The 55,646-nt window shown below is 66.2% G+C and carries 57 protein-coding genes and 1 pseudogene (2 of these 58 running past the window's edge); 32 read left to right on the top strand and 26 right to left on the bottom strand.

The window, feature by feature from the left end; translation table 11 throughout:
• The 8 genes from AWB66_RS02070 to AWB66_RS02105 all read right to left on the bottom strand — a co-directional run.
• Positions 1–4,168, bottom strand: partial view of a cellulose synthase subunit BcsC-related outer membrane protein gene (locus tag AWB66_RS02070; protein ID WP_087628583.1) — the 5' portion only. 353 nt of this gene lie to the left of the window's left edge; only the first 4,168 of its 4,521 coding nucleotides appear in the window; its start codon is at positions 4,166–4,168; the stop codon falls past the left edge of the window.
• Positions 4,162–5,271 (bottom strand): cellulose synthase complex periplasmic endoglucanase BcsZ, encoded by a 1,110-nt coding sequence (gene bcsZ, locus AWB66_RS02075; protein WP_235020959.1) that lies wholly within the window; start codon positions 5,269–5,271, stop codon positions 4,162–4,164. Before bcsZ ends, AWB66_RS02070 begins: the two co-directional genes overlap by 7 nt.
• Before the next feature lie 40 nt (positions 5,272–5,311).
• Positions 5,312–7,789 (bottom strand): cellulose biosynthesis cyclic di-GMP-binding regulatory protein BcsB, encoded by a 2,478-nt coding sequence (bcsB, locus tag AWB66_RS02080; RefSeq protein ID WP_087628585.1) that lies wholly within the window; start codon positions 7,787–7,789, stop codon positions 5,312–5,314.
• A gap of 2 nt (positions 7,790–7,791) precedes the next feature.
• Positions 7,792–9,999, bottom strand: coding sequence for a UDP-forming cellulose synthase catalytic subunit (gene bcsA, locus AWB66_RS02085; RefSeq protein WP_087628586.1), 2,208 nt, complete (start codon positions 9,997–9,999; stop codon positions 7,792–7,794).
• Positions 9,996–10,784 (bottom strand): cellulose biosynthesis protein BcsQ, encoded by a 789-nt coding sequence (gene bcsQ / locus AWB66_RS02090; RefSeq protein WP_087628787.1) that lies wholly within the window; start codon positions 10,782–10,784, stop codon positions 9,996–9,998. Before bcsQ ends, bcsA begins: the two co-directional genes overlap by 4 nt.
• Positions 10,781–11,563, bottom strand: coding sequence for a cellulose biosynthesis protein BcsP (gene bcsP, locus AWB66_RS02095; RefSeq protein WP_087628587.1), 783 nt, complete (start codon positions 11,561–11,563; stop codon positions 10,781–10,783). Before bcsP ends, bcsQ begins: the two co-directional genes overlap by 4 nt.
• Positions 11,564–11,718: 155 nt before the next feature.
• Positions 11,719–12,174 carry a cellulose biosynthesis protein BcsD gene (gene bcsD, locus AWB66_RS02100; protein ID WP_087628588.1) on the bottom strand — a complete coding sequence of 152 codons (456 nt, stop codon included), beginning with the start codon at positions 12,172–12,174 and terminating at the stop codon, positions 11,719–11,721.
• A gap of 497 nt (positions 12,175–12,671) precedes the next feature.
• Complete coding sequence (locus AWB66_RS02105; protein ID WP_087628589.1) at positions 12,672–12,866, bottom strand: hypothetical protein; 195 nt, start codon at positions 12,864–12,866, stop codon at positions 12,672–12,674.
• 437 nt (positions 12,867–13,303) lie between these two features.
• Between AWB66_RS02105 and AWB66_RS02110 the strand changes: the two genes are divergently transcribed.
• On the top strand, positions 13,304–13,918 hold the full coding sequence (locus AWB66_RS02110) for an NAD(P)-dependent oxidoreductase (RefSeq protein WP_087628590.1): 615 nt from the start codon (positions 13,304–13,306) through the stop codon (positions 13,916–13,918).
• A gap of 70 nt (positions 13,919–13,988) precedes the next feature.
• Here AWB66_RS02110 and AWB66_RS02115 read toward each other — a convergent pair whose 3' ends face one another.
• From AWB66_RS02115 to AWB66_RS02135, 5 genes are all read right to left on the bottom strand, one after another.
• Positions 13,989–14,450, bottom strand: coding sequence for a DUF3331 domain-containing protein (locus AWB66_RS02115; RefSeq protein WP_087628591.1), 462 nt, complete (start codon positions 14,448–14,450; stop codon positions 13,989–13,991).
• Between the two features lie 137 nt (positions 14,451–14,587).
• Positions 14,588–15,427 (bottom strand): ABC transporter permease, encoded by an 840-nt coding sequence (locus AWB66_RS02120; protein WP_087628592.1) that lies wholly within the window; start codon positions 15,425–15,427, stop codon positions 14,588–14,590.
• A 5-nt stretch (positions 15,428–15,432) separates the two neighbouring features.
• Positions 15,433–16,704 carry an ABC transporter permease gene (locus AWB66_RS02125; protein ID WP_087628593.1) on the bottom strand — a complete coding sequence of 424 codons (1,272 nt, stop codon included), beginning with the start codon at positions 16,702–16,704 and terminating at the stop codon, positions 15,433–15,435.
• A gap of 203 nt (positions 16,705–16,907) precedes the next feature.
• Entirely contained in the window at positions 16,908–17,945 is a 1,038-nt protein-coding gene (locus tag AWB66_RS02130; RefSeq protein ID WP_087628594.1) for an ABC transporter substrate-binding protein, read from the bottom strand.
• A gap of 67 nt (positions 17,946–18,012) precedes the next feature.
• Positions 18,013–19,110, bottom strand: a complete 1,098-nt coding sequence (locus tag AWB66_RS02135; RefSeq protein ID WP_087628595.1) for an ABC transporter ATP-binding protein — start codon at positions 19,108–19,110, stop codon at positions 18,013–18,015.
• Between the two features lie 184 nt (positions 19,111–19,294).
• Between AWB66_RS02135 and pdxR the strand changes: the two genes are divergently transcribed.
• Entirely contained in the window at positions 19,295–20,785 is a 1,491-nt protein-coding gene (gene pdxR / locus AWB66_RS02140; protein WP_087628596.1) for a MocR-like pyridoxine biosynthesis transcription factor PdxR, read from the top strand.
• Between the two features lie 133 nt (positions 20,786–20,918).
• Here the strand turns inward: pdxR and AWB66_RS32765 are convergent, their stop codons facing one another.
• From AWB66_RS32765 to AWB66_RS02150, 3 genes are all read right to left on the bottom strand, one after another.
• Positions 20,919–21,224: a hypothetical protein gene (locus AWB66_RS32765; RefSeq protein WP_125469644.1), complete on the bottom strand. Its 306-nt coding sequence runs from the start codon at positions 21,222–21,224 to the stop codon at positions 20,919–20,921.
• Between the two features lie 169 nt (positions 21,225–21,393).
• Positions 21,394–21,693 carry a hypothetical protein gene (locus AWB66_RS02145; RefSeq protein WP_087628597.1) on the bottom strand — a complete coding sequence of 100 codons (300 nt, stop codon included), beginning with the start codon at positions 21,691–21,693 and terminating at the stop codon, positions 21,394–21,396.
• A gap of 1 nt (position 21,694) precedes the next feature.
• Positions 21,695–22,501 carry a hypothetical protein gene (locus AWB66_RS02150; RefSeq protein ID WP_235020948.1) on the bottom strand — a complete coding sequence of 269 codons (807 nt, stop codon included), beginning with the start codon at positions 22,499–22,501 and terminating at the stop codon, positions 21,695–21,697.
• A 404-nt stretch (positions 22,502–22,905) separates the two neighbouring features.
• Here AWB66_RS02150 and AWB66_RS02160 point away from each other — a divergent pair, with 404 nt between their 5' ends.
• Entirely contained in the window at positions 22,906–23,343 is a 438-nt protein-coding gene (locus tag AWB66_RS02160; protein WP_087628599.1) for an RcnB family protein, read from the top strand.
• A gap of 153 nt (positions 23,344–23,496) precedes the next feature.
• On the opposite strand, the gene AWB66_RS02165 is transcribed toward AWB66_RS02160, so the two are convergent.
• A complete protein-coding gene (locus tag AWB66_RS02165; RefSeq protein WP_087628600.1) occupies positions 23,497–24,078 on the bottom strand; it encodes a TetR/AcrR family transcriptional regulator in 582 nt (193 codons plus the stop codon).
• 94 nt (positions 24,079–24,172) lie between these two features.
• On the opposite strand from AWB66_RS02165, the gene AWB66_RS02170 reads away from it, so the two are divergent.
• Positions 24,173–24,640, top strand: coding sequence for a nuclear transport factor 2 family protein (locus AWB66_RS02170; protein WP_087628601.1), 468 nt, complete (start codon positions 24,173–24,175; stop codon positions 24,638–24,640).
• A gap of 26 nt (positions 24,641–24,666) precedes the next feature.
• Here the strand turns inward: AWB66_RS02170 and AWB66_RS02175 are convergent, their stop codons facing one another.
• A complete protein-coding gene (locus AWB66_RS02175; protein ID WP_087628788.1) occupies positions 24,667–25,689 on the bottom strand; it encodes a transporter in 1,023 nt (340 codons plus the stop codon).
• A gap of 203 nt (positions 25,690–25,892) precedes the next feature.
• Positions 25,893–26,339 carry a hypothetical protein gene (locus AWB66_RS33940; RefSeq protein ID WP_200818917.1) on the bottom strand — a complete coding sequence of 149 codons (447 nt, stop codon included), beginning with the start codon at positions 26,337–26,339 and terminating at the stop codon, positions 25,893–25,895.
• An 82-nt stretch (positions 26,340–26,421) separates the two neighbouring features.
• Here AWB66_RS33940 and AWB66_RS02185 point away from each other — a divergent pair, with 82 nt between their 5' ends.
• Entirely contained in the window at positions 26,422–26,766 is a 345-nt protein-coding gene (locus AWB66_RS02185) for a response regulator (RefSeq protein WP_235020949.1), read from the top strand.
• Between the two features lie 301 nt (positions 26,767–27,067).
• Positions 27,068–27,340: a hypothetical protein gene (locus tag AWB66_RS02190; RefSeq protein WP_087628789.1), complete on the top strand. Its 273-nt coding sequence runs from the start codon at positions 27,068–27,070 to the stop codon at positions 27,338–27,340.
• Between the two features lie 154 nt (positions 27,341–27,494).
• On the opposite strand, the gene AWB66_RS02195 is transcribed toward AWB66_RS02190, so the two are convergent.
• A complete protein-coding gene (locus tag AWB66_RS02195; RefSeq protein ID WP_087628604.1) occupies positions 27,495–28,451 on the bottom strand; it encodes a chemotaxis protein in 957 nt (318 codons plus the stop codon).
• A gap of 382 nt (positions 28,452–28,833) precedes the next feature.
• On the opposite strand from AWB66_RS02195, the gene AWB66_RS02200 reads away from it, so the two are divergent.
• The 4 genes from AWB66_RS02200 (at position 28,834) to AWB66_RS02215 (ending at position 32,135) form a co-directional block, all read left to right on the top strand.
• On the top strand, positions 28,834–29,274 hold the full coding sequence (locus tag AWB66_RS02200; protein WP_087628605.1) for a CBS domain-containing protein: 441 nt from the start codon (positions 28,834–28,836) through the stop codon (positions 29,272–29,274).
• A 187-nt stretch (positions 29,275–29,461) separates the two neighbouring features.
• Positions 29,462–30,472: a diacylglycerol/lipid kinase family protein gene (locus AWB66_RS02205; protein WP_087628606.1), complete on the top strand. Its 1,011-nt coding sequence runs from the start codon at positions 29,462–29,464 to the stop codon at positions 30,470–30,472.
• Entirely contained in the window at positions 30,469–31,305 is an 837-nt protein-coding gene (locus AWB66_RS02210) for a metallophosphoesterase family protein (protein ID WP_087628607.1), read from the top strand. The genes AWB66_RS02205 and AWB66_RS02210 overlap by 4 nt, the downstream gene beginning before the upstream one ends.
• Entirely contained in the window at positions 31,302–32,135 is an 834-nt protein-coding gene (locus AWB66_RS02215) for a phosphatase PAP2 family protein (RefSeq protein WP_125469645.1), read from the top strand. Before AWB66_RS02210 ends, AWB66_RS02215 begins: the two co-directional genes overlap by 4 nt.
• Here AWB66_RS02215 and AWB66_RS02220 read toward each other — a convergent pair.
• Entirely contained in the window at positions 32,122–32,517 is a 396-nt protein-coding gene (locus AWB66_RS02220; protein ID WP_087628790.1) for a PPC domain-containing DNA-binding protein, read from the bottom strand. The two genes, AWB66_RS02215 and AWB66_RS02220, sit on opposite strands and share 14 nt — an antisense overlap.
• A gap of 116 nt (positions 32,518–32,633) precedes the next feature.
• On the opposite strand from AWB66_RS02220, the gene AWB66_RS02225 reads away from it, so the two are divergent.
• Together AWB66_RS02225 and AWB66_RS02230 are read left to right on the top strand one after the other, a co-directional pair.
• Complete coding sequence (locus AWB66_RS02225) at positions 32,634–33,023, top strand: MAPEG family protein (protein ID WP_087628609.1); 390 nt, start codon at positions 32,634–32,636, stop codon at positions 33,021–33,023.
• A gap of 12 nt (positions 33,024–33,035) precedes the next feature.
• Positions 33,036–33,716, top strand: a complete 681-nt coding sequence (locus AWB66_RS02230) for an alpha/beta hydrolase (protein WP_087628610.1) — start codon at positions 33,036–33,038, stop codon at positions 33,714–33,716.
• Here the strand turns inward: AWB66_RS02230 and AWB66_RS02235 are convergent.
• Both AWB66_RS02235 and AWB66_RS33560 read right to left on the bottom strand, forming a co-directional pair.
• A complete protein-coding gene (locus AWB66_RS02235; protein WP_087628611.1) occupies positions 33,713–34,678 on the bottom strand; it encodes a nucleoside hydrolase in 966 nt (321 codons plus the stop codon). The two genes, AWB66_RS02230 and AWB66_RS02235, sit on opposite strands and share 4 nt — an antisense overlap.
• Positions 34,679–34,788: 110 nt before the next feature.
• Positions 34,789–34,962, bottom strand: coding sequence for a hypothetical protein (locus tag AWB66_RS33560; protein WP_159462869.1), 174 nt, complete (start codon positions 34,960–34,962; stop codon positions 34,789–34,791).
• A gap of 282 nt (positions 34,963–35,244) precedes the next feature.
• Here AWB66_RS33560 and AWB66_RS02240 point away from each other — a divergent pair, with 282 nt between their 5' ends.
• The 17 genes from AWB66_RS02240 to AWB66_RS02320 are packed head-to-tail and all read left to right on the top strand — an operon-like array spanning position 35,245 to position 51,700.
• Positions 35,245–35,955, top strand: coding sequence for a beta-ketoacyl synthase chain length factor (locus AWB66_RS02240; protein WP_087628612.1), 711 nt, complete (start codon positions 35,245–35,247; stop codon positions 35,953–35,955).
• Complete coding sequence (locus AWB66_RS02245) at positions 35,939–36,727, top strand: lysophospholipid acyltransferase family protein (protein ID WP_087628613.1); 789 nt, start codon at positions 35,939–35,941, stop codon at positions 36,725–36,727. Before AWB66_RS02240 ends, AWB66_RS02245 begins: the two co-directional genes overlap by 17 nt.
• A complete protein-coding gene (locus AWB66_RS02250) occupies positions 36,708–37,004 on the top strand; it encodes a phosphopantetheine-binding protein (protein WP_087628791.1) in 297 nt (98 codons plus the stop codon). The genes AWB66_RS02245 and AWB66_RS02250 overlap by 20 nt, the downstream gene beginning before the upstream one ends.
• 10 nt (positions 37,005–37,014) lie before the next feature.
• Positions 37,015–37,266, top strand: coding sequence for an acyl carrier protein (locus tag AWB66_RS02255; protein ID WP_087628614.1), 252 nt, complete (start codon positions 37,015–37,017; stop codon positions 37,264–37,266).
• A complete protein-coding gene (locus AWB66_RS02260; protein ID WP_087628615.1) occupies positions 37,266–37,934 on the top strand; it encodes a COG4648 family protein in 669 nt (222 codons plus the stop codon). The genes AWB66_RS02255 and AWB66_RS02260 overlap by 1 nt, the downstream gene beginning before the upstream one ends.
• Positions 37,931–39,622 (top strand): ApeI family dehydratase, encoded by a 1,692-nt coding sequence (locus AWB66_RS02265; RefSeq protein WP_087628616.1) that lies wholly within the window; start codon positions 37,931–37,933, stop codon positions 39,620–39,622. The genes AWB66_RS02260 and AWB66_RS02265 overlap by 4 nt, the downstream gene beginning before the upstream one ends.
• Positions 39,619–41,319, top strand: coding sequence for a glycosyltransferase family 2 protein (locus AWB66_RS02270; RefSeq protein WP_087628792.1), 1,701 nt, complete (start codon positions 39,619–39,621; stop codon positions 41,317–41,319). Before AWB66_RS02265 ends, AWB66_RS02270 begins: the two co-directional genes overlap by 4 nt.
• On the top strand, positions 41,306–42,913 hold the full coding sequence (locus AWB66_RS02275) for an HAL/PAL/TAL family ammonia-lyase (protein ID WP_087628617.1): 1,608 nt from the start codon (positions 41,306–41,308) through the stop codon (positions 42,911–42,913). The genes AWB66_RS02270 and AWB66_RS02275 overlap by 14 nt, the downstream gene beginning before the upstream one ends.
• The gene (locus tag AWB66_RS02280; protein WP_087628618.1) at positions 42,910–43,341 is read left to right on the top strand and encodes an acyl-CoA thioesterase; all 432 of its coding nucleotides are present in this window, start codon (positions 42,910–42,912) and stop codon (positions 43,339–43,341) included. Before AWB66_RS02275 ends, AWB66_RS02280 begins: the two co-directional genes overlap by 4 nt.
• Complete coding sequence (locus AWB66_RS02285) at positions 43,329–43,967, top strand: LolA family protein (RefSeq protein ID WP_087628619.1); 639 nt, start codon at positions 43,329–43,331, stop codon at positions 43,965–43,967. The genes AWB66_RS02280 and AWB66_RS02285 overlap by 13 nt, the downstream gene beginning before the upstream one ends.
• Positions 43,967–46,366: an MMPL family transporter gene (locus AWB66_RS02290; protein WP_087628620.1), complete on the top strand. Its 2,400-nt coding sequence runs from the start codon at positions 43,967–43,969 to the stop codon at positions 46,364–46,366. Before AWB66_RS02285 ends, AWB66_RS02290 begins: the two co-directional genes overlap by 1 nt.
• Positions 46,363–47,574: a beta-ketoacyl-ACP synthase gene (locus AWB66_RS02295; RefSeq protein WP_087628621.1), complete on the top strand. Its 1,212-nt coding sequence runs from the start codon at positions 46,363–46,365 to the stop codon at positions 47,572–47,574. Before AWB66_RS02290 ends, AWB66_RS02295 begins: the two co-directional genes overlap by 4 nt.
• Complete coding sequence (locus AWB66_RS02300; protein ID WP_087628622.1) at positions 47,571–48,053, top strand: hotdog family protein; 483 nt, start codon at positions 47,571–47,573, stop codon at positions 48,051–48,053. The genes AWB66_RS02295 and AWB66_RS02300 overlap by 4 nt, the downstream gene beginning before the upstream one ends.
• A complete protein-coding gene (locus AWB66_RS02305; protein ID WP_087628623.1) occupies positions 48,050–48,775 on the top strand; it encodes a 3-ketoacyl-ACP reductase FabG2 in 726 nt (241 codons plus the stop codon). The genes AWB66_RS02300 and AWB66_RS02305 overlap by 4 nt, the downstream gene beginning before the upstream one ends.
• A complete protein-coding gene (locus AWB66_RS02310) occupies positions 48,775–50,001 on the top strand; it encodes a beta-ketoacyl-ACP synthase (protein ID WP_087628624.1) in 1,227 nt (408 codons plus the stop codon). The genes AWB66_RS02305 and AWB66_RS02310 overlap by 1 nt, the downstream gene beginning before the upstream one ends.
• Before the next feature lie 44 nt (positions 50,002–50,045).
• A complete protein-coding gene (locus AWB66_RS02315) occupies positions 50,046–51,269 on the top strand; it encodes a beta-ketoacyl-[acyl-carrier-protein] synthase family protein (protein ID WP_235020962.1) in 1,224 nt (407 codons plus the stop codon).
• 2 nt (positions 51,270–51,271) lie between these two features.
• A complete protein-coding gene (locus tag AWB66_RS02320; protein ID WP_087628625.1) occupies positions 51,272–51,700 on the top strand; it encodes a hypothetical protein in 429 nt (142 codons plus the stop codon).
• Positions 51,701–51,728: 28 nt separating this feature from the next.
• Here the strand turns inward: AWB66_RS02320 and AWB66_RS02325 are convergent, their stop codons facing one another.
• Positions 51,729–52,478, bottom strand: coding sequence for a class I SAM-dependent methyltransferase (locus tag AWB66_RS02325; protein WP_087628626.1), 750 nt, complete (start codon positions 52,476–52,478; stop codon positions 51,729–51,731).
• A gap of 106 nt (positions 52,479–52,584) precedes the next feature.
• On the opposite strand from AWB66_RS02325, the gene AWB66_RS02330 reads away from it, so the two are divergent.
• Positions 52,585–53,844 carry an NAD(P)/FAD-dependent oxidoreductase gene (locus tag AWB66_RS02330; protein WP_268811131.1) on the top strand — a complete coding sequence of 420 codons (1,260 nt, stop codon included), beginning with the start codon at positions 52,585–52,587 and terminating at the stop codon, positions 53,842–53,844.
• Between the two features lie 46 nt (positions 53,845–53,890).
• On the opposite strand, the pseudogene AWB66_RS02335 reads toward AWB66_RS02330, so the two are convergent.
• Positions 53,891–54,028 (bottom strand): annotated as a pseudogene (locus tag AWB66_RS02335) (helix-turn-helix domain-containing protein); the annotation flags it as partial.
• Between the two features lie 162 nt (positions 54,029–54,190).
• Between AWB66_RS02335 and AWB66_RS02340 the strand changes: the two are divergent.
• Positions 54,191–54,667, top strand: a complete 477-nt coding sequence (locus tag AWB66_RS02340; RefSeq protein WP_087628795.1) for a hypothetical protein — start codon at positions 54,191–54,193, stop codon at positions 54,665–54,667.
• A gap of 25 nt (positions 54,668–54,692) precedes the next feature.
• On the opposite strand, the gene AWB66_RS02345 is transcribed toward AWB66_RS02340, so the two are convergent.
• Positions 54,693–55,052, bottom strand: coding sequence for a hypothetical protein (locus AWB66_RS02345; RefSeq protein ID WP_087628627.1), 360 nt, complete (start codon positions 55,050–55,052; stop codon positions 54,693–54,695).
• Positions 55,053–55,497: 445 nt separating this feature from the next.
• Here AWB66_RS02345 and mprF point away from each other — a divergent pair, with 445 nt between their 5' ends.
• On the top strand, positions 55,498–55,646 hold the 5' end (the start) of the coding sequence (gene mprF / locus AWB66_RS02350) for a bifunctional lysylphosphatidylglycerol flippase/synthetase MprF (RefSeq protein WP_087628628.1). The gene runs 2,446 nt beyond the window's last position; only the first 149 of its 2,595 coding nucleotides appear in the window; the start codon lies at positions 55,498–55,500; the stop codon falls past the right edge of the window.

Raw genomic sequence — 55,646 nt, forward strand, 5'->3', positions numbered from 1 at the left:
ACGAGAACAATCCGGTGCGCCCCATATATTCGACCGGGAAGTTCAGGATCACGTACTGCTGCGGACTGAAATAGCCGCCCTGACCGTAGGTGAAGTAGGACAGGTTCTTGTCGTAGTGCATCAGCGTGGTGTTCGCGCCGACGGTCAGCGTCTGGTCCGCGTCCTTGATGAGGCGCGTATAGATGCCGCCGCCGCCCTTGACCGCGTTGTTGCTCGCGACGTTCTTGCCGTCGAGATACTGGAAAGCCGCGTTCAGGTAGACGCCGCTCGTGCCGTCGTCCCAGCCGAGGTCGCCGCGCACGCCGTTCGACGTCACGCCGCCCCATTCGAGGCCCGCGAAGCTGTCGCGCGCGCCGGCGTAGGAGAGCAGGCTGTCCGTGACCGCCCGCCGCGCGACCGCGACCGAATACGACACCTTGTCGGTGATCGCGTTCTGGTACTGCACGCCGCCGACCACGGTCGTCTCGCGGAAGCCGAGCGGCGTCGAGCCGACGTCGCCCTTGAGGTTGCGGTTCTCGTAGCCGACCGACACGCCGACGCCCGTCGCCGTCTGCGAGCCGTACGGGTTGGTGAGCGCGTTGGCCGGCGGCAGGCCCGTCACGGGCCCGAGGCCGGAGCCGAAGCGCGCGAGCGTCTGCGAATTGGTTTCGGCGTTGCCGGCGTCGAGCGTGACGGGCGTCACGCGCACGACGACGTGGCCGTTACCCGCCTTGATGCGGCCTTCGATGGGCGCTTCGATGTCGGTCAGGTTCGACAGTCCGTCTTCGCCGTTGCGATTGCGAAACACAATCCCGCCCGACACGGTGCTCGCCTGCTCGCGCTCGATCTGCGCGAGTTCTTCCGCGACGCCCTGCGTCTGCGCGTTCGCCGCCGCCGCGCCCGCGGGTTGACGGGCTTGAGGCTGGGTCGGGTTGTACGGCTGGGCGTATCCCGCTGGCGGTTGCGGGATGTACTGCTGCTGCGCGTAGGGCTGGTAAGGCTGTTGCTGCTGCGGATAAGGCGGCTGCGGATACGCCTGCTGCTGCGGATACGGCGCCTGCGGATACGTCGGCATGGCCGCATATTGAGGCGCGCGCGCCGGCGCCTGCTTCTTGCTCGTCGAGCGCTTCGAGCCTGCGGCCGGCAACGGGACGTCGGCGGCATAAGGCTGCGCGTCGCGCGCTGCCGGCGACATCGGCCAGGGCGTGCTGACGTAACCATTTTGCGCGGGATAAGCCGGTTGCTGCTGATACCCCTGCGCGGGCGCCTGCTGATACTGCGGCGCGCCATAGACAGCCTGCCCGTCCTGTCCCGGATACGGTTGCAGCGGGGCGGCGGCCGGTCCGCCAGACTGTCCGGAGCCGTAAGTATCGGGACCGTAGCCGCCGCTCGCGGCAACCGGACGCGTCGCGCCGGACGGCGCGCCGGGATTCGCATAAGGCGCCACATAAGGCGCCACATAGGGCGCGGGCTGGGAAGGCGGCAGATAGTTCGGCACGGCTTGAGTCGGAGAAGTAGTCGGCTGGAAAGGGGCCGAGGAATAAGGCGCGGCCGTCGTCGTATCGACAGCCGTCTTGCCTTCGAACGGATTGGTGCCCGGCAAGGGCGCCGCGCCGACGCGCTGCATCGCGGTTTCCCAGCCGCGCGGCACGTTCGACGGCGCCCCGGCAGCGCCACGGGCAGTCGGCGCGAGCGGTGTGTTGGCCGCGACGAGCGAGCGTTGCAGATACTGCGCCGCGAGATCGAGCTTGCCTTCGGCGCGATACATCCGGCCGACGGCGGCGAGCGTCGCCGGATCGCCGGGTGCGGTCGCCAGCGCCTGATTCGCGAGCGATTGCGCGTATCGATAATCCTTCGTGGCCGTCGCCGACGACATCGCCGCCAGTTGCAGCCCGAGGTCGTCCGGACGGCGAGCGAGCGCCGCGCGATAACTCCTGAGCGCGCTCGCATCGTCGCCGGCGGAGGTGTAGAGGCGCGCGAGCGCCGCCTGCAGATCGGCGTTGTCGGGCATCGCGGCGAGCCACGGCGCGATCACGTCGTAGGCGGCGGCGAGGTCGCCGCGCAGCCGCACGGCATCGCACTGCTTGATGACGATGCCGAGATTCAGATTGTTGAAATCGGTGCGCTGCTGCGGCGTGAGCGGCATCGCCGCGAGCCGGCGCATCACGGAGCCGAGCTCGGCCTCCTGCTGCGCCGCCGACAGGATTCCCGCGTATTGCAGCAGCAGACCGGGATCGTTCGGCGCGGCGCTCATCGCGCTGCGCACGAGTGCGAGCGCGCGCGACGGGTCGCCCGCCGTCACATAGGCGGAGGCGAGCGCGCCGATCAGTTCCGGCGAGCCATACGCCACCGGCTCGGCCGCCTGCAACGTCGCGAACGCCTGCTGACGCTGGCCGTTGCGCGCGAGGCGCGTGGCGAGATCCGCCTGGCTGTGAACCCACAGCCGATGCTGAAGCGACGTCATCGCGGCGCTGCGCTGCGCGGGCGCAATGCGGTCGAGTTGCGCGAGTCCGGCCGACCAGTCCTGCGTTTCCGCCGACAACAACGCGCTCGCGTAGAGCGCGTCGGTCATGTCGGGATGAGTCGCGAGCAGGCCGTCCATCATGCTGCGCGCGTTCGCGGCGGCGCCCTGGCGCACGTAGATGCGCGCGAGGTCGAGGCGCAGCCACGGATCGTCGGGATTGTTGAGGAGCGCGTCTTCGAAGAGACTGCGCGCGCTGCCGAGATCGCCGCGCGCTTCCGCCGCGCGCGCCTGCGCGGCTTGCGCTTCGCCGCGCAGCTTGTTGACGCCGCCCGCCTTCGACTGCTGTTCGGCGTTCAGCCGGTTCGCGAATTCGAGCGCCTCGTCGCCGCGACCCTGCGCCGCGAGCGCGCCGACGAGCCCGCGGATCGCGTCGGGATTGTCGGCCTGACGGCGCAATGCCATGCGGTACGCCGCTTCCGCGCCGCGCGCGTCGCCCGTGGCGAGCAGCGTTTCGCCGAGCAGCGTCTGCGCCGTCACGTCCGACGGATTCACCGCGATCGCGCGTTCGAACAGCGCCTTCGCCTTCGCGTTGTCGCCGTTGCTGCGCGCGCCGATCGCCTCGCTCGTGTAGGTCCAGTAGGTCGCGCTCGTGAGCGCGTCCTTCCAGCGCGCGGGGTTTCCCGCCCGCGACGCGCGTTCGAGATAGGTGCGCGCTTCCGCGAATTTTTCCTGCTTGAGCGAGGCGATGCCCATGCCGCCGAGCGCATCGGCGTCGTTCGGATTCGACGCCAGCACCGACGAAAACTTCGCCCGCGCCGTGACGAGATCGCCGCGGTCGAGCGCGGTGAAACCTTCGGCGACCGTGCGCCCGCGCGCATCGACGACCGCGTCGGCCTGCGCGCGCTCGCGGGCGGCCTTGTCCTGCTGCACCGTCGAATCGAAGCGGGCTTTGACGGCCGCGTCGTCCGGCGAGGTCTGCAAATACGCCTGGAAGAGCGGCGCATCCGACGCGCGCGCGCCGAGCCACAGCAACGCCTGCCGCCAGCTTTTCCTCGCCTGCGCGCCGACCGTGCTGTCGTTCGACAGTTGCGCGAGCCGCGCGATGCCGTCGCGCCGGGTCGAATCGCGGTAAGTCAGATGCTGCGCGTACGCGAGCGTGTAGCGCGGATCGCCGGGATTCTGGCGCGCGAGCTGTTCGAGCCCGCGACGCGCTTCGTCCCAGCCCTGCGGCGTCGCCGCGAGCGCCTGGAAGTATTCGAGCTGAAGCGCGGGCGTCGACGGCTTGCCTTCGATCGCGCGCTTGTACTCCTCGACCGCCGACGCGCTCTGGCCGCTCTGCGCGAGGCGGCGCGCGTCGTTCACGGTCTGGTCGCGGGAACTGGTTTCGCCGAGGCGTCGGCCGAGTTCGTCGATGTTCGGATAATTCGGCGCGGCTTCCCGCAGGCGCGCGAGATACTGCTGCGCGCCGCTGCCGTCCTTGCGGTCGGCGAGCACCATGCCCATGCCGAAGAGGGCGTCGGGCTGCTTCGGGTCGATGCGCAGCACTTTCTGCCACGCCTGCTCGGCGAGGTCGCCGCGCTTGTGCGCCTGCCAGTACTTGCCCTGGTCGATCAGGACGTTGAGCGGATCGGCCGCGGCCTGCGCGAACGCGACGGCGGGCGCGCTGGCGGCGAACGCCGCCGCGATGCCGAGCGCGAGCGCGCTTCTTTTTGCGCGAATCAGCATGCGCTTCTCCAGCTTGGCACGAGACGGCCGGCTTCGTCGAAACGATAGCGGCCGTCGATGAATCCCGTGCCGAACAAGCCCAGCACACGATCGTAGTAGACAGGGTCGCGTCCGGCGCCCGGCGAGGGCGCGTCGAACGCGGCGAGATGCGTGCGGGCAAGGCCGAGCCCGCGTTCGTCGTTCAATGCCTTGAAGTACGGCGCGAGCGCGGCCCAATAGGACAGCGGGCCTTCGCCGCTCGCCGTGCCGGTCGCGACCGCGACGCGCTCCGGCGGCACGCCCGTCTGCGCGATGCTCTGGCGCATGCCGCCAAGCGCGGCGAGCCACGGCTTCGCGAGCGGATCGGCGGGCGCGGCGAGCCCCGCCCACAGATAGACGCGAATCGCGTCGTAGCTGCCCGCGTCGCCGTTTTTCGGATCGACGACGAACTGGCCGTCCTTGTACGCCGCCCAGTCGGGCGCGTAGCCGTGCGGCGCGGTCGTCTTCACCAGCTTGTAGGCGTTCTCGGCGATGCGCGTCCACGGGCCGCCGGGCGCGTCGTGCGCGAGCGCTCGCAGCACCGAAAGCGGCAGATAGCTCGGATTCAGGCGCGTCACGTCGCCAGTGCGGAAACCTTGCGGACCGGGCAGGAGCATCGGCCCAAGACCGGCCAGATCGACGACTTCATGCTTCACGATCTGTGCGGCGAGCGCCTGCCCGAGCTTCGTGTACGCCGGCTCTTTCCAGAGGCGTCCGGCTTGCAGGAGATCGTAGGCGATCCACAGGTCGGAATCGGAGGCGGAATTCGGATCGAGCACGCCGAACGAGCCGTCGGGCTTTTTCCCCCACTGCCACGCCGGAAGCTGCACGTTTTGCGCATCGAAGCGATTCGCCGCGAGATTCGCGCGCGTCCAGTCGACGAGGCGGTCGAAGGTCGCGCGGTCGTTCGCGACGAGCGCGAAGAACATCCCGTAGGACTGGCCTTCGGACGTGGTCTGCTGCGCGGGCGTCGAGTAGTCGATCACGCGGCCGTCGGCCGAAACGAAGCGCTCGACGAACGTCCGGTACGCCGGCCAGTCGGCGCTGCACGCGGCGGCGTTCGCCACGCTGACCGCGAGCAGCATCGCGGCCGCCACGGTCGTCTGACGGAGGGCATGCCGCATGTCAGTCCCTCAGGCGGCGCGCGGCGATCGCACGCAACGCACGGTAGAACAGCGCGGCGATGATCAGCGCGGCGAGCAGGCCGGAGAGCACCAGCAACAGCGGATGCGACGACAGCGCCCAGCGCATGTAATGCATCGGCGACAAATGACCGACGTAGTACGCCTCGCCGTTCGACGTCACCGTGACCGAGCGGCCGTGGATCACCGCCATCGCGCCCTGGATTTCCGGCAGCAGGTCGTTGTCGAGGAGGGCGGCGCTCAGGTCGGCGTCCGACTGGCCCGCCGCGCTGATGAGCGCAACCGCGCTCCGGCCTTTCTTCAGCGGCGATTCGAAGCCGGTGATCAGCGCGTCGCCGCTTGAACTCACAAGCGAGAGGTCCGCGCGCGCGGGCGAGCGCTCGACGCCGTGCGGCCCGTGCCACCAGTCGACGACCTTGTACGCGACATCGGTCAGCTCGAACGTGCGCGCGTCGCCGTCGCCGGAGAAAGGCATCGACTTCGACCAGCGTTGCAGCAGCGGCTGGCGTCCCGGTGAGCCGAGGATCAGCAAGTCCTTGTCGGCGAACTGGTCGACCTGATCGGCGGACGCGACCGCGACGTTCGTCGCCGGATAGCCCGTCGATGCGCCCATGCGCCCCATTTCGAGCAGGAACAGGCTGTAGTCGGCGGAACCGGCGTCGTTCGGCAGGATCACGGCGGTCTGCGACAAATCCGCGAGACGCGTGAACGGGAAGCCGCCGTTCGCGAACGCGGCCAGATCGGGCAGCGCCATGTAATGCGGGAAACCGGAGAGGTCGATGGTCGAATTCGGATCGATTGCGCCGACGACGTTGTCCAGCACGCGCCCCGTGCATTCGCCCGTTTTCGGGATGTCGTAGTGGAAGTGCAGGCGCAACTGCGCGCGCGGCGTGAGCAGGAGCGGCGGCACATAAATCTCGCGGCGCGCGGCGACGGTCTTGTCCGGCATCACGCGGCTGAAGTACTGGCCGAGATCGAACGTCGATGCCGACACCGCCGGAATTCGCAGCGACTGCACGAAGCCGTTGTTCACGCTGATGTTGAGCGACGAACGGTCCGGCGCGGGCCGCACCGTATAGCGATATCCGAGGTCGATCGGCACGCCCTTCGTCTGCCACATGAAGAGGTCGGGCGGCACGCGCAGGTTCACGCGCACGGCGTCGGCGTCGTAGCCGGTCGCGGTCAGCTCGCGGGCGTCCGCCAGTTCGCCGAAGCGCACCGGACGGTCGGTCGCGAGCCAGTTTGGCGCGTCGTACGGACGACGCGGCTGGAGGTCGGTCAGTTGCGTGATCGTCGCGCTCGCGCCGGACAGCGCGTTCTGGCCCATGCCGAGCGCGCGTGCGGCGGTTTTCAGTTCGGTGTCGTTGCGGCCGAGCACGAGCAGGAAGCGTCCGCGCGCGGGCGCCGGGCGGTCGACGACGGCAATCGTCGGCCCGGAGACCGGCGGAATCTCGACGCCCGCCGGATGCGAATCGGACGTCGCGAAGATCACGGCGTTGCCGGAAAGCGGCGCGTTGTCGATCTGCGCGGGGAACACGGCGCCGCGATAACCCGCGAGCGAACCGAACCACGATGCCACCGAGCCCGCCGCTTCGAGCGTCTGGCTCGTCGGCTTCTGCGCGAACACGAACGGCAGTTCGAGCCGGCGCACGTCGCGGCGGTCGAAGAACGGCGCGGGCAGCGCGGCGAGATCGGGCTTGCTCGCGAGAAACGCGTAGCTCAGGTCGAGCGAACTGGCGTTGCTGACGGTCGCCCAGAGCGTCGAATTCGACGGGTCCTCGCACTGCTGCGTGTAATGGCCGATCAACTGCACGTTCAGGTGGTTGAACTCGGTGATGAAGCGCGGATCGATCGCGACGTCGCGCGCGACGAGCGTGCCCGCCTGATCGCGCGGCACCGGCAGCGTCGCCGCGATTTCGCCGTTGATCAGCACCTTCAACTGCGAGATGTTCGGCAACAGCGACGGCGAATAGCTGTAGATCAGATGCAGCACGGCGGCCGTCACGACTTCGTCGCCGCGCACGGAGAACGGCACGCCGTTCTGGCCGTCGGTGCCGCGCAGTTGCAGCGGATCGAGCGCGCCGAGGTCGGCGAACGTGAGCGTCTGACGGCGCCCGCCCGGCACGAGCGTGCCCGGATCGGCGGTGGTCGGCACGCGCACGGTGAGCGGCTTGCCCTGGTTGCCCGAGAACGCCGGCACCGGCATCGCCAGCGCGGGCTGCGCGACCGTCGCCGGATTCAGCACCACGGCCGGACTCGGCGCGGGCACCGAGCCGACGCCGGTCGCGTCGGTTGCGCTCGGTGCGCTCGCCGCCGTGGCCGCGCTCGCGAGCGGCGCCGCGAACGCGGTCTGCAACGCGATCCAGACTGCCAGCACGCGCCCGAGGGGTCTTTCGCAGAAACGTGGCGTGCGCTCGCCGGGTTCGTGATCCACGCGCAACTTCGAGAAGCTCTTGCCCATTTTCAGTCTTTCGTTTTCAGCTTCTTGGTATCGATGGGGCGCTTGGCGCCGAGCCACGTCCGAAGGTCACTGTGAAGATGTTCGAACAATCCTGCGATGCCGCGCGTGCCGACCAGCAGCACATGCGACAACCCGCGCAGGGGCGTGTCGGCGAGACGTCCCTCGCCCCATTGGGTCCAGGCATCCGCGCGCGCGAAGGTCGTCTTGACGAACTCGAACTCCTGTTCGCGCGTGAGCGTGGAAAAGCGCAGGCCGACGCGCCCCGGCGCCGTGAAGCCGACCGTCGCGGGAAACGCGTATTCCTCGTCGCCGCGAAAGAGCGAGACGGTCACGCGCTCGTGCATCGGCACCTCGATCTCGCTCGGCAACTTCACGCCGACGCCGCCTTCCGAGTAGTCGATCGTTTCGCACGCGAGCGTGCGGCCCGTCGAAAACTTGAGCATCACGGGCATCTGCATGTGCACGCGATGCGTCGTGCGGACCTGCTTGCGCTCGCTCGCCGCCGCGACGCTCGCGCCGAGAATCAGCATGTTGTAGACGGTCCAGCACAGGTTCAGGATGGTCGTCTGCACTTCGCTTCGCACGTCCCAGTACAGCCAGATATGCGCGACGCCCGCGACGAAGCCGATCAGGTTCAGCAGCAGCAAAAAGAGATAGGGACGCGAGATCGACCAGTCGAAATAATCCTTCGCGATCTGGCCGCCTTTCGCCGTCACGTTGAATTTGCCAAGCTTCGGGTTGATGACGGCGAGCAGCGTCGGCGCCGTGATGTACGACGCCAGCACCGATTCATACACTTCGGCCCAGAACGAATGGCGGAAGGAGCGCTGCATCCGCGAATTCGTGATGCTCGCGTGCATCATGTGCGGCAGCGCGAAGATCGCGATGGTGCTCGCCGCCGCCTCGATCACATGCGCGCCGAAGAACAGGAACGACAGCGGCGCGGTCAGGAAGACGAGTCGCGGGATGCCGTAGAAGAAGTGCATCATCGCGTTGAGATAACACAGGCGCTGGCCGATCTTCAGGCCGCGGCCCGTCAGCGGATTGTCGATGCGGAAAATCTGCGTCATGCCGCGCGCCCAGCGGATGCGCTGGCCGATGTGGCCCGAGAGACTTTCCGTCGCGAGGCCGGCCGCCTGCGGAATCGCGAGATACGCGGTCGTGTAGCCGAGGCGGTGCAGCTTGAGCGCTGTATGCGCGTCTTCGGTCACGGTTTCCACCGCGATGCCGCCGATTTCTTCCACCATCGTGCGGCGCAGGATCGCGCACGAGCCGCAGAAGAAGGTCGCGTTCCAGAGGTCGTTGCCGTCCTGCACGAGCCCGTAGAACAGTTCGCCTTCGTTCGGCACCTTGCGGAACGTGCCGAGATTGCGTTCGAACGGGTCCGGCGAGAAGAAATGGTGCGGCGTCTGGAGCATCGCGAGCAGCTTGTCGCGCAGGAACCAGCCGAGGCCGATTTGCAGGAACGAGCGCGTCGGGATGTGATCGCAGTCGAAGATCGCGAGATATTCGCCCTTCGTGATCTTCAGCGCCTCGTTGATGTTGCCGGCCTTCGCGTGGCGGTTGTGCGTGCGGATCGTCCAGTGGACGCCGATTTCCTCGCAAAACGCCTTGAACTCCGGGCGACGGCCGTCGTCGAGTACGTGGATCGCGATCTTGTCGGTCGGATAGTCGAGCGCGAGCGCGGCGTAGATCGTCGGCTTCACGACCGAGAGCGGTTCGTTGTAGGTCGGAATGAAGATGTCGACGGTCGGCCACTCGGCGCGCGACGCGGGCAGCGGCATCGGCTTGCGCTTGAGCGGCCACGCGGTCTGGAAATAGCCGAGCAGCAGCACGATCGTCGAATAGACTTCGGCCGAGACGAGCAAGAGTCCCCACGCGGCGTCGAGCGGACGCTCCCAGTACGTGGTTTCCGTCAGTCGCCAGAACATGTAGCGGCCCGAGGCGACCACCGACAGCATGATCATCACGAGCGTCGCGTACTGGCCCTGCAGACGGCGAAAACCGAGCGCGAAGAGGAAACAAAGCGTGGCGAACGCGAGTTGCTCGCCGAACGCGAGCGGCACCGTCATCACGAAGTACAGCGCGACGACCGCGAACAGCGTCACGAGAATCGTCACCGGGCGGCTCGCCCAGATGCGCGCATCGACGAAACGTTCGAGGCGCGAAGCCTTCTCGGCCGCCTCGGGCGTGGCATTGGGCGTGCTCATGCGACGTTCCTCGGCGAGACCTGCATCGTGTCGATCGCCGACAGCAGCCAGTCGCCGCACGCGCGCAGATCGGCGGCGGCCTGCGAGAGCGGGTCGTAATGGATGAGCGTGGTGTCGCATGCGAGCGATTCGCTCACGCCTTCGTCCTGATGGATCACGCCCGGAAAAAGCTTCGCGCCGAGCATGTTGCGCAGCACCTTCAGCACGTCCTTGCTCAACTGGCGCGACTGGTCGACCTGATTGACGACGTAGCCCTGTCCGCCGAAATCGCTGCGCGGCGACGCGTAATTCTCGATCATGCGTTCCATCTGCGGGATCGCGGCGTAGGACGCGGCGTCCGCGAGCACGACGTTCAGCGCGAAATTGGCCGCCGTCAGCGCCGTGCGCGTGTAGACCGACGAACCCGGCGGCGTATCGACGATCACGATGTCCGACGGATCGAGCGCGAGCGTGTCGAGCGAATGCGCGAGCCACGCCGGCTCGCGGTCGACGTGCGCCTCGAAGCGGCGGCGGTCGTTTTCGAGCACCGCGCCGTAGGGCAGGACGGTGACGCCGTCGACGCCGTCGAACATCACGCTTTGCCAGGCGTCGCCAGCGAGCGTCGCGCGCGAGATGCCGTCGATGCTGTCGAGCGGAATGCCGAAATGCAGGCGCAGCGCGTTTTGCGGATCGAGGTCGAGCACGATCACGCGGCGCGAGCGCGCGGCGAGCACGGACGCGAGATTCGCGGCGAGTGTCGTCTTGCCGACGCCGCCCTTGGCCGATACCACGGTAATGACTTTCATGAGCGCGGCGTCCGGCTGGTGGCCCACGCGCGGCTCGCGGCGGGGTTGTCGTGGCGGGCGTCGTCCGGGTCGGCGAGCGAACCGCGCAGGCGATCGAAGACCGAGACGAGCGACTTCTCGGCCGCCGCCGGGACTTGCGGCTGCGGCGCGGCATCCGGCGCGGGCGAGGCGAAAAGCTTGCCGAGGATCGAGTGCGGCGCCGGGGCGGGCGCTTGCGCTTGCAGAACCGCCGGGCGCGCGGGCGGTGCTGCGGGCGGCGTCGCGAGGGCGGCGCGCAACGGCGTCTGGGCCGGGCGCGATGCGAACGGATTTGCCGCGGCGGGCCCAGCCGGTGCGAACGGTGCAACTGGCGCAGCCGGCGCGACCGGAGCCGCAGCGGGCGACGTCGCCGCCAGCGTGGCTGCTTCGGCCGACGGCGCCGCTTCAACCGCATCCGCGAAGCGCGACGCGCCCGGCGCGACAGCCGGCAGCGTCACATTGCCGATCGGCGGAATCGTGCGCCGGTGCGCTCGGGCGAAGAGCGGCGGCTTGCCGCGGTTGATCGGCGTGGGCGAAGCGTCGGCCGCCGCATCGCCGCGCGCACCGCGCGCCGTCGGCAACTGGACGTCGCGACGCTGCGCGACCTCGGGAATCGGCGGCTGCGCGAAATCGAGCGTCGCAAGGAGCGGCCAGCGCGTGCGTGCCGAGCGCGCTTCGTTCTCCTTGCCTATTTCCTGATAATCGCCGGCGTTGCCGCCGAAGTGCTCGAATAACTTTTCGATGTCCCGCGAAGTGTTCATGATGCCGCCGTCCTCGGAATGCCCTGATTCGCTTTGCAATTTAGTAATGCCGCGCGGATTTCGCAGAACCGCTGCGGGTAATGATTCAAAGCGAGGGCATCGAATTTCGATGCCGTGTCCACGCTTCGCTTTTTCTGTCAGTGACGATGTTTTGTTTATGCCGCGCCGCGTGCCAATCGAAATTCGACCGCGGCATTTTCGTCGAATTCACCCGCTTGCTTCACCGCGAGACCGTCCGCGCCGAGCGCGCCCAGCCAGTGCTGGTAGGCGCCTTCGAGAAACGCGGGCGTCCAGGCGAGCGCGCGCTCGCCGAATGCCGGCAACGGCGCGCAGTAGTGCGTGATGCTCAGGAACGCGGGCTCCTCCGCGAGCGCGACGAAACCCCACTCGGTCTCGCGCCACAAGGCGTTGAGCGATTCGACGAGATCCGCGAGCGAGTCGCACGCGGGCAGCGGATGCGCGTTCGCGAAGCGCTGGCCGATCCGGTTCATCAGTTGACGCAGTTCATTGCGCCCGATCTGCGCTTCGAATTCTTCGGCCAGCGCGGCGAGCACGCCACGCCATTGCGTCGATATCTGGCGTTCCAGCAGGTAATCAAAAATGGCAACCATGTAGGCCCTGAAAGAGACTGGGAACTCCGACCGATATTCGGTCGTTCTTACTCGGAAAGCTTTGAAAGCTTAATCGCTGCTTGCGGGCAACATAATCCGCCGTGCTTATCTATGTGATTTCGCACGCCCGAAGGTACTTCAACAGGTTTTTTTTCGCCAGTAGAAAGACTAGCAGTGCCATTTATATCGAATTTGATGAAGACACCCGCAATCGCCCCGCAATTTACCGATTCGCGCATTTAGCGGATGGACAAAAACTCTGCGTTGGCATGACAGCATGTAAATAACACTGTTTCGTCCGACTAAACTCACGTTTGTACTATCTCGTTAACGGCGCGGAGGCCGCTGAGTTTACCTGCGTCGAGCGGAAATACGCGATTTTCTGACGGGAGGGTCCGCGGTTCAGCGTGAAGCACGGACGAAGGCAGGAGTCGGTGAGCGGAGGGGCAAAAAAAAGCGCCCCGTTCGGGGCGCTGTTCGAGGGACTAGCTCTTGGATCACAGATTCGCCCTGACGGCGTCTCTGACGGCATCCATCACGATGCCGTAGTCGAGCGGGATGTCTAGCGAATCGGAGTAGCCGGAATCGTCGGAAGACGATTGGGGCATCGCGCGGAGCGGAGGCTCGACGTTCGCTTCGCCGGGACGGACCGCGCCTCCTTCGTTAACACCCTGCACTTGCGGATTCTTCACGATTTACTCCTTGCGGTAGTGGGAGCGGGCGAGAGAGTGCAATATAGACCAAAAGGGATGACGATTTGACGACGTTCATTTCACCCGACAGCAGACTGGAGGCGGCGCGAAGCAAAGGAATCCGACGCCGGCTGCGTCTGCGACAAGTGCGCGGCTCTACAGTTTAATCGCGACCGTGCCAGGCGGATGTTCGCGCAGGTTATGGTGCGCACGTTCGGGTATAGCGATTGCGCACCGCGAACGGGCGTGAATATTGCCGGAATGCGCCGCTTTGGTGCGTCAGCGAACATAGACCGAAAGGGGAAATCCGCGCGATTCCGTCGTCCGGGGAAACTATTTCTGCCCATTTCGCGGCTGTCATGCAGCTTTGTTCGCCACTATGATCGTGTCGCAGAGCGGGCGCCGTTGTCCGCGAGCCGTGTAAGGAGAAATAGGTTATGAGCAGGATCGCAATCATCGGAGCGACGGGGCACGTCGGAACGCAATTGCTCGCGGAGGCGTTGCGCCGCGGACACACCGTGACCGGCATTGCGCGCAATGCGGCGCCGCTAGAAGGAAGAGAGGGCGTGAGCGCGCGCAGCGTCGATCTGTTCGACGCGAACGCGCTGGCGGGTGCAATGGAGGATCACGACGCCGTGTTCAGTTCGGCGCGCTTCGCGGGCGTTCCGGCGAGCGCGATTGTCGGGCCGGTGCGGGAGGCGGGCGTCCCGCGGCTGATGGTGGTGGGCGGTGCGGGCAGTCTCTTCGTCGCGCCCGGCGTGCGCGTGATCGACACGCCCGAATTCCCGCCGCAGTACAAGGAAGAGGCCGCCGCGGGCGCCGCATTCCTCGATGCCCTGCGTGCGGAGAAGGAACTGGACTGGACGTTCGTCTCGCCGTCGGCGGAATTCGTCGATGGCAAGCGCACGCAGCATTTCCGCCTCGGCCGCGACGAGTTGCTCGTGGATGGTAGCGGCCGGAGCTGGATCACGTTCCAGGACTTCGCGATCGCCTTCCTCGACGAATTCGAAAAGCCCGCGCATATCCGCCAGCGTTTCACGGTCGGATACTGATCGATCCGTCTGGCGTAAGCAAAACGCAAGCGGCGCTCATTCGAGCGCCGCTTTCAGCCGTGTGGGCGAGTCAATCGTGCACGCCGGCTTCCACTTCCTCGTCGACGGGCATGGCGGCGGCGAGAATCATCGCGGATGCGTTCTGCGGCTTCGGATCGCGCTGCGACGGGCGGTAGATCGGGTCGCCGCGGTGGATCGGCGTGCCGGAAAGCGAGCAGACGCCTTCGCCCGTCGCCGTCGTCGCGCGCCAGCCCTGGTACCCGTAGTGGCACGTTCCGGGGTCCGACCAGTAGACGAGCGCCGTCGCGCTGCTCGGACGCTCGATCACGCGCACGACGGCCTCCGGGAACGGCAGGCGGTCGTTCGACGGCTGCGGATGATCCCGATCCCACGCGCGCGTCAGTTGCAGGATGAAGTCGCTTTCCGCGCGCGCCGCCCTCTGCACGCTCCCCTCTACGCTCTCACTCGGGAGCGCCTTCAACTGGTGGACCGTCTGCATCCACGGGTCCGCTCTTTTCAATAATGCTGTCATGGCATCTGTTCCAGGCGTTGCTTGCCCTAGAACGTACGTCAACAGGCACATTCCGATAAATACTGCATCGGTGAAAACACTGTCCCGTTGGGACGAATAATCGCGTGGAATAAAACGGGACTGTGCCGAAAACCCCCTCAGGCGGCGACCGCCCGCGCCGCCGCACGGCCGCGCAGCCATTCCAGCGCGAGCAGAAGGCTCGTCGAGAACACGATCAGGATCGTCGCGAGGGCGGCGATCGTCGGGCTGATGTTTTCGCGGATGCCGGTAAACATCTGGCGCGGGAGCGTGGTTTGATCGGCGCCGGCGAGGAAAAGCGTCACGACGACTTCGTCGAACGAGGTCGCGAACGCGAACAGCGCGCCCGAGATCACGCCCGGTGCGATCACCGGCAGTGTAATGCGAAAGAAAGTTTCGAGCGGACTCGCGCCGAGCGACTGGCTCGCGCGCACGAGGTTGTAGTTGAAGTTTTGCAACGTCGCGCCGACGGTCGTCACGACGAACGGCACGCCGAGCGCCGCGTGGGCCAGGATCAGCCCGAAATACGTGTTGGCGATGCCGAGCGGCGCGAAGAACAGATACATCCCGACGCCGACGACGATCACCGGCACGATCATCGGCGAAATCAGGATTGCCATCAGCAGGCTCTTGCCGAGAAAGTTGGCTTTCGTCAGGCCGACGGCGGCCAGCGTGCCGAGAATCGTCGCGACGATGGTCGCCGAGGGCGCCACGATGAAGCTGTTCTTCGCGGCCATGCGCCACTCGTCGGACATCACGAGGTTTTCGTACCAGCGCATCGAGAAGCCGGGAATCGGGTAGACGAGGAACGTGCTCGACGAGAACGACAGCGGCACGATCGCGAGCACCGGCAGGATCAGGTACAGGAGCGTCAGCACGCAGATGATGCGCAGCGCGAAAAACCAGATGCGTTCGACGGCCGACGTATGCGGGGCGAACAAAGGCTTGGAAAGTTTCATCTCGATTACCCCAGGCTCACGTTCGAGCGCGTGAAACGTCCGTAGATCACATACAGCACGAGCGTCGCGGCGAGCAGCAGCGCGCCGAGCGCGCAGGCCATGCCCCAGTTGATCGTCACGTTCGTGAAATACGCGATGTAGTAGCTGACCATCTGGTCGTTCGGTCCGCCGAGCAGCGCCGGCGTGATGTAGTAGCCGATCGCGAGAATGAACACGAGCAGCACGCCCGCGCCGATGCCCGGATACGTCTGCGGCACGTAGACGCGCCAGAACGCGGCGAACGGATGGCTGCCGAGCGACACCGCCGCGCGCTGGTAGGTCGGCGGCACGGACTTCATCACGCTGTAGAGCGGCAGGATCATGAACGGCAGGAGGATATGCGTCATCGAGATATAGACGCCGACGCGGTTGAACAGCAGCGCGAACGGCTCTCCGATGAGGCCCGCGCCGATCAGCGCCTTGTTCACGAGACCCTCGCTTTGCAGCAGCACGATCCACGCGGCGACGCGCACCAGCACCGACGTCCAGAACGGAATCAGCACGAGCACCATCACGAGGTTGGCTTTCCGCGAGGGCAGCGTCGAGATCCAGTACGCGAGCGGGTAGCCGAGCACGAGCGCGAAGAACGTCACCGCGACGCCGATCACGAAGGTGCGCCCGAAGATGTTGAGGTAGATCGACTGGTCGGGACCTGCATGTTCGATGTTGCCGAAGCCGTCCTGGCGATGATCGAGCGCGGCCAGCAGATAGAACGGCGAATAGCGGCCCGCGTTCTTCGCGATCGCCTGCCAGTAATTGACGTCGTTCCAGCGTTCGTCGAGTTCGACGATCTTCGCGCGGATTTGCGGCGCGGCGAGCGGCTTGCCGTCGTCGCCGGTGAGCGGCATCGCGCGCGCCGTCTTCGCGACGAGCGAGCGGTAGCCCGGAATCTCGGTGTTCAGGCGCCGGGCGAGCGCGCCCATCGACTCGCCGTCCTGAATCGCGGTCAGGTCCTGGGCGAGCGCGGCATAGGCGGCATCGGGCGGCGGCGTCTTGCGGTCCCACGCGCGCAACGCCGCGCCCGTGTGCGGGAGCGCCGTCGCGACTTCGGGATTTTCGGCCGCGCGCGTGAGCAGCGCGGCGATCGGCACGACGAAGATCAGGAACAGGAAAATCGCGAGCGGCGCGATGAAGAGGAGCGCCACCGCGCGCTTCTTTGCTTCCGCGAGCTTCAGTTCGCGCTTGAGCCGGGCGGCGGATTCGAGCGTCGGTTCGGCGGCAATCGTCATCGTGTTCACGCAAAAGTCTCCTGTCGACCCGAGTTAGCGCTTCAGCGCTTACTCGGGCCCCATGCAGCGCGGTCGACCCGAGTTAGCGCTTCAGCGCTTACTCGGGCCCCATGCAGCGCGGTCGACCCGAGTTAGCGCTTCAGCGCTTACTCGGGTCCCATGCGCAGTCTGCTCACGGCCGCCTTCGCGTGGCGAAGGCGGCCGTCACCCCCTTACTTCGATGCCCACGCCGTGAAGCGCTGTTCCAGCTCGTCGCCGTGATCGGTCCAGAACGCCATGTCCTGCAGCACCGCGTTCTTCGCGTTGGCCGGCGAGTTCGGCATGTTGTCCTGCGTCTTGGCGTCGAGCGACTTGATCGCGGCCTTGTTCACCGGACCGTAGGCGATGTTCTTCGCATAAACCTGCTGCGCCTTGTCCGACACCGAATACGCGATGAACTTCGTCGCCAGGTCCTTGTTCGGCGAGCCCTTCGGGATCGCCCAATAGTCGAGGTCGTAGATGCTGCCGTTCCACACAACCTTCAGGTTCTTACCTTCCTTCTGCGCGGCGTCGATGCGGCCGTTGTAAGCGGTGGACATCACCACGTCGCCCGCAACCAGAAACTGCGGCGGCTGCGCGCCCGCTTCCCACCACTGGATGCTCGGCTTCAACTCGTCGAGCTTCTTGAACGCGCGATCGGCGCCGGCCTTTGTGCCGAGCACCTTGTAGACATCTTTCGGCGCGACGCCGTCGGCCATCAGCGCGAATTCGAGGTTGTAGCGCGCGCCCTTTCTCATGCCGCGCTTGCCGGGGAATTTCTTCACGTCCCAGAAATCGGCCCAGCCGGCAGGCGCGGACTTGAGCTTGTCGGCGTTGTAGGCGAGCGCCGTCGACCACACGAAGAATCCGGCGCCGCATGTCGCCGGCGACTCCGGCACGAGGTCCGACTTCTTCGCGATCTTCGACCAGTCGAGCTTTTCATACAGACCTTCGTCGCAGCCGCGTCCGAGATCGCCCGATTCGACTTCGACGACGTCCCAGTTCACGTGCTTCGCTTCGACCATCGCCTTGACCTTGGCCTGCTCGCCGTTGTACTCGACGGCCGTGACCTTGGCGCCCGATTCCTTCTCGAACGGCTGGTTGAACGCGACTTTCTGCGCGTTGCCGTTTGCGCCGCCGAAGTTCACGACGGTCAGTTCGGCGGCCATCGCCCCCGATGCACACACGAGCGCAGCCGCAGCCGCGATGGAACACATTGCGAACTTCTTCATGATCGGATTTCCTCTTCTGCTTGCTGTTATGAGTGGACTGCTGTTGGGAACCGTTGCCGCACGACTTTTACGCGAACACGCGCAGATGCTCGGGTGCGAATTCGAGCGCGATGGGCGCGCCGGGCGTGAAGGCGGCGAGCGCGTCGGTGCCGAGCGGCACCTTGACGAAGCACTCGTCCTGCTCGCGCACGCCGCAACGCATGCGCACGTGATCGCCGAAATAGATCAGGCTCTTCGCTTCGCCCGCGAGCGCGTTCGCGCCCGGGCGGCCGCTGCCCGCCATCGCCGTGAGCTTCATGCGCTCTGGCCGGATGCACGCGATGGCTTCCGAGCCCGGCTTGGCCTTCGCCACGTTCAGGCCCGAGACGCGCGTGCCGTCGACGAGACGGATGTCGCAGAAGTCGCCTTGTATCTGTTCGATGGTGCCGCGCAGGCGGTTGCTGTCGCCGATGAAGTTCGCGACGAATTCGTTGCAGGGCGCTTCGTAGAGGTGATCGACGGTGTCGAGCTGTTGCACGATGCCCTTGTCGAAGACCGCGACGCGGTCCGACATCGTGAGCGCTTCGCCCTGGTCGTGCGTCACGTAGACGAAGGTCACGCCGAGCTTCTCGTGCAGCGATTTCAGTTCGTATTGCATGTGTTCGCGTAACTGCTTGTCGAGCGCGCCGAGCGGCTCGTCCATCAAGACGAGCTTCGGTTCGAACACGAGCGCTCGGGCGAGCGCGATGCGCTGCTGCTGGCCGCCGGAAAGCTGCGCGGGATAACGCTTCGCAAAGCTTTCCATGCGCACCATCTTGAGCGCCGTGTTGACGCGTTCGGCGCGCTCGGCGGCGGACATCTTGCGCACCGTCAGCGGATATTCGACGTTCTGATGAACCGACAGATGCGGAAAGAGCGCGTAGTTCTGAAACACCATGCCGATGTCGCGCTTGTGCGGCGGCACCTTGTTGAGCAGCTTGCCGTCGAGCCAGATCTCGCCGCCCGTCGGAAACTCGAAGCCCGCGAGCATCATGAGGCAGGTCGTCTTGCCGGACCCGGACGGCCCGAGCAGCGTGAGGAATTCGCCCTGATAGATGTCGAGGTCGAGGCCTTTTACGACTAGCGTCTCGCCGTCATAGGTCTTGCGTACGCCGCGAAAGCTGACGATCACCTGATCGGATTTCATCGTCCGAGTCTCCTTTCGATTTCTGTATGGCTGACCATCGCGGTTGCAACGCATGCGGCGCCGCACCGGAAATTATTTCCACTGCCCGCAATAACTATAGCCTTCTACGGTTCTACAATGTGGAGCCATTTCAATATTCACGGTAGAACCACTTAGACGGCCGCGATCGCGCGCAGGAAACGCCTTGGACACGATCATCCTTTCCGACTGGCTGCACGCGCGGCTCGACCGCGCGCATGCCGAGCCGATATATCGTCAGGTGCTCGACCTGATGCAGCAGGCCATCCTGACCGGCCAGCTCGCGCCGGGCACCAAGCTGCCGAGTTCGCGCACGCTCGCCGCCGACCTCGAAATCGCGCGCAATACCGTGCTGCACGTCTACGACCAGCTGACGGCCGAGGGCTACGTGATCTCGTCGACGGGAAGCGGCACCTATGTTGCCGACACGCGTCCGCAGGAAGCCGCGCCGCATGTCGACGACTGCGGGCCGCGCAAGCCCTGCGCGCTCTCCAGACGCGGCGCGCGGCTGATCGCGGAGGCGGGCGTGTCGCCGAAACAGTGGGGCGCGTTCATGCCGGGCGTGCCCGATGTCGCCGAGTTTCCCGCGCGCACCTGGAGCCGCCTGCAGGCGCGGCTCTGGAAGCGCGCCAATCCCGAACTGCTGACCTACGCGCCGGGCGGCGGCTACCGGCCGCTCAGGCGCGCGCTGTCGGACTATCTGCGCGTGGCGCGCTCGGTGAAGTGCTCGCCGGACCAGATCGTGATCACGACCGGCATCCATCAGTCGATCGATCTCGCCGTGCGCCTGCTCACAGATTTCGGCGACCGCGCGTGGGTCGAGGAGCCGTGTTACTGGGGCGTGAGAAGCGTGCTGCAGTCGGCGGGGCTGACGCTCGTGCCGATTCCCGTCGACGGCGAAGGGCTCAATCCGCTCGAACGCGATATGCAGAACCCGCCGCGCCTCGCGCTCGTGACGCCGTCGCACCAATACCCGCTCGGCATGGTGATGAGCCTCGCGCGGCGGCGCTCGCTTCTCGAATTCGCGCGCCAGCACGAGGTGTGGATCATCGAGGACGACTACGACAGCGAGTTCCGCTACGGCAGCCGGCCGCTCGCGTCGCTTCAGGGTCTCGACGAAGCGGGGCAGGTGATCTATGTCGGAAGTCTCGGCAAGATGCTGTTTCCGGGCTTGCGCATGGGCTATATGGTGGTGCCGGAACAATTGGTCGACACGTTCCGCACGGGCATCGCCGAGCTTTATCGCGAAGGGCAACTGATGCAGCAGGCCGTGCTGACCGAATTCATCATGGACGGCTATCTGACCTCGCACGTGCGGCGCATGCGCACCCTGTACGGAGAGCGGCGGCAATTGCTGATCGACGCGATCACCGCGCATTTCGGCGACACGCTCGACGTGATGGGCGACGAAGCCGGATTGCATCTGGTGCTCGGCCTGCCCGACGGCACCGACGACCGCACGGTCGCCGCCGCGGCGCTCGAAGCGGGTGTCGTCACGAGGCCGCTGGTGAATTACTACGCGGACCGGGCTTCGGCGCGGCCGGGGCTGATGCTCGGCTATGCGTGCGTGCCGAGCGAGCAGATCGGCCCCGCGTTCGCGACGCTCGCGCAGACGATCGAACAGGCGATGACGCATCGCGCGGCGCTTGTTCCGTAGTTTGCGGTGGGCGTTGCTTGCAAATGTGCCGGAGTGAATAAGGCAGCATGCGACCGTGGTGCCGCTCGTGAAGGCCCGCACATGCTTGCGGGCCATTTTCTCTTTTCCGGGCCGGTCTAGCGCCTCGCGCTCCTCAGTCTGTTGCGTCTGTCACGTTGATAAAAGGCTTCAAATCAGGTTTGGAAAGCGCGAGCAACTTCAGCGTCGCGCCGCCAAATCTACGGGCGAACTCATCATCGAAAACGTTGTTGTACTCGGCTGCTGGTAGCTTCAACGGAAACAGCCGTGAGGTAACTGCTTTGATTTTCGAAAAATCAAGCGTATAAGAAACGATCGCCTGTTTTTCGTCGGACCAGAATACTACGACGCATCGCTTTTCCGATGATCTGCCATCAATACACCCTGCATTGTTGATAGTTCTGGAATGCGCGCCGCCCATTGCAAAACACCTTGTATGAAGGGGGGCTTTACAGGGCATCGGGGTGCGGCTAATTTTCGCCTTGAGATCGGGATGTGAGAGTGCGAGCAGATTGAGTACTGCCGCACCGAATCGGGGGCGAAGTGGTCATCAGCCTTGAAAGCAAATTCTCGTCTCTGCTGGCGGTGAATTAATCCAGCTCGGGTCGCGTTGGTGAGTCCCAATTAATTGACCGCTCTGTCGCGAATTTGAAACGTTCGCGCAATTCCGGATTCGAATACCCTTGCATCAGCATCAACATGCCGCCCAGCCTACGCACATCCTCGTCAGAGATTGCAGAGTCCGGAGCGTCCTGATCATCAAGCGGTACAGGCATGACCAGAGCTCGTTCAATCAGGGCCTGGACTTTTGAGCGCTGTATATTACAAAGTTTGAATTCCCCCGAATCTTCGTCATAGAAAAAGATTGCCGCTAGCGGTTGTTTCGTCATCTCAGTACCCTCTGCATTGTTGGTATCTTTCGAAAGCGCGCTCCTTGCACGCCAGATAGTAAGCCGGACTTTTGTACAGTCCGCTTCCTGCCGCGCACAGCACCATATCGACGTTATATTGCGCGAAGCACTCCGCTTCATCTTCCTCACTTACACCACGCGCCGCCAGTTCCGTTACATCATCGATCGATGAATCGGGCTGATATTCGAACGGCTGCGCGTCACTGAGCAGGCTACCGCCGTCACTGTCGTCGGCATTCCCGGACGGCGTATCGGTTTCTGCCAGATCGCTCGCGGCGTCGGCCAGTGATGAAGCGGCCGCATTCGCACGGCGGGCGGCAACGGCATTCACTTGGTCCACCATGTCGTTATAGCGTTCAATGTAGGCCGTCGCCGCGTCGTCGGACATCCCGAAGCTGGTCATTAGCGATTCGCGAAAACTAGGAAGCCCCTGGGACTTAGGCGCCGGATTACCCACCGCGCCGCCTGTTCGCGCTTGCTCGACAACGAGTACAACACTCTCGCCGCGAATCATGGACTGCAAGGTTTCTATGATTTCAAGGCCAGCGCCATTCTTTGCCAACCGCTGATGCCAATGGAAATTCGTCCCGAGAAACGAGCGGACCCGCTGAACGAGCGCGGCATCCTTTGCCCATACATCGGCGTATGCGCGTTGAGAGAACTTCTTGCCTGCTTCAATCGCCTGTTTCTGCTCGGCAGTGAGAAAAATTCGCCCACGTCCGTAGTTGTCCTTGCTGTACATCATCCAGCGTTGAAACGAATCGGTCTTTAGTTCAGTTCCACCCATCGCCAGCCCCCGTGGCTTATGACGGCGTAAAGCTAGCAGATTGCAGGACACCTATGTTTTTGGGATGCCATTCGATGGATTCAAACACTTCATGTAGCCCGAAGCGGTCCGGGGCGGACCGCGACGCCGCCGTATTGTCCTTGGTGCGTAAGTTGAACGTTGGGTTCGGACGCTTGCCTGCTCGATGTGAGCAGGCTTTCTTCGCGGCGCTCGCGCAGACGATCGACCAGCCGCTGACGTATCGCGCCGCGCTTGTCCCGTAATTTGCAGTAAGCGTTGCTTACACATTATCACGCCGGTTTCGCGCACCGCCGCGTACAGTTTCGACTACCGATTCGTCCGGCATCGACCGATCCGGACGACCTTTTTGATCGGCAGATTTCTGGAACGTACAAGAGGTGCTCATGAAGAAAAGTCGAATCGTTGCTGCGCTGCTTTGCGCAAGCGTGGGTCTTGCAACCAGCGCGGCCTTCGCGCAGCAGATGCACGGCGGCCCCGAAGACGGACACGGCGGCCCGGGCCATCAGCCGTATGCAAGCAACCAGCCTCAACAGGGCCAACCGGGCGCAGCGCCCGACCAGCGTCACGACGACCGCCATGACGACCGTCACGACATGGGACGTCCGCCGGCGCATGCCGACAACGGTCCGGATCATCGGGACTGGCACAAGGGCGAGCGCCTGTCGAGCGACTATCACAACCGCCAGTATGTCGTCGACGACTGGCGCGGCTACGGGCTGCGTCAGCCGCCGCGCGGTTATCACTGGGTCGGCGTCGGCGGCGACTATCTGCTCGTCGCGGCGACATCGGGAATCATCGCGCAGATTGTGCTCGCACGATAAGCGCTGCGGCGCGCTCTATCGCGACGATTGGAACGCTTGATTTTCCCGTCGCGTGATGGCGCGTCAAGCTGGGTTTTCTCTCGGTTGCGTCACATCCCCGTAGACCAACCCTTCGCACCGGCTTCGTGCCGGTGCTTTTTTCGCCTGCGGGACTCACGCGCTCATCGCCCGGACGATGCGCGCGAGCGACTTCAACGCCACGGCCGGCGAGTCCTCGAACTGCGCGGCGACGATCGCGCCGTCGACCGCCATCGCGAGCGCTTGCGCATCTGCCTTCGCGGTCCGCGAAGCGGGCAGTAGCTTCCTGATCGCGTCGGTCATATCGCGCTTGTGGCGGCGCGCGATATCCAGGGCGTGCGCGTGCGTGCCGCCCACTTCCACCACGGAATTGATGAACGCGCAGCCGCGATAAACATCGCTTTCGAACCATTCGGCGAGCGCCGGCACGAGCGCGGCGGGGCCGCCGCCGTGACGTTGGAGCGCGTCGGTGAACCACGTCATCCAGTTCCGGTGCCGATACTCCAGGAACGCGACGATCAGATGGTCCTTGCTCGCAAAGTATCGATAGAACGTCTTCTTGGCGACGCCCGATTCCGCGATCACCCGGTCGATGCCGGTCGCGCGGATGCCGTCGCGATAAAAAAGATCGTGCGCGGTGTGCAAGATGCGCTCGGACGGCGAGAGATCGTCGAGATCAGCGGCCTCGGTGGCTTCGGCTTGAGCGGTGCGGTTCATGGAAACGATTGTAGACAGGTCTGTCTCCCTGCGCTAGAGTTTGCGAGTAGACAGACCTGTCTACTCGCCACTGAACCCGTAACGAGGATGCGCCATGGAAACCAAACCGCCGTTCCCGCCGTTCGATCTCGAATCCGCGAAGCTGAAAGTGCGTCTGGCCGAAGACGGCTGGAACAGCCGCGATCCGAAGCGCGTCGCGCTTGCGTATAGCGAGGACACACGCTGGCGCAATCGCGCGGAATTCGTCGACGGCCGCGCGGCGGTGGAAGCGTTCCTGCAGCGCAAATGGGTGCGCGAACTCGACTATCGGCTGATCAAGGAACTGTGGGCGCACGACGGTTCGCGCATTGCGGTGCGGTTCGCCTACGAATGGCATGACGATTCCGGCCACTGGTTCCGCAGTTATGGCAACGAGAACTGGCAGTTCAACGAGGGGGGCCTGATGACGCACCGGCATGCGAGCATCAACGACTTGCCGATCAAGGAATCGGAACGCAAGTATCACTGGCCGCTCGGCCGCCGTCCGGACGATCATCCGGGTCTGAGCGACCTCGGGCTGTGACCCACTAGCGACGAGCCAGCAATCGGCTATCGATCGCGTCGCCGGCGGAACAGCCACCATCCGGCGAGCACGGTGAAGCTCGCCACGATCAGCACCATCAGCCAGAACCCGTGATGATTCTCGGCGAACGGAATGCCGCCGACATTCATCCCGAAGAATCCCGCGACGATGTTGATCGGCAGCGCGAGCACCGTGACGAGCGTCAGCGTGAAGAGCGTGCGGTTGCTCTGCTCGTCCATGCGCGTGCCGATTTCTTCCTGCAAGAGCTTGATGCGCTCGACGAGTCCGGCCAGATCGCCGAGCACGAGCGAGAATTCTTCGGTCGCGTCGCGCAGGTCCTGCACGTCGTGCAGATGCAGCCAGCGCGGCGGCCGCGCGAGCAGGCGGAACACGGAGCCCGGCTCGGGCGCGAGCAGGCGTTGCAGGCGCACGAGGACGCGCCGCATGGCGCCGAGGTCGGAGCGGCTGGGGGGCGCGCGCATCGAAAGGAAACGATCCTCGATACCGTCGACCTCGACGTTCGTGCGCCGCACGATCTGCACCAGCAGGTCGGCCTGGTCGCGCAACAGGTGCGTGAGCAGTTCGGCGGGCGAGCGGAATACTTCGCCGCGCCGTACCGATTCGCGCAACGTGTCGACCGATCGCAGCGGCTTGAGCCGCGCGGTGACGAGAAGTCTCTGATGCGTGTAGACCCAGAGCGTCGCGATTTCGGCGGGCGTCAGTTCGAAGTTGAAGATGACGTCGTTGATGACGGCGATGAGCGCGCCTTCCTGATGCTCGATGCGGGTCGAATGCGAGCCGTCGCGCAGAGTGTCGAAGAAAGCGTCGGGCAGGTCGAGCCGCGCGCGCATCCAGCGCTCGCTCGAACTGTTCGCGAGGTCGAAGTGCAGCCAGAGAAATTCCTTCGCGGCATCCGCGCGCGACAGCCATTCGACGACGCCGCTCGAATCGATGGGCGTGCCGGGTTCGTCGGCGACGAAGCGAAAGCCGCAGACGAGGCCGGAGAAGTCGGAGCCGTATGGCGCTGCCTGGATCGTGGCGGATTGCATGCGGGGCTTGGAATGGTCGATGATGCCGTGGTTCGGAACGCCTTCAGAGCCGTAGTGTGCCATCGGTTCGCCGCCGGATTGCCGGGATTGCGCGTGTCGATTGCTGCGCGCGTCGGTGAAATCGTGCATATTGAATCGCTGACGTGACTGTCATATTGATCTACTACGATGACGCGACGCGCGATTGCCCCGCGTTTGCCGCTTTACGGAGAACCAACGTGGATATTCAGGACGAGATCGACGAGCCCACGCAGACGAGCGCGGCCGGTCTGATACGGCTTGCCATGGCGATCACCGAGTTGATGCGCGAGCAGGCCATCGACAGCAGGTTGGGCGCGAAACTGCACAAGCGCCTCGAAAAGGAGGCCAAGCGTGTCGTCGAACGGGGGCCGGTGAGCCTCGGGAAAGCCGAGCAGGCGGCATTGCGTGGTGCCATCGATGCGCTCGAACATGCGCTCGTCCAGCGCGACGCCGATCTGCTCGTGCAGGCGAACGCGCGACTTCGCGCCAGCGAAGAAGCGCCCGTCAAGCGCCGGCGGAACAAGAAAGACGACGCCTGAGCGCCCCACGGCCGCGAACGCCCGCGCGATGCCCGATCCGGGCGCGAAATCTGCTTCCCGTGGCTCAGGTGATTCTTCCGGGCGTTTCATGCATTCAGTCTTTCAGTCTTCTTGCGTCCTCTGGACGAATCGAAGTGTCGACGTCGATTTGCAGCGTTGGCGCGTTCTCGTCGTGGACGATAACGAAGCGAGCGCCGAAGGACTCGCCGCCGCGCTCGCCGCCGATGGCCTTGACACCCGCTATGCGCTGAGCGGCGTCGACGCACTCCACGCGATCGACGGGTGGATTCCGCACGTGATCGTCCTGGACATCAGCATGCCGGAGCACGACGGTTTCGCCACCGCGCGCGTCTTGCGACGTATTCCGCCGACTCGCAACGTCGGGATCATCGCGTTTACCGCGCTGGGCGAAGATTACGTGCGCACGCAAGGCTTGCGCGCTGGCTTCGACGGTTATTGCCAGAAGGGCAATACGCCCGGCGCACTGGTTCACCTCATCCAGCGGCTCGTCCACTAGCCGCCTCCCCGCTCTCCACGACGCGGCGCACAGAAAAACCTGCGCCGCGATTGTTCTGCCCCCGTCAACCAACCTGTCGGCCCGATCCGCGAGAAGCCTTGAGCGGCGTGCCTTAGCGCCCGATTGCGCCTTTCGGTGCCAGATTGATTGTTGGTTTATCCCGAAAAGAGAATTGAAACTTATGGGGATAAAAATCCGATAGTAGGGGTATACACTGCATTTCATCGACGTAGCACACAGTTTCAAGCAAGCCTGCTGCGGCGTCTTCTGAAACGAACGTCAAACGCCTTTGGAGAACACCATGAAACGCAATCTTCTCGCTACCTTGCTGATCGCAGCTTCCGCCACCCTCGCAGCGCCGGCTTTCGCCAGCGGCTACGGTCCGGCTCCTTCGTATCGTCCGGCAGTCGGCGCACCGGCTTCGCAACAAGGCCCGAGCGCACAGACCATCGCCGCTGAACAGGCAACGAGCGGCAGCGACTCCCGCGCGTACGGCGGTTCGCGTGACACGCTGAGCCAGGCAGGCAGCCGCGCGCAAGCCAGCGACACGAACTCGATCTACTTCGGTCACTGATCGAAACCGCGCCCGACCGGGTATCCGCCGGTCCGGGCGCGTCGTGAAAACGAACCGACGCCCGGTGCAGGAGACTCACGAGGTCTCGCTGCACCGGGCGTCGGCGCGTTTACAACTTCGGTTCGGCTTCGGTTCCGGCGCGCTGTTCGCGCAATTACGTGCCGTAGAGCGCCTCGCGCATGACCGACGCCAGTTCGGCCGCCACGAATTTCGAGACATAGGCGTTCGCACCGACCTTGCGCACGTGCTGCTCGTTCGCCGAACCCGACAGCGACGAGTGGATCACGACCGGAATCGATTGCAGGGCCGCGTCCGCCTTGATGCGGCGCGTGAGCGTGAAGCCGTCCATTTCCGGCATTTCGAGATCGGTCAGCACCAGCGCGATCTGGTCGCTCACGGCGGTGCCGTCGGCTTCGGCCTTTTTCTGCGCGCTTTGCAGTACGTTCCACGCTTCCTGACCGGTTTTGGTCATCACGAACGGCACGCCCATCGCGGTCAGGCTCTGTTCGATCAGGCTGCGCGCGACGCCCGAGTCGTCGGCGGCGAGTACCTTCGCGCCCGGCTTGAGCTTCACGCGGCCCGTGCTTTCCTCGGTGATGTCGGCGTCCTGCGACGGCAGCACGTCGCGCACGATGCGCTCGACGTCGAGCACCTGCGCGAGCCGCGAGCCGTCGACATTGCCGTCGAGGCGCGCGAAACTCGTCACGGTGCTGCCGCTCGAATGCGACTCCGCCGACAACACCTGATTCCACTCCAGCCGCACGATATCGTCGACTTCCTCGACGGCGAAACCTTGCGTCGTGCGCGCGAATTCCGTGACGAGCAGGATCTTCGGACCGTTTTTCGGACGGCAGCCGGTGACTTTCGCCAGGTCGATCACCGGGATGATCTGGCCGCGAATGTCCGCGACGCCGAGAATTTCGTCGTTCGCGCCCGCCACGGCGGTGATGGCCGGCATCGCGAGGATTTCGCGCACCTTGAAGACGTTGATGCCGTAAAGCTCCCGCTGCTCCGAATCCGGGGCTTCGCCCAGCCGGAACAGCAGCAGCTCGAACATGTTGTTGCCGGCGAGCCGGACGCGCTGCTCGATGTCGTGCTGTGAATTGCTCACTCTTTGCCCCTGATCGTCGCCGGGAAGCGGCGTGCGCGTCCAGGCATGTGTGTACGTCTGCGTGCCATCGCCCGGTGTACGGCGCTGGATTGCTGATTAGCGGCAGACTTCTGCGAAACTGAAGGCATGTTCGACACGAAATCGCGCCGCGCCTTGACCGGCGGCAAACCGGCGTTGCGGGCGGTGGCGCACATCGCGAGGGGTCTCTGATCTATACTTTTTGAATAGTCGGGGTAATCGGGGCGTAAATTGCCGGCGCGCACCGACGCTTACCGCGGCGAGCGGTGGCGAGAAGTGGCGATCCCGAAGAAGAAACAGCACTATGCATGGGACAAGCGCGCATCGGCCGATGCGTGCCGTGCGGTCAAACCGGAGGCGCTCGATGGCAACTGTCGCACAGGTTCTGAATTCGAAGCCCGAACAGACGGTCTATACGATTGCCGCGACGTCGTCGGTGTACGACGCGATCAAGCTGATGGCGGAAAAGCACATCGGCGCGGTGGTGGTCACGGAGGGCGAAGAGATCGTCGGCATCATGACGGAGCGCGATTACGCGCGAAAGGTGGTGCTGATGGACCGCGCGTCGAAGCAGACGCCGGTGCGCGACATCATGACGTCGCAGGTGCGCTACGTGCGCCTCGACCAGACCACCGACGACTGCATGGCGCTCATGACAGACAAGCGCATGCGCCATTTGCCGGTGATCGACGGCGGCAAGCTCGTCGGCATGATCTCGATCGGCGATCTGGTCAAGAACATCATCTCCGAGCAGCAGTTCACCATTCAGCAGCTCGAATTCTATATTCGCGGGGAGCATACGTAGGGCGTGCGGCGCCTGCCGTTGCGGGTTATCTGAGCCTGGGCGCGCCATGCGCCCGGCTCATTTCTTCGCTCCCGGAACCAAGCAAACTGTAAGCAACTCCTATACTGGCTGCGACGCATGAAGCGCGCGCCGCGTCGCGATTCACCCGGAAAACGCGGCGCGTTCTGCACGAGGAGGCGCCCGCCCGATGACCCCGCTAGACACGCCCGCCGCACCGCGCGACGAGGCTCCCGCGCGCGCCCCCGTCCTCACGATCCCCGCCGACGCCCCGTTTTTCATCGTCATGAACGCGGGTTCCGGCCGCAAGCAGAGCGCAGAGACGCGCGCGATCCTCGACCGCGAACTGGGCGCCGCCGGACGCCGCTATGAACTGCGTCTCGTCGACGATCCCGCCGACCTCAGCGCGACCGCGCGTCGCGCGGTCGCGGACGCGATCGCACAGAACGGCGTGGTCGTGGGCGCGGGCGGCGACGGCACGCTCTGCGCCGTCGCCGCAGCGACGCTCGGCAGCGGCTGCCCCTACGCCGTCCTGCCGCGCGGCACCTTCAACTATTTCAGCCGCGACCACGGCATTCCCGCCGATCTCGAAGCATCGACGCGCCTTTTGCTCACCGCGCGCGCCTATCCGGTGCAGGTCGGCGTCGTGAACGGCCGCATGTTTCTCGTCAACGCAAGTCTCGGCCTTTATCCGAAGCTCCTCGAAGACCGCGAAGTCTACAAGCGCCAGTTCGGCCGCAGCCGCCTGATCGCGCTCTTTTCCGCGATGGCGACCCTGCTGCGGCGCCATCGCCATCTTCGGCTGCACATCGACCACGACGGAGAGCGGCGCGAAATCCGCACTTCGACGCTCTTTGTCGGCAACAACCGGCTGCAGCTGGAACAGATCGGCATGAAGGAGGCGCCGCTTCTGGAACAAGGCTTGCTCGCAGCGATCGCGCCGCGCGCGCTCGGCCGGCTCGCGCAGATCGCGCTCACGCTGCGCGGCGCGGCGGGCCGTCTTTCCGACGCGGACAACGTCGTCAGCTTCACGTTTCGCCGCATCACCGTGACGCATCCGGGCAAGCGCCGCCGCCGCGTGAAGATCGCGACCGACGGCGAAGTGACATGGCTTAACATGCCGCTCGAATTCCACGTCGCGCCGGAACCGCTCTTTTTGCTCAAGCCGGAGCCCGACATCGCCCAAGCCAATCGCTCATGACGCTGCTGCTGCAGGTTTCCGATCCGCATTTCGGCACTGAACGGCCGCGCGTCGTCGATGCGCTGCTGCGTCTCGTCGATTCGATGCCGCCCGATCTCGTCGTGATGTCCGGCGATCTCACGCAGCGCGCGCGCCGCGCGCAATTTCTCGCGGCGCGCGCGTTCGTCGACCGGCTTGGCGCCACGCCCACGCTCGTCGTGCCGGGCAATCACGACATTCCGCTCTTCAACCTCTTCGCGCGCGCGTTCCGTCCGTACGCGAACCATCAGCGCGTGTTCGGCGTGGATCTCGAACCGGTGTTCGACTCGCCCGCGCTGCTCGTGATCGCGCTGAATACGACGCGGCCCTATCGCCACAAGGACGGCGAGGTGTCGATGCAGCAGGTGCGGCGCGTCGCGGAGCGGCTCGAACGCGCGACGCCCGCGCAGTTGCGCATCGTGGTCACGCATCAGCCGGTCGCGGTGACGCGCGCGCAGGACGAGGCGAACCTGCTGCACGGGCGCGCGCGCGCCGTGCAGCGCTGGGCGCGCGCAGGCGCCGATCTCGTGATGGGCGGCCACATTCATCTGCCTTACGTGCTGCCGCTGCACGATACTTTCGCGAATTTGCCGCGCCGGATGTGGGCGGTGCAGGCGGGCACGGCGGTGTCGGCGCGGGTGCGCGGCACGATCGACAATTCGGTGAACCTGATTCGCTACGATCAGACGGACCCCGGGCCGCGGCGCGCGGTCGTCGAGCGCTGGGATTTCGCGGAAGCGAGCGGCGCGTTCGGGCGCGTGACGCATCACGAACTCGTCTTCGACGAAGCCCGTCAGGCTTGCGCGACGCCATGAGCGCCCTCGGCCGCGTCGACCCCGACACGCTCGCGCGCTTCGCGGGCGAGCACGCGCTCGCGGGCTTCGGCATCGCTTTGCTCGCGCTCGTGGTCGCGGTGCCGCTCGCATGGCGCCTCGTGCTGCGCTACGGCGTGCCGCGCGACGACAGCCGCATTGCGCCGAAGACGCTGCTCGTCATCCAGCTTGCGGTGAGTTTCGCGGTGATCGCGGGCGGGGCGGCGCTTTTCGCCGCGATCGCCGACGAACTCGGCGCCGAAGAGGAACTCGGCCGGCTCGACCAGACGTTCGCCGATGCCATCGGGAAATCGGTCGCGCCCGGCGTGATCCGCGCGTTTGCGTGGATCACGCATCTCGGCGATCCGTGGGTGCTGACCGTGTGGTGCGTCGGCGGCGCGGCGGCGCTGTTCATCGCGCGGCGGCGGCTGCTTGCGCTCGGCGTGGTGCTCGCGATCGCCGGCAACGGCCTGCTCAACCAGACGCTCAAGCACATTTTCGAGCGCGTGCGACCGGTTCACGATCAGTCGATCGCGACGGCGGCCGGCTGGAGCTTCCCGAGCGGCCACACGTCCGGCTCGCTCGTGACCTACGGGATCATCGCCTACGTGCTCGTGCGCACGACGCCCGCGCGCTGGCACGTGCCGATCGCGGTGGCGGCGACGGTCGTCGCGTTCTCGACGGCGTGCAGCCGCGTTTTCCTGCGCGTGCATTTCGCGAGCGACGTGCTGGCGGGTTTCGCATCGGGGACGGCGTGGCTCGTCGCGTGCATCGTCAGCATCGAGGTCTCGCGGATGGTGTGGCGAAGGCGCCGACGCCCTAGCGCGGCTTGACGACCAATTCGGGAAAGCCCGTCGCCGGATCGGTTTTGCGCGAAAACTGGTGTTCTTCGAGACACGCGACCAGGATTTCCGCCGTCGTCCGAACGATGCAGCCTTTCGCGACGTGCCCGCCGTACACGCGCCCGTCGCGGTCGGAGACGGACATGTGCAAATGCGCGCCATCCGGCGAAAGCGAGCCGGCGAGCGTCAGGATTTCGAGGTCGCCGCGCAGTTCGGCCGGATCGTCGGCGCCCGCGTAGCGCAGTTGCGCGACGCTCAGACTGCCGATGCCCTGCAGCACGAACGCGGCACCGGGCGTGCGCGTGCGGGCGATGTCTTCGAGCGTCGAGCGCAGATCGTCGCCGGGGACGAGCCGCAGTGGAAGTGTGCGCATCGGCGGTTCTCCGGGTGAAAGAAACAAGACTACACGCGAGATCGCAACCGCGATGGCATGATGTCCGCGCACGCCGCTTGCTGCCTCGCCATTCACTTTCGCCACCCGGAGATTCCATGAGCTTCGAACTGACGGTTCTCGCCTGGACGCTCGTGCTCGCGCTCGTCCAGGTGCTCCTGCCCGCGGTCTTGCGCAATGGCGAGACGGGCATCGGCTACAACGCCGGTCCGCGCGACGCGCCCGCGCCGCCGCCTCGCAAGCTCACCGGCCGCCTGATGCGCGCGCAGAGCAATCTCTTCGAGACGCTGCCCGTGTTCGCCGCCGCGATCCTGATCGCGCATGTCGCCGGACGCGAAGGCGCGCTCACGCACTGGGGCGCGCTGCTTTATATTGTCGCGCGGGTGATCTACGTGCCGCTCTACGCGGCGGGCGTGCCGTTCTTGCGCTCGCTCGTGTGGCTGGCGTCGCTCGCGGGGATCATTCTGGTGCTCGTACCCATCATTTGAACAAGGAACCCCATGACAGACCAGCCACCGACGATCGAAATCGAGACCGCGCCGAACCCGACCTTCGCCGTCATCCTGATGCACGGCCTCGGCGCCGATGCCAACGATTTCGTGTCGCTCATCCCCGAATTGCGTCTGTCCGACGCGCCCGCCGTGCGCTTCGTGTTTCCGAACGCGCCGGAGATCGCGGTGACCGCCAACAACGGCTACGTGATGCGCGCGTGGTACGACATTCTGTCGTTCGAGGGCATCGAGCGGCGCGTCGACGAGGCGGGCATCCTGGAATCGTGCGCCACGATCCGGCGGCTGATCGAGGCGCAGAACGCGCGCGGCATTCCGACCGAGCGGATTTTCCTCGCGGGATTTTCGCAGGGCGGCGCGATGACCTACACGGCCGGTCTCACGCACCCGGACACCCTCGCGGGACTGATCGTGCTGTCGGGCTACGCGCCGTCGAAGAGCCTGATCGAGGCGTCGTTCAGCGCCGCCAACCGCGACACGCCGATCTTCGCCGCCCACGGCACCGCCGACGACGTGCTGCCGCTCAAGCTCGGCGAAGCCGCGCGCGATTTCGCGCTGGCGGCCGGCTGTCCGGTCGAATGGCACGCGTATCCGATGCCGCATTCGGTTTGCCTCGAAGAGATCGAGGCGTTGCGCGAGTGGCTCGGCCAGCGGCTCGCGGCGGCGTCCTAGGCGCCAGCGCAGAGCGTACTTTCGTACAGGTTCAGCACGGCGGGAGCATCCACGCCGACGCACACCGCGCACGCCGGACGACCGTCCCAGTCGGGTGCGTCGACGTGCATCGCCGACGGCTTCTGGATCGTCTGCCCGGTCGCGATGCCGCTCGTCACGACGCGCACCGGACCGCTGCGCGTCTCGTACAGATGCGGCGCGAGCAGGTACGCGACCGCCGAGTAATCGTGCGCGTAGATGCCTTCGATCCGGTCGCTCTCGAAATGAAAGCGCTCGTAGTGGCGCGAAATGTCCCAGACAAAGCGGCCCGGCTCGCCGCCGCGGTCGCGGATCGACGCGAGGAAGGCGTTCGTCATCACGGTTTCGTGCGTGACGTCCAGTCCGACGATCGAGAGCTTCCAGGGCGCGCCGCAGACGATGTCGGCGGCTTCGGGGTCGCAGTGGACGTTGGCCTCGGCGGCAGGCGTGACGTTGCCGAGCACGCCGCGTATTCCGAACGCGCCGCCCATGATGACCACTTCCTTCACGCGATGCGCGATGCCGGGATCGTCGGCGAGCGCGAGCGCCAGATTCGTCAGCGGCCCGACCGCGAGCAGCGTGACTTCGCCGGGATGCGCGCGCACCGTCTCGACGATGAAACGATGCGCCGGCCGCGCGTCGAGTTTGCCGTGATCCGGCTCGGGCAATTCGATATTGCCGAGACCGTCGTCGCCGTGAATCCAGCCGAGCGGCACGGGCGCCGCGCACTGCAACGGCGCGGCGGCCCCGCGCGCCACCGGTACGCCCGGCGCGAAACGCTGCGCCAGATAGAGCGCGTTGCGCGTGGTGGTGTCAATCGTCGCGTTGCCGAACACGCTCGTGATGCCGAGCAGGTCGATCTCCGGATGCAGCGCCTGAAAAACGAGCGCCATGGCGTCGTCGATGCCGGGATCGGTGTCGTAGATGACTTTGTGGAGGGGCATGGCGGGTTCCCGAATAACGATTCGTAATGCCTATCTAATGGTTAAAAGTGAGTGGAAATGCAGCAGCTTCTGTCCGTCGCCGCTGACGCTTTCGGCACGCGGCCCGGCCTTCACTTCGGCGCACCGGGCGCGGCTGCCTTGACGAGATCGGCGTCGACCCGCGCGCCGGAAAGCGCCAGCGCGCGGCCGGGATTCGTGCCGATGCCGCCGATCTCGGTCCGCCGCCGCAGTAGCCGGGCGAAGCCGCTGGCAGCATCCGCGCAATTGCACAAGCCGTGTCGCACCCGCGAGACGCCCGTCCCGCATTCTGGCTGACTTGCCCGGCGTTCTTCAGTATGATGCACGTCCGCCCGAGGTTTAAGGCCCGCGAAAGCCGTCGATTTTATAAGCAGACTTATCTAAAGATCGGGCAAAGCGAGCCGTAAACCGGTGCATCTGCGCTTTATTCGCCGGCGTCGACCGTATGCGGGCGCCGCTCCGCCATCGCGCTGATCCATTAAATTTTTGGCTGGGGTGCCGGTTCTGGCTGACGCAAAACCCCTGTTGCCTGATCCTTTTCCTGCGATATGCAAGCTATGCGCTGGACCCTTCCCGTTGCCCGTTGGTCGTTTGCAGTCGCGGGCGCAGCGGAAGTCGGCTTCATCGAGCCGATGGTCCGCCGGCGGCTGAGCAGCCTCTCGCGCAGCGCATTGAAGGTGGCGCACGACTGCCTGCCCGCGCAGACGGAAGCCTCCACGGATGCGGGTATCCGGGTCGTGTTCGCATCGCGGCACGGCGAACTGAAGCGCACGACCGACATCCTTCACGCCATCACCGAGAACGAATCCGTCTCGCCGACGGCCTTCAGCCTCTCGGTACTCAACGCCATGACCGGCGTCCTCGGCATTTCGCGCGGCGAACGCGCGCCCGCGAGCGCGCTGTCGGCAGGCGAGCAAACGCTCGGACTCGCGCTTCTCGAAGCGCACGCGCAGCTTGCAACCGCTCCGTCGTCGCCGGTGCTCGTCGTGTATGCGGACGAGCCGGCCGATCCGATTTACGGCGCCGGGCACGATGCAGCAAGCGGCGCGCTTGCCATCCTGCTCGACGACCGGGCCGCGCAGCACATCGAATGCACGCGCACGCATGAAGCGGCGCCGTCCCCTTCTGCGGCCTCGTTCGCCACGCAAGCCGAGGCGCTCAGGCATTGCCTGGAATCGAAGACGGCGGCGCAATGGCGCGCGCCATCCGCGAGCACGAGCGACGTCTGGCAATGGAGCTGGCATGCCGGCTCGCGCTGACTTCATCTGGCGTCTCTTGGCGACCGGGGCGAGCTTCGTCGTGTTCGGCGTCTGCGGGCTGTTGTTTTCGGTGCTCGTGTTCCCGTTCGCTTCGATTTGGCCGCATCGCGTGTCGCGCCAGCGCGCCGTCACGGCGATCATCCACGTTTTCTTTCGCACGCTCGTCGCCGCGCTGCAAAAGCTCGGCGTGATGCGGCTCGACATCACCAACGGATCGGCCTTGCGCACGGGCGCGCCGATGATCGTAGTCGCGAACCACCCGACTTATCTCGACGTGATGGTCCTGCTGGCGCTGACGCCCTCGGCATGCTGCGTCGTTAAGCACGCGCACTGGCGCAATCCGTGTTTCTGGGGCATCGTGCGCGCCGCCGAATACGTGAGCAACGCGGCGCCGCCCGAACTCGTCGAGTCGGCATCGCGTCAGCTTGGCGCCGGCTACACAATGATCATCTTTCCCGAAGGCACGCGCAGTCCCGCGCAGAACCGGCTTCACGCGTTCTCGCGCGGCTTCGCGCATATCGCGCTGAAGGCCGACGCGCCGATTCTGCCCGTGCTCATCGACTGCGATCCGCCCGCGTTCACGAAGCAGATGCGCTGGTATCACGTACCGTCGCGTCCGTTTCGCCTGCGGCTCAACGTGCTCGAGCCGATCAACGCGGCCGCGATCGCCGCGCAACACGCGAGCACGGCGATCGCCGCGCGCGCGCTTACTCAAGCCGTCGAGACACATATCAACCAGCGCCTTCTGGACCATGGATTCTTTAAAACTTGAACTGAAAACGCTGCTGATCGAGGCACTCGATCTGGAAGACCTGACGCCCGCCGATATCGACGACGACGCTCCGCTCTTTTCGACCGACGGCGTCGGACTCGACTCGATCGATGCGCTCGAAATCGGCATCGTGCTGCGCAAGCACTACGCTCTCACGATCGAAGCGAACGGCGAGCGCACGCGCGACCATTTTCGCTCGATCAACACGCTCGCGGCGTTGATCGAGACCCAGCGGGGCACGCACGACGGCGTTGCCGCAACAACTAAAACAGCCTGAGGAGAACATCTTGAACGGGGACGAAATTCTTGAGCGCATCCGCGCGATTTTCCAGGACAACTTCGGGATCGAGCCGGCTCGCGTGACGCCGGAAGCGAGCCTGTACGAAGACCTCGATCTCGATAGCATCGACGCAGTCGATCTCGCCATCAAGCTGCAGGAAATGACCGGCCGGCGCATCAAGCCGGAAGAGTTCAAGGCCGTGCGGACCGTCGGCGACGTGATCGGCGCGGTCGAGTCGCTGCTCGCGGCCCAGGACTGATGCCGGTCGGGCATTCGCGGACCGGCGGTCGCACGACGGCCAAGCCCGCGCACGATCGAACGCGCTCCCGTCTCGCCGATACAGCGCTGAGCGCGGCGCGGTGCGCGCTCGCCGTCGCGTATCCCGCGATGATCCTCTGCGCCTGGCTGTGGGACAAGCCGCGTCTCATCGGCGCGCTGCTGCTTGCGCTCTTGTGGATGCAGCGCTGGCTCGGGCGCGGCGTCGTCGCGATGTCGCTGCGCCGGCTCACCGCGCTCGACTGGTGCGTGGCCGCGCTGTTGAGCGGCGTGTCGGTCGCGATCGTGCTGACCGGCAGCGAACGGCTGATGCGCCTCTACCCGTCGTTCGTCAATCTCGGCCTCCTTGTCGCGTTCGGCGCGACGCTCGTGCGCGGCCCATCGATGATCGAAAAGTTCGCGCGGCTCGGCAATCCGCAACTCGATGCGCGCGGCGTGCGTCACACGCTGCGCGTCACGCAGATCTGGTGCGCGTTCTTTGCGTGCAACGCGGCGTTCTCCGCGTACACCGCGTTGCAGTGGAGCCGCGCGGCGTGGTCGCTGTACAACGGCGGGATCGTGTATGGGGTGATCGGCGCGTTGCTGCTCGGCGAGCTTGCGTGGCGGCATCTCGCCGTGCTGCCGCGCGCCGTGCGCTCGGAGTCGGCATGATCGCGCTGCATGATCTTTTGCTCGATGATGACGCGTGCAACACGCCCGTCTGCCTCGACGGCGCGCTCACGCTCGATCGCGCGGCGTTCCGCTCGCGCGTCTTCGCGCTCGCCGCCGCGTGGCGCGCGCAAACGGAAGCGCGCTACGCGCTGTGCATCGACGATCCCTTCGACTTCGCCTGCGCGATGTTCGCGCTCCTTGCCTGCGCGAAGCATCCGGTCGTGCCCGCATCGCATTCGCCCGACTATCTCGCGAGCCTTTCCGAAGACTGCGACGCGATCATCACCGATGCCGACCTTGCCGGATTACAAGGCGGCATCGCGCCGGAAACGGCCCATGCGATCGACGCGGACGCGGCGCTGACGCTCTATACCTCGGGCAGCAGCGGCACGCCCAAGCCGGTCCGCAAGACGCTATCGCAGTTCGACGCCGAAGTTCGCACGCTCGAAGCGCAATGGGGCGCGCTGGCGGGCAATGCCACCGTGCTCGGCAGCGTGCCGCATCATCACATCTACGGGCTGCTGTTTCGCGTGTTCTGGCCGCTCGCGGCGGGCCGGCCATTCGATCGCGCGCTTTGCCTTGATCCCCGGCAACTCGACGCGCGTCTTGCCGCCTGCGACGCGGGAATCGTCGTATCGACGCCGGCGCAACTCGCGCGCTGGCCGTCGATGACAGGCTTCGCGTCGCTCGCGCGCAGCCCGCGCGCATTCTTTTCGTCGGGCGGCCCGCTCGATGCCGATACCGCGCGCACGTATCGCGCCACGTTCGACGCGGCGCCGCTCGAAGTGTTCGGCAGCACGGAGACGGGCGGCATTGCGTGGCGCCGGCAGGACCGGTCGGACGCGTGGCAGGCGCTTCCCGGCATCGCGGTCGAGCGCGATACGGACGGCGCGCTCTTCGTGCGTTCGCCGCATCTCGGCCACCACGACTGGCATCGCACCGACGACGCCGTCGACTTCGACGCCGATGGCCGCTTCCGACTGAACGGCCGGCTGGATCGCGTCGTCAAGCTCGACGGCAAGCGCGTCTCGCTGCCCGAACTCGAAGCGCGTCTCGCGCTGCATCCGTATGTGGCGCGCGCGGCTGTCTCCGTGCTTCAGAACGCCTCGCGACAACGCGCGGGCGCCGTCGTCGCGCTGACCGGCGAGGGTCACGCGGCGCTCGCGGCTCACGGTCGCGTGGCGTTGACGAAAGCGTTGCGTCGTCATCTCGCTGGCTATTTCGATCTCGTCGTGCTGCCGCGCCATTGGCGCTTTCCGCTCGCGCTGCCGTGCGACGCCCGCGGGAAAACGCCTGCCGCCGCCATCGCCGCCGCGTTCGACGCGCGCGCGGAGGGCTTCGAATTGCTGTCGGCCTGCCGCGATGGCGACGCGTGCTCGCTGGAGTTGCGCGTGCCGTCCGGACTCGCACACTTCGCCGGACACTTTCCCGGCCTGCCCATCCTGCCGGGCGTCGTTCAGCTCGACTGGGCGGTGCGGCTTGCGGCCGAGTGCTTCGACGAAACGCGCGATGTCGCGTCGATCGACCGACTCAAGTTCACGGCGCCGGTCGGACCCGGCGCGTTGCTCGCGCTGCGCCTGTCGCGTGATCCGGCGCGCGGCCGCGTGCAATTCGCATATCGGCTCGGCCGGGGCGCCGAGGCGCGCGAGTGCGCGTCGGGCGCGATCGTCTATGGGAGCGCGGCATGAGCTTCTCGGCGTGCATCGTCATTCCGATCTACAACCACAAGGACGCGATCGCGGGCACCGTGGCGCAGCTTCGGCGGCATGAACTGCCGATCATCGTCGTCGACGACGGCAGCGACGAGCCCACGCAGCGCGTGCTCGCGCAGCTCGCGGCGGATCACGACGGTGCGTTGACGCTCTTGCGCCTGACGGTCAACGGCGGCAAGGGCGCGGCGGTGATGGCGGGGTTGCGCGCGGCGCGGCGCGCGGGCCACACGCATGCGCTGCAAATCGACGCCGACGGCCAGCACGACGCCGCCGACGTCCCGCGTTTCGTCGACGCAGCCCGCGCCGCGCCGCAAGCCGTGATCCTCGGCCAGCCGGTCTTCGACGAAAGCGTGCCCGCTTCACGGCTCTATGGGCGCTATGTCACGCATGTGTGGGTGTGGATCGAGACGTTGTCGCTGTCGATCCGCGATTCGATGTGCGGCTTTCGCCTGTATCCGCTCGACGCCGCGTGCGCGCTGATCGACTCGGTCGACCTGCCGACGCGCATGGACTTCGACATCGCGATTCTCGTGCGGCTGCACTGGCGCGGCCTCGCGTTCCACGGCATCCCGACGCGCGTCACCTACGCGGCCGACGGCGTGTCGCATTTCGACGTGCTCTGGGACAACGTGCGCATCAGCGCCGCGCATACGCGCCTCGTCGCGGGAATGCTGGCGCGGCTGCCGCTGCTTCTCGCGCGCAAACTGCTGCCAAAACCGCGCGATGGCGCAAGCGACTGGTGGCGCATCGCGGAGCGCGGCAGTCATCTCGGCATGAAGCTGCTCGCGCTCAGCAGCCGCATCTTCGGACGCCGTTTCACCGCGCTGTGGCTGCATCCGGTCGTCGCGTATTTCCTGCTGACGGGACACGCGGCGCGCGGCGCGTCGGCGCGCTACTTCGCGCGGTTGCGCGCGAGCGCGCCAGAACACAGCCTGCCGCGTCCGGGATGGCGCTCGGCGTATCGCCACATGCTGGCGTTCGCGCAATCGGGCTTCGACAAGCTGGGCGCGTGGACGGGCCGCGTGAACGATAAAGACATCACCTTCGACGACCCCGCCGCCTTCGAAGCGCTCGTCGCGAGCGGACGCGGCGCGCTCGTGATCGGCGCGCATCTGGGCAACCTCGAAATGACGCGCGCGCTCGCTGTGCGCGGCGCGCACGCGAAGGTCACGGCGATCGTCTACACGGGCCATGCGCGCCGCTTCAACAGCGTGCTCGCATCGGCGAACGACGATTTCTCCGCGCGTCTTGTCGAAGTGAGCGACTTCGGACCGGAGACGGCGCTCATGATGCAGTCGCGCGTCGAGGCGGGCGAACTGCTCGTCATCGTGGGCGACCGCGTGCCCGCGCACGACGCCGGGCGCACCACCGACGCGCAGTTCCTCGGCGCGCCCGCGCCTTTCGCTCAAGGGCCTTACATCCTGGCGCACGCGCTGGGCTGCCCGGTGTATCTGTTCTTCTGCCTGAAGGAACGCACGGGCTATCACCTCTATTTCGAGCCGTTCGCCGATCGCATCGAACTGCCGCGCCGCGAGCGCGCCGAGCGGCTCGCCGGGTGGACGCAGCGTTACGCCGAACGCCTCGAACACTATTGCCGCAAGGCGCCTTATCAATGGTTCAATTTCTTCGATTTCTGGGCGCGTCCCGGTGGAGACGCGAATGGCCGAACATGATCTGACCACGGCGACGTCCGTTGCCGCCGCCATTGCCGACGTTGCCGCCATCGTCGTCGGCGGGCGCAGGATGACGATCGAAGACATCGTCCGCATCGCGCAGCACCGCGCGCCCGTCGCGCTGAACGCCGATCCGGCGTGGCGTGCCCGCATCGAGCGCGGCGCCGAATTCCTGCGCACGCATCTCGCCGAAGGACGGACCGTGTACGGCGTGAACACCGGCTATGGCGACGCCTGCGTGGTCGATGTGCCGCACGCGCTGATCGAGGCGCTGCCGCTGCACCTCACGCGCTATCACGGCTGCGGCCTCGGCCGTCATCTCGACGATGCCGAGGCGCTCGCGGTCATCGCCGCGCGCCTCAACTCGCTCGCTTACGGGTTTTCCGGCGTGCGCACGGTGCTGCTCGAACGTCTCGCCGATCTCGTCAATCATCGCGTGCTGCCGCGCATTCCGGCGGAAGGGTCGGTTGGCGCGAGCGGCGATTTGACACCGCTCTCGTATGTCGCGGCCGCGCTCGCCGGCGAGCGCGATGTGCTGTATCGCGGACGTCTGCGCGACGCGCGCGGCGTGTGGGCCGAACTCGGTCATGCGCCCTTGCAGCTCGCGCCGAAGGAAGGTCTCGCGCTGATGAACGGCACGGCCGTCATGACCGGACTGGCGTGTCTCGCGTTCGCGCGCGCGTCGCACCTGAGCCGCCTCGCGGCGCGCCTGACCGCGCTTGCGACGGTCGCGCTCGACGGCCGCGCGGCGCATTTCGACGCGCTTCTTTTCGAAGTCAAGCCGCACGCCGGCCAGGCGGAAGCGGCGGCATGGATTCGCGACGATCTCGCCGGCCGCGCCGATTCGCCCGGTCATCGGTTGCAGGATCGCTATTCGATTCGCTGCGCGCCGCATGTGATCGGCGTGGCGCGCGATGCGCTCTCGTGGGTGCGGCGCGACGTCGAGAACGAGCTCAACAGCGCGAACGACAATCCGCTGATCGATCCCGACACCGGACGCGTGCTGCACGGCGGCAACTTCTACGGCGGCCACATCGCGTTCGCGATGGACGCGCTCAAGACCGCCGTCGCGAATCTCGCGGACCTGATGGACCGCCAGTTCGCGCTTCTCGTCGACGACAAGTTCAACAACCGTCTGCCGCGCAATCTGTCGGGCGCGACGGCGGAGCGGGCGCCGGTCAACCACGGCTTCAAGGCCGTGCAGATTTCGTCGTCGGCGTGGACGGCCGAGGCGCTCAAGCTGACGATGCCGGCGAGCGTGTTTTCGCGTTCGACCGAGTCGCACAATCAGGACAAGGTGAGCATGGGCACGATCGCCGCGCGCGACTGTCTGCGCGTGCTCGAACTCACGGAGCAGGTCGCGGCGGCGCACACGCTCGCGACCGTGCAGGCGGCGCGTCTGCGCTTGCGGATCGACGGCGCGACGCAAGTGCCCGCGCCGCTGCGCGATTTCATGGAAAGCGTGACGCGCGCCTCGGCGTTCGTCGACGAAGACCGCGCGCTGGAAAGCGACCTGCGCGCGCTGACGGCGCGAATCGCGGCATGCGGACTGGTCGATGCCGAAGCCGCTGGCGAGCACGGAGGCGCGGCATGATCGGCGAGAAACGTTTGCTCGCCGCCAGCGCACGCGTCGAAGTGCCGTTTCACGACGTCGATGCGATGAACGTCTGCTGGCACGGACATTATCTGAAGTACTTCGAGATCGGCCGGGCGGCGCTTTTGCGCGCGTTCGACTACGACTATCGCGAGATGCAGGCGTCGGGTTATCTGTGGCCGATCGTCGAGGCGCATCTGAAGTACGTGCGGCCGGCCGTGTACGGCCAGGAGATCGAAGTGCGCACGCAACTGCTGGAGTTCGAGAACCGCCTGAAGATCGGCTACGAGATCGTCGATCCGGCGACGGGCGTTCGGCTCACGCGCGGACACACGATCCAGGTCGCGGTCGATGCCGCGACGCGCGAGCTTCAGTTCGTGTCGCCGCCGGTCGTGTTCGAGAAGCTGGAGCGCGCATGGGCTCGCTGACGCGCTGGATCGCGGTGTCGGCGGCGGCGTTGTCGCTCGCGGGCGGCGCGTGGGCGGCAGAAACCGCGCAGGACGCGGCGCTCGTCTCCGGTGTCGCGCGACATCTGGCCGAAACGGGCGGCGTGCGCGCGCAGTTCAAGCAGACGCGCACGCTCGCCGCGATGAAAGCGCCGCTCGTCAGCACGGGCTCGATCCTGTTCGTGCGCGAGCGCGGCGTGATCTGGCACGTCGAGACGCCGTACAAGGCAACTTACGCGATCACCGATGCGGGCATGCGCGAGATCGGAGCGAACGGGCAGCCGGGCGCCGCGCGCGGCAACGACGCGCGCGGCGCGGCGCAGGTGTCGCGGATGATGCGCGCGATGCTCGGCGGCGATCTGTCCGGTCTCTATTCGCAGTTCGACGTGAAGGCGCATGGCACGCCGTCGAACTGGCGGATCGAACTGACGCCCAGCCAGCCGCAACTCGCGCAGTCGGTCAGGCGTCTCGACATGAACGGCGGCGATTTCCTGCAAGGCTTGCGCATCGTGCTCGCCAATGGCGACGCCACGCAGATCGACTTCACCGGCAGCGCGCCGGCGGGCGAACTCTCGCCGGCTGAACGCGCGCAGTTCGGAGCGCCGTGATGGAAATCCTGCAACGGCCCTCGTCGCGACAGATCTGGACCATGCGTTTCGCGTGGCTGCTGTTCGCGCTCGTCGCGGTGTCGTATTGCGGCTGGCGCTTCGCCGGGCCGTCGCCGTTGCAGACCAATCTCCTCGCGCTGTTGCCCGCGACCGAAGTCGATCCCGTCGCCGAAAAAGCCGCCGACAAGATGGCCGCCGCGCTCGGCGATCGCACGGTCTTCATCGTGACGAGCCCGGACGCGGAACACGCGAAGGCCGCGGCGAAGCAACTCGGCGCGACGCTGCGAACGAGCGGCGCGTTCCGCTCGGTGATCGCGACGCTGCCGCCTTTCGATGTCTCGTCGATCGGCGCGCTTTATCTGCCGTACCGCTTCGGCCTGCTCGCGCCCGCCGATCGCGCCGCGTTGCAGGACGGCTCGTTCGTCGCTCGCGAAGCGCTGCTTCAGCGTCTCTACAACCCGCTCGACAGCGGCCTCTCGACGCCGCTCGCCGACGATCCGTTCGGCTGGCTGCAACGCTATCTCGGCGGTCTGCCGCTCGCGACGTCGAATCTCGAACTCGAAGACGGCCTGCTCGTCGCGCATCGCGGCAATACGACCAGCGTGCTCGTCACCGCGACGCTCAACGGATCGGCGTATGAATCGGGCGTGCAGCGTACGGTGCGCGATGCTCTCGCGCGCGCCAAGGCTTCGCTCGGCGAGGCGCATCCCGACGTCACGCTCGATCGCCTGGGCGCCGTCTTTTATGCCGAAGCCGCGCGTAGTGCGTCGGAACGCGAAGTGCATCTGATCGGGCTGGTGTCGCTATGCGGCATCGGGCTTCTGATGCTGTGGGTGTTTCGCTCGCCGCGGCTCATCATGCTCGGTTTCCTGTCGACCGCACTCGGCATCGTCGCCGCGCTCGCCGTGACGATGCTCGTATTCGGCCAGCTTCATCTGCTGACGCTCGTCTTCGGCGCGAGTCTGATCGGCGAGGCAGTGGACTATTCGATCCAGTATTTCGTCGTCTATCTCGGCGCCGGGCGCGACTGGGACGCGGTCCAAGGCGCGCGCAAAGTGCGCCCGGCGCTCGCGGTCGCGCTCGCGACGAGCCTGCTCGGCTACGCGGTGCTGGCGTGCGTGCCGTTCCCCGCGCTCGAACAGATCGCGTGCTTCGCGATGGCGGGCATTCTCACGGCGTTCGCCTCGGTCGTGTGGCTCCTGCCGACGATGCTGCCGCGTCCGCCGAAGCATCGCCCGCGCTCCCTCTTCGATGCAGCCGGCAAGCTGCTCGCGATCTGGCGGCGCGCATTCGGCGCACGCACCGGCTGGATATTCGCGCTGCTGCTGGCGATCGTCGCGGTGCCGGGCTGGCTGCGCCTGTCGAGCGACGACGACATCCGCCTGTTGATCCAGCGCGATCCCGCGTTGATGGCCGAGGAGCGCGCGGTGCGTGCGGCGGTGGGCATCGACGATGGCGCGCAGTTCTTCGTCGTGCGCGGCGAGACGCCGGAGATCGTGCTGCAACGCGCCGAGGCGCTCGGCGCGCGGCTCGACGCGCTGCAAGGCGGCGAGCGGCTGCGCGGCTGGCAGTCGCCGGCGTCGTTCGTGCCGTCCGCGCGGCGTCAGCGCGAAAATCGCGCGCTTCTTGCACAGCGCCTCTTCGACGATCCCGCGAAGCTGCGCGCGACGCTCCTCGAAGCGGGTTTCCGCGATAACGTCGCCGACGCATGGATCGCGGCCGCGCGATCCAGCGACGCGATCCTGACCGTCGACGCGTGGCTCGACGCACCGTGGTCGCGGCCGTTTCGCCATCTGTGGCTCGGCGAAGTGGATGCGTCGGCGCGCACGTATGCGGCCGTCGTCATGCCGCAGGGCGTGACGCCCGCGAACGAAGCCGCGCTCGTCAAGGCGGCGCGCGCGGTGCCGGGCGCGAGTTTCGTCGACAAGGCCATGAGCGTGTCGAAACTGTTCGGTGCCTATCGAATCGACAGCGGCGCATGGCTCGCGGGCGCGACGCTCCTGGTCGCCGCGTTGCTGTCGTGGCGCTATGGACTGCGCGGCGGCATCGCGACGACGCTGCCCGTCGTGCTCGCGATCGGCGTGACGCTCGCTGTGTTCGGTTATCTGCGCGTGCCGTTCAATCTCTTCAACTGCCTCGCGCTGATGCTCGTGCTCGGCGTCGGCGCGAACTACGCCGTGTTCCTGCGCGAAGGCGCGTTGCGCGCGGCCGGCGACCTGGGCGCGGTGTGGGCGGGCGTGCTGCTCTCGGCGGCGACCACGCTGCTGTCCTTCGGCATGCTCGCCTTGAGCGCGATGCCGGCGCTGCAAAGCTTCGGCGCGACGCTCGCGCTCGGCATCGCGGTCTCGGTGATGCTTGCGCCGATCGGCATGCCATCGAAACGAGGGGACCTCTCATGAACCTGCCTCGCGTTTATCTGCACGCGCTCGGCATGCTCAACGCGCTGGGCAATGATGTGCCGACGATCGTGAACGCGCTCGCCACGTCGAGCGCGCCCGGCATGGGCACGCTGCCCGATCGTGACGCACGTGACGCACATGACGCACGCGGCGCCGCCGTCTTCGCAGGCCGCGTGTTCGCGCCGCTCGACGTCGCGCCGCCTGCCGCGCTCGCGGCCTTCGACTGCCGCAACAACCGGTTGCTGCTGGCCGCGCTCGCGCAGATCGCGCCCGCCGTCGACGACGCTCGCGAGCGTTTCGGCGCGCATCGTATCGGCGTGGTGCTGGGAACGAGCACGTCGGGCATCGCGGCGGCGGAGGCGGCGCTCGCGCATCGCGCGCGAACCGGCGCGATGCCGGACGGCTTCGACTATCGGCAGATGGAAATCGGCACGGCCGCGCCGTTCGCGGCGGCGGCGCTCGGTCTCACCGGGCCCGCTTACACGATTTCGACCGCCTGCACGTCGAGCGCCAAGGCGTTTGCGTCGGCAAGACGCCTCTTGCAGTTGCATCTCTGCGATGCGGTCGTGGTCGGCGGCGTCGACTCGCTGTGCGAACTGACGCTTGCGGGTTTCGCGTCGCTCGAATCGACGTCGCCGGCGCGCGCGAATCCGATGAGCCGTAACCGCGCCGGTATCAATGTGGGTGAGGGCGCGGCCGTGTTCCTGATGAGCCGCGAAGAGGCGCCCGTGTTCGTCGCGGGCACCGGCGAATCGAGCGATGCGTATCACATCTCGTCGCCGGACCCGCAGGGCGTCGGCGCCGAGCGTGCGTTGCGCGCGGCGCTCGCGGATGCGCAGATCGACGCGCGCTCGATCGGCTACGTCAATCTGCACGCCACCGCCACGCGCAAGAACGACGAGATGGAAGCGCATCTGATGGCACGCGTCTTCCCGGGCGGCGTGGCCGCGAGCGGCACCAAGCCGCTGACGGCTCATCTGCTCGGCGCGGCCGGCGCAACCGAGCTCGGCTTCGCGTGGCTCACGCTCGCTTGCGAGGGCATGGCGTTGCCGCGTCACCTGTGGGACGGCGAGGCGGACAGCGCGCTGCCGCCGCTCGATCTCGTCGAAACGGAGCGCCCTCTGCGCGCCGTCGCGGGTCGGCGTTACGCGATGAGCAATTCGTTCGCATTCGGCGGCAGCAACGCCAGCCTGATCCTCGGTGCATGACGATGCCTTTCGATACTTCCGGACCATTCCCGCCGATCGACACGATCCTGCCGCATCGCGGCACGATGCTTCTGCTCGATTCGATCGTCGCGCTCAGCGACGAGTCGCTTCGCGCTCACGCCACGGTTCATGGCGACGCCTGGTACGCCGATGCGAAAGGCGCGATGCCAGCGTGGATCGGCATCGAACTGATGGCGCAGGCGATTGCGGCGCATGTCGCGCTGATCGCGATGCGCAAGGGCGAGCAGGCGCGGCCCGGCGTGCTGCTCGGATCGCGCAGCTACGAGGCGCTTCGGCCGTCGTTCGCGCGCGGTTCGCGGCTCGTCGTCAGCGCGACGGAACTGTTGCGCAGCGAAGCGGGCCACGGCGCGTACGAATGCGCCATCGCAATCGACGACGTCTGCTGCGCGCAGGCCGTCGTCAAGGTGTTTCAACCGACCGATTTCCGGTCTTTCATCGAAGGAAGTGTCAGCTCATGAACCGGCGTGTTCTCGTCACCGGAGCGAGCCGCGGCATCGGCCGTGCGATCGCTTATCAGCTCGCAACAGACGGCTTTGCCGTGACGGTGCATTGCCGCACCGGCCGCGCGGAAGCGGACGCGGTCGCGACCGGCATCGCCGCGCAGGGCGGCGTGTCGCGCGTGCTGCAGTTCGACGTGCGCGAGCGCGCCGCCTGCCGCGCCGCGCTCGAAGCCGATGTCGCGGCGCACGGCGCGTACTACGGCATCGTCTGCTGCGCGGGCGTGACGCGCGACGCCGCGTTCCCCGCGCTGACCGACGAGGACTGGGACGTCGTCATCGAGACCGGCCTCGACGCGTTCTACAACGTCGTTCATCCGCTGACCATGCCGATGGTGCGCGCGAAGCAGGGCGGGCGCATCGTGACGATCGCGTCGGTATCGGGCGTGACGGGCAATCGCGGGCAGGTCAACTACAGCGCGGCGAAGGCCGGCGTGATCGGCGCGACCAAGGCGCTCGCGGTGGAACTCGCCAGCCGCCACATCACCGTGAATTGCGTCGCACCGGGGCTGATCGAAACCGGCATGCTCGACCAGATGCCGCTCGAAAGAGCGCTGCAAAGCGTGCCGATGAACCGCGTCGGACAGCCCGCCGAAGTCGCCGCCGCCGTGAGCTTTCTGATGTCGGATGCGGCGTCCTACATCACGCGTCAGGTGCTCGGCGTGAACGGCGGGATGATCTGATGAAGCGCGTTGTCGTAACAGGAATGGGCGGCGTGACCGCGCTCGGCGATCAGTGGAGCGAGATCGAAGCCGCGCTCGAAGCAGGGCGCAACGCCGTGCGCCGCATGCCCGAATGGGACTACTTCGAGTCGCTGCATACGCGGCTCGCGTGCCCGCTGCCGGGTTTCGTCGCGCCCGCGCACTATCCGCGCAAGAAGACGCGCTCGATGGGACCCGTCTCGCTGTATTCGGTGCGCGCGAGCGAACTCGCGCTCGCCGATGCGGGCCTGACCGGCGACACGAGCATCGCGGACGGCCGCATGGGCGTGGCGTATGGATCGTCGTCGGGATCGGTCGAGCCGATACGCGCGTTCGGCACCATGCTGTCGACCGGTTCGATGAGCGAAGTCACGTCGAACAGCTACGTGCAGATGATGCCGCACACGAGCGCCGTCAACGTGAGTCTCTTCTGGGACCTGAAAGGGCGGATCGTGCCGACGTCGTGCGCGTGCGCATCGGGCAGCCAGGCGATCGGCTACGCCTACGAAAGCATCGCGACGGGCAAGCAGGCGATGATGCTCGCGGGCGGCGCGGAGGAACTGTCGGGACCGGCGGTCGCGGTCTTCGACACGCTGTATGCAACCAGCACGCGCAACGACGAGCCGCATCTCACGCCGCGTCCATTCGATGTCGCGCGCGACGGTCTCGTCGTCGGTGAAGGCGCCGCGACGCTCGTGCTGGAGGAATACGAGCACGCCGTCGCGCGCGGGGCGCGCATCCACGCGGAGATCGCGGGCTTCGGCTGCAATTCGGACGGCGTGCACATCACGCAGCCGACCGCCGCGACGATGGCCCGCGCGATGCAGCTCGCACTCGACGACGCGCATCTCAAGCCCGAAGCGATCGCGTATGTGAACGCGCACGGCACGTCGACCGATCGCGGCGACCTCGCGGAGAGCCACGCGACGGCGCAGGTCTTCGGCGAGCGCATGCCGATCAGTTCGCTCAAGAGCTACGTCGGGCATACGCTCGGCGCGTGCGGCGCGCTCGAAGCGTGGTGGACCATCGAAATGATGAAGCGCAACCGCTACGCGCCGACGCTCAATCTGACGCAGCCCGATCCCGCCTGCGCGCCGCTCGACTACATCATGCACGAGGCGCGCGCGATCGACGCCGAGTATGTGATGAGCAACAACTTCGCATTCGGCGGGATCAATACGTCGCTGATTTTCAGGCGCGCGCCGTGAGTAGTATCGCGCGTCGCGGCGTGTCGCGCGTGGTCGTGACCGGCATGGGCATCGTGTCGTGTCTCGGCAATTCGCTCGACGATGTGTCGTCGCGTTTGCGCGCCGGACGCTCGGGGATCACGCGCGTTCAAGCATGGCGCGAGCGCGGCTTCGCGAGCCAGGTGGCGGGCGTCGCCTCGGTGGGCGACGAAGCGCCGTTCGATCGAAAGATCGAGCGTTTCATGGGCGACACCGCGCGCTTTGCGTGTCATGCGGCGCGCAAGGCAGTGGAAGACGCCGGCCTCGATCCGCATGCGTTGCGCTCGCCGCGCGCCGGGGCGGTGATCGGCTCGGGCATCGGCGCGATGGCCGCCTATGACGCCGCGATGAAGACGGCCAACGCGCGCGGCATCGACAGGGTGCCGCCGTACACGGTGCCACAGGCGATGAGCAGCACCGCGTCCGCGAGCGTCGCGCAACTGTTCGGCATCGAAGGCGCGAGCTATTCGCCTTCGTCCGCGTGCACGACGTCCGCGCTTGCGATCGGCCAGGCGATGCAACTGATCGAGAGCGGCCGGCAGGACATCGTGCTCGCGGGCGGCAGCGAGGCGCTGCACGACAACATGACGCTGATGTTCGACGCGATGGGCGCGTTGTCGCGGCGTTTCAACGACACGCCGGAGCGCGCGTCGCGTCCCTACGACACCGCGCGCGACGGCTTCGTGATCGCGTCCGGCGGCGGCGTGCTGGTGCTCGAATCGCTCGATCATGCGCTCGCGCGCGGTGCGCGCATTCACGCGGAACTGACCGGCTTCGGACATTGCACCGACGGCGCGGGCATGATCTCGCCGAGCGCGCCGGGAATCGCACGGGCGATGCGCGCGTCGCTCGATGACGCGGGCGCGTATCCCGACTACGTCAACGTGCATGCGCCATCGACCGTGAGCGGCGACCGCGAGGAAGCGCACGCGATGACCGACGTGTTCGGCGCGCTCGTCCCGCCGTTCTCCGCGACCAAGCGCTGGACCGGGCATCCGCTGGGCGCGTGCGGCGCGCACGAAGCGATCTACACGCTTCTCATGATGCGCGATGGGTTCATCGCCGGAACGGGCGATATCGACGCGCCGGATGTCTGTATAAGCGGACTTCCGCTGGTCACGGCGTCGCGGGCGACGCGGATTCGCCGCGCCATGTCGGTGTCGTTCGGCTTCGGCGGAAGTTGCGCGAGCCTCATGTTCGAAGCCTGGGCGCAAGCCGAACCAAAAACTTTTCTACACAACAAGGAATAACGATGAGAAGCACATACTGGGTGAGCATGCTGGCGGCAACCGTCGCGCTGAGCGGCTGCGGGACGAGCTTCATGTCGCTGCCGGCCCAGCCGGTCGCAGACCAGGCGACGATGCCGGACGCGAAGGTCGCGCTCTATCTGAAGTCGCAAGCGCATCCGGCTGTCGTGAAGGTGATCGGGCGCGTGGAGCATTCCGTGCGCATCGCGCGCAACACGGACGACAGCGCGACCGCATGCAGACGCGCGTTCGCGGAAGGGCTGCAGAAGCTGCGAGTGAACGCGCAGGACCGCAACGCGAACGCGGTCGTCAACATACGGACGTCGTTCCACGCGAACGATCCGGAGATGGCCACGGACTTCGCGTGCGGCGTGAGCCCGAGTGCCGCATCGCTGAAAGTGGCCGGCGATCTGGTCGTGATCGGCGCTCGCTGACGCGACGCGCTTCGCCGCGCCGCGTTGCTTAACGCTCGTCGTCGGCTTGCCTGATGGCCGCCACGTTGACGAGCGTCTCACGCCGCTTGCCGGGCTTCGGGCGATGCAGCCCGAGCCGCTCGAAAAGGCCGAAATCGGCTGCGCGGCTCCACCAGAGATAGGGAAGCGAGACGTTGCGCGGCTCGAACGCGAAGCCGGCGGCGCGGATCATGTCCAGATAGGCGCCGGCGCTTTTTTGCACCTGCATCGGATGGCGGAACAACAGGCGGATGACCCACGACTTGATGTAGGCATCCGTCGATTCCGCGAACAGCAGCACGCCGCCCGGCTTCAGCACGCGCCGGAATTCCGCAAGCGCGTTCGCCTGATCGACGAGGTGGTGGAACGTCTGGTGGCAGAACACGATGTCGGCGCTCGCGTCGGGCAACGGCAGCTTCGCGCAGTCGCCATGCAGCAGTTCGATCTCGCAGCGCGCGCCGCTTTGCGCGCGGCAGGCGTCGGCCGCTTGCGCCGCGACGCGCAGCGACGGCTCGTGGTAATCGACGCCCACGATGCGCGCCGGCTTGAACGCATCGGCGAGGAGCCGGAACGATTTGCCCTGTCCGCAGCCGACATCGACGATGACGGGCGATACCGGACGCCGGTCGCCGATGAGCCGCGTGAGGTCGTTGATCGCCACGCGAAGGACGTGATGCTCCCAGGTATGCGTGCGCAGGAACCAGATGCCGAACGCCGTCTCGGGCACGAAGGGAACGCGATGAATTTCGGATGGCGACACGTCTTGGCTCCGTCGGCGGGGTGCGTGGTTAAGCAATGCGCCATTGTAGGTGTTGGCACTCGTGCCGCGACAGCGTTACATCACCCGTGCATTGAAAGAGGTCAAATTGAATACGAGTACGCTGGATCATCGGAACGTCGACGTTGACGTGGACGTCGCCATCATCGGCGCGGGACCTTCGGGCGCGGTTGCGGCAGCGATGCTGCGCAAGGCCGGCCGCTCCGTGCGCGTGCTGGAGCGGCAGCAATTCCCGCGCTTTTCCATCGGCGAGAGCCTGCTGCCGCAGAGCATGGCGTATCTCGAAGAGGCGGGCATGTTGCGGGCGGTCGTCGAAGCCGGCTTCCAGTACAAGAACGGCGCGCGGTTCGTGCGGCGCGACGAAACGTCGGCCTACGATTTCCGCGACAAACATTCGCCGGGATGGGGCACGACCTATCAGGTGGAACGCGCGACGTTCGACGATCTGCTGATCCGCTGCGCGGCGGCGCAGGGCGCCGACGTCCGCTTCGGCCACACCGTGCACGCGATCGAAACGGGCGAGCGTCCGGCGCTCGACGTCACCGATGAAAACGGCACGCCGTATCGCCTGCAAGCGCGCTTCGTGCTCGATGCGAGCGGCTTCGGGCGCGTTCTGCCGCGCCTTCTGAACCTCGAAACGCCGACCGGCTTGCCGACGCGCGCCGCGCTCTTCACGCATGTGCGCGACGACATGCCGCTCTGCGCGATCGATCGCGAGAAGATCAGCGTGGTGGTGCATCCCGAACACGGCGACGTCTGGTACTGGATGATCCCGCTCGCGGGCGGACGCGCATCGGTCGGATGCGTGGCCGAAGGCGATTTCCTGCAATGCGCGGAAGACGAGCGCGAGAGCCGGCTGCGTTCGCTGATCCGGCAGGAGCCGACGCTTGGCGCGTGGTTCGGCGACGCGCCTTTCCTGATGCCGGTACGAACGATCGGCGGTTACTCGGCCAACGTCGAGCGCTTGCATGGGCCCGGTTATGCGCTGCTCGGCAACGCGGGGGAGTTTCTCGATCCGGTGTTTTCGTCGGGTGTGACGATCGCGCTGCGATCCGCGCATCTCGCCGCTCGCGTGCTCGTGCGGCAACTGTCGGGCGAGACGGTGGATTGGCAAGTCCAGTACGACGATGAACTGCGTCGCGGAATCGACGTGTTTCGCGCGTTCGTCGAGCGGTGGTACTCGGGCGAGTTGCAGGCGATCCTGTTCTATCCGGAGCAGACGCCGCAGATCCGGCGCATGGTCAGCGCCGTGCTCGCGGGATACGCATGGGACGAGACGAATCCGTTCGTCAGGGACGCGGCGCGTCGGCTCGACGCGCTTTACGAGGTCTGCAAGACGAACGGTTGATGCGCGAGCATCGTCCGCAATCAAGTGGGTATCGAGCGCCGTTCTTTCATGGCGTTCGGCGAACCTCCAGATACCCGCTTGGCGTTTCCCCGAGAACGCGACGAAATGCCGATGCGAACGCGCTGGGGCTTGCGTACCCCAGATCAAGCGCAACGCGGGTGACGGCCTGACCTTCGCTCAAGCGTTCCTTTCTTCTCGATGCAATAACCGTCGCCGATCCGAACGATCTCGTCGAGTTTCCAAAAAATCGGGATTCGTCTGAAATGTTAAGGTAGTGGTCGGATTATTTTGAGATGGAAACCGCAGGGTGATTTTCTTCCGACGTTTGACAGTGTTTGGCGCGGCGATGGTCGTATTGAGCGCGTGCGCGCCACTTCCCCCGAATGCCGACGGCAGCGCCCCGGCGGCAGCGCCCAACGCCGCCTCCGCAACCACGACGCTGGTCGGCCCGCCCGTGCCGGCGGGGCCGCCCGGCGAAACGCGCATCGTGGTCGGCGGCTCGGGCGGCTATCACGTGACGCTCAAGCTCGTGCCGCCGTCGCAGGTCTGCGACAGCGACGCTTTCGCCGATGGCGTGCGCTACGGCTACGCGCTGACCTGGAACCGTCTGATCATGGAGCAGGCGCGCGATTCCGGCGCGAAGACGCCGCCAAAGCGCAAATTCGACGCGTCGAGCCTCCAGTCGCACGAGGATCAGTACAAGATCCAGTGGAACGGCAACGAGCGCACGAACGCGTGCGCGGCGGATGGGTATCTGATCGGGCGCATCGTCGGGACGCATCAGGCGAGCGTCGATCTGCACGGCGGCAAGGTCGCTTCCTGACGCCCGGAACCACCCGGAACGCCGCTCAGTCGCAGGTGTGGGCGGCCGCGACGTAGCGGCTCGCCGCTGCCACGTCGCCGTAGATCGTGTAGCCGGTCGTGCCCGCCGCCGAAGGCTGCGCGTAAAGCAGCACCGAGTCTCCGCTCGTCGCGCCGCGCACGGCGAGGACCTGGCCGTCGGCATCGGGCGAATACTGGCGGAGGCGGCCCGCCTGCGGCGTCCATTTCGCCTTCACGCATTCGACGAACGGATAAATGTCGAGATGCGACGTCCCAGCGCCGACCGGCACGTTTTTCATCAGATTGCTGTCGTCCATCGAGGCGGCGCAGCCGGAAAGGACGAGCGCGAAAGCGGCGGCAGTCGATGCGAGAGCGGGAAAGTTCATGCGTTCAGTGGTTTCCAGGTAGGGGCCGCGCGTAAGCGCCGCCGCGGTTCGAGGCGAATCGACGTCCCGATCCTAACTGCTCGCCGGGCGAACCGCAAAGCCGGCTGCTAGGGTCATCGCGTATGATCGCGGGTCGCCTGTCGGGGGCGTCGGCGGCTCCGATGCGCCCGATTGGCACGAAAAGCTCGGAAATGCCGGCGAAATCCGACGAAATTTCATCAAAGTTCGATAATTCGTCCAATTCCGACATCCGGCCCCGGCCGCCTTTCTTACCATTTGCTTAAGTCAGGTCAACGAACGCCGTTATACAGGCGTTTCTTATTGCGCAGCGATCCGCCGCGAACAACGGCCGGTAAAGCGCTGACGCCCACAATAAATCTGAGTTGCCGCACCAGTCCCGACTTCCGGGCCACGCTGCGGCTGCTCTGCAAGTCTGGTTGAACGCATGTCTCGCAGAAAGTTGGTCGATCCCGCCCGCGTGACCGCGACACTGAGTCGATGGTCCAAAGCACGTGGCGTGCAGCGTTTCGCTGCGCCGCTCGTGACGGTCGTCGTGTGCGCATTGCTTCTCGCCGTGTTCCAGCATCTGTCGCA

The organism is Caballeronia telluris, assembly GCF_001544495.1.
GTDB lineage: Bacteria > Pseudomonadota > Gammaproteobacteria > Burkholderiales > Burkholderiaceae > Caballeronia > Caballeronia telluris.

Excerpts from the sequence above, each read along its gene's own strand:
- bcsZ (WP_235020959.1), bottom strand. The coding sequence starts at position 5,271 with ATGCTGCTCGCGGTCAGCGTGGCGAACGCCGCCGCGTGCAGCGCCGAC.
- bcsB (WP_087628585.1), bottom strand. The coding sequence starts at position 7,789 with ATGGGCAAGAGCTTCTCGAAGTTGCGCGTGGATCACGAACCCGGCGAG.
- bcsA (WP_087628586.1), bottom strand. The coding sequence starts at position 9,999 with ATGAGCACGCCCAATGCCACGCCCGAGGCGGCCGAGAAGGCTTCGCGC.
- bcsQ (WP_087628787.1), bottom strand. The coding sequence starts at position 10,784 with ATGAAAGTCATTACCGTGGTATCGGCCAAGGGCGGCGTCGGCAAGACG.
- bcsP (WP_087628587.1), bottom strand. The coding sequence starts at position 11,563 with ATGAACACTTCGCGGGACATCGAAAAGTTATTCGAGCACTTCGGCGGC.
- bcsD (WP_087628588.1), bottom strand. The coding sequence starts at position 12,174 with ATGGTTGCCATTTTTGATTACCTGCTGGAACGCCAGATATCGACGCAA.
- AWB66_RS02110 (WP_087628590.1), top strand. The coding sequence starts at position 13,304 with ATGAGCAGGATCGCAATCATCGGAGCGACGGGGCACGTCGGAACGCAA.
- AWB66_RS02115 (WP_087628591.1), bottom strand. The coding sequence starts at position 14,450 with ATGACAGCATTATTGAAAAGAGCGGACCCGTGGATGCAGACGGTCCAC.
- AWB66_RS02120 (WP_087628592.1), bottom strand. The coding sequence starts at position 15,427 with ATGAAACTTTCCAAGCCTTTGTTCGCCCCGCATACGTCGGCCGTCGAA.
- AWB66_RS02130 (WP_087628594.1), bottom strand. The coding sequence starts at position 17,945 with ATGAAGAAGTTCGCAATGTGTTCCATCGCGGCTGCGGCTGCGCTCGTG.
- AWB66_RS02135 (WP_087628595.1), bottom strand. The coding sequence starts at position 19,110 with ATGAAATCCGATCAGGTGATCGTCAGCTTTCGCGGCGTACGCAAGACC.
- AWB66_RS32765 (WP_125469644.1), bottom strand. The coding sequence starts at position 21,224 with ATGGGCGGCGCGCATTCCAGAACTATCAACAATGCAGGGTGTATTGAT.
- AWB66_RS02145 (WP_087628597.1), bottom strand. The coding sequence starts at position 21,693 with ATGACGAAACAACCGCTAGCGGCAATCTTTTTCTATGACGAAGATTCG.
- AWB66_RS02150 (WP_235020948.1), bottom strand. The coding sequence starts at position 22,501 with ATGGGTGGAACTGAACTAAAGACCGATTCGTTTCAACGCTGGATGATG.
- AWB66_RS02160 (WP_087628599.1), top strand. The coding sequence starts at position 22,906 with ATGAAGAAAAGTCGAATCGTTGCTGCGCTGCTTTGCGCAAGCGTGGGT.
- AWB66_RS02165 (WP_087628600.1), bottom strand. The coding sequence starts at position 24,078 with ATGAACCGCACCGCTCAAGCCGAAGCCACCGAGGCCGCTGATCTCGAC.
- AWB66_RS02170 (WP_087628601.1), top strand. The coding sequence starts at position 24,173 with ATGGAAACCAAACCGCCGTTCCCGCCGTTCGATCTCGAATCCGCGAAG.
- AWB66_RS02175 (WP_087628788.1), bottom strand. The coding sequence starts at position 25,689 with ATGCAATCCGCCACGATCCAGGCAGCGCCATACGGCTCCGACTTCTCC.
- AWB66_RS33940 (WP_200818917.1), bottom strand. The coding sequence starts at position 26,339 with ATGAAACGCCCGGAAGAATCACCTGAGCCACGGGAAGCAGATTTCGCG.
- AWB66_RS02190 (WP_087628789.1), top strand. The coding sequence starts at position 27,068 with ATGAAACGCAATCTTCTCGCTACCTTGCTGATCGCAGCTTCCGCCACC.
- AWB66_RS02200 (WP_087628605.1), top strand. The coding sequence starts at position 28,834 with ATGGCAACTGTCGCACAGGTTCTGAATTCGAAGCCCGAACAGACGGTC.
- AWB66_RS02205 (WP_087628606.1), top strand. The coding sequence starts at position 29,462 with ATGACCCCGCTAGACACGCCCGCCGCACCGCGCGACGAGGCTCCCGCG.
- AWB66_RS02210 (WP_087628607.1), top strand. The coding sequence starts at position 30,469 with ATGACGCTGCTGCTGCAGGTTTCCGATCCGCATTTCGGCACTGAACGG.
- AWB66_RS02215 (WP_125469645.1), top strand. The coding sequence starts at position 31,302 with ATGAGCGCCCTCGGCCGCGTCGACCCCGACACGCTCGCGCGCTTCGCG.
- AWB66_RS02220 (WP_087628790.1), bottom strand. The coding sequence starts at position 32,517 with ATGCGCACACTTCCACTGCGGCTCGTCCCCGGCGACGATCTGCGCTCG.
- AWB66_RS02225 (WP_087628609.1), top strand. The coding sequence starts at position 32,634 with ATGAGCTTCGAACTGACGGTTCTCGCCTGGACGCTCGTGCTCGCGCTC.
- AWB66_RS02230 (WP_087628610.1), top strand. The coding sequence starts at position 33,036 with ATGACAGACCAGCCACCGACGATCGAAATCGAGACCGCGCCGAACCCG.
- AWB66_RS02235 (WP_087628611.1), bottom strand. The coding sequence starts at position 34,678 with ATGCCCCTCCACAAAGTCATCTACGACACCGATCCCGGCATCGACGAC.
- AWB66_RS02240 (WP_087628612.1), top strand. The coding sequence starts at position 35,245 with ATGCAAGCTATGCGCTGGACCCTTCCCGTTGCCCGTTGGTCGTTTGCA.
- AWB66_RS02245 (WP_087628613.1), top strand. The coding sequence starts at position 35,939 with ATGCCGGCTCGCGCTGACTTCATCTGGCGTCTCTTGGCGACCGGGGCG.
- AWB66_RS02250 (WP_087628791.1), top strand. The coding sequence starts at position 36,708 with ATGGATTCTTTAAAACTTGAACTGAAAACGCTGCTGATCGAGGCACTC.
- AWB66_RS02260 (WP_087628615.1), top strand. The coding sequence starts at position 37,266 with ATGCCGGTCGGGCATTCGCGGACCGGCGGTCGCACGACGGCCAAGCCC.
- AWB66_RS02265 (WP_087628616.1), top strand. The coding sequence starts at position 37,931 with ATGATCGCGCTGCATGATCTTTTGCTCGATGATGACGCGTGCAACACG.
- AWB66_RS02270 (WP_087628792.1), top strand. The coding sequence starts at position 39,619 with ATGAGCTTCTCGGCGTGCATCGTCATTCCGATCTACAACCACAAGGAC.
- AWB66_RS02275 (WP_087628617.1), top strand. The coding sequence starts at position 41,306 with ATGGCCGAACATGATCTGACCACGGCGACGTCCGTTGCCGCCGCCATT.
- AWB66_RS02280 (WP_087628618.1), top strand. The coding sequence starts at position 42,910 with ATGATCGGCGAGAAACGTTTGCTCGCCGCCAGCGCACGCGTCGAAGTG.
- AWB66_RS02285 (WP_087628619.1), top strand. The coding sequence starts at position 43,329 with ATGGGCTCGCTGACGCGCTGGATCGCGGTGTCGGCGGCGGCGTTGTCG.
- AWB66_RS02290 (WP_087628620.1), top strand. The coding sequence starts at position 43,967 with ATGGAAATCCTGCAACGGCCCTCGTCGCGACAGATCTGGACCATGCGT.
- AWB66_RS02295 (WP_087628621.1), top strand. The coding sequence starts at position 46,363 with ATGAACCTGCCTCGCGTTTATCTGCACGCGCTCGGCATGCTCAACGCG.
- AWB66_RS02300 (WP_087628622.1), top strand. The coding sequence starts at position 47,571 with ATGACGATGCCTTTCGATACTTCCGGACCATTCCCGCCGATCGACACG.
- AWB66_RS02305 (WP_087628623.1), top strand. The coding sequence starts at position 48,050 with ATGAACCGGCGTGTTCTCGTCACCGGAGCGAGCCGCGGCATCGGCCGT.
- AWB66_RS02310 (WP_087628624.1), top strand. The coding sequence starts at position 48,775 with ATGAAGCGCGTTGTCGTAACAGGAATGGGCGGCGTGACCGCGCTCGGC.
- AWB66_RS02315 (WP_235020962.1), top strand. The coding sequence starts at position 50,046 with ATGGGCATCGTGTCGTGTCTCGGCAATTCGCTCGACGATGTGTCGTCG.
- AWB66_RS02320 (WP_087628625.1), top strand. The coding sequence starts at position 51,272 with ATGAGAAGCACATACTGGGTGAGCATGCTGGCGGCAACCGTCGCGCTG.
- AWB66_RS02340 (WP_087628795.1), top strand. The coding sequence starts at position 54,191 with ATGGTCGTATTGAGCGCGTGCGCGCCACTTCCCCCGAATGCCGACGGC.
- AWB66_RS02345 (WP_087628627.1), bottom strand. The coding sequence starts at position 55,052 with ATGAACTTTCCCGCTCTCGCATCGACTGCCGCCGCTTTCGCGCTCGTC.